This is a genomic window from Oceaniserpentilla sp. 4NH20-0058 (genome assembly GCF_040371755.1).
GTDB lineage: Bacteria > Pseudomonadota > Gammaproteobacteria > Pseudomonadales > Oceanobacteraceae > Bermanella.
In genome coordinates, this window is record NZ_BAABWE010000007.1 from 115,109 (window position 1) to 172,779 (window position 57,671).

General features: G+C 42.3%; 55 protein-coding genes, 1 tRNA gene and 1 CRISPR repeat array (2 of these 57 running past the window's edge). Of the genes, 38 read left to right on the forward strand and 18 right to left on the reverse strand.

The window, feature by feature from the left end; genetic code table 11:
* From ABWV45_RS10655 to ABWV45_RS10670, 4 genes are all read left to right on the forward strand, one after another.
* Positions 1-517 carry the 3' portion of a TraB/GumN family protein gene (locus ABWV45_RS10655; RefSeq protein WP_353351455.1) on the forward strand. It extends 368 nt beyond the left edge of the window, so only the last 517 of its 885 coding nucleotides appear in the window; its start codon lies beyond the left edge, outside the window; its stop codon occupies positions 515-517.
* A complete protein-coding gene (locus ABWV45_RS10660) occupies positions 508-1,296 on the forward strand; it encodes an alpha/beta fold hydrolase (RefSeq protein WP_353351457.1) in 789 nt (262 codons plus the stop codon). Before ABWV45_RS10655 ends, ABWV45_RS10660 begins: the two co-directional genes overlap by 10 nt.
* Positions 1,293-2,147: an alpha/beta fold hydrolase gene (locus ABWV45_RS10665; RefSeq protein WP_353351459.1), complete on the forward strand. Its 855-nt coding sequence runs from the start codon at positions 1,293-1,295 to the stop codon at positions 2,145-2,147. The genes ABWV45_RS10660 and ABWV45_RS10665 overlap by 4 nt, the downstream gene beginning before the upstream one ends.
* A gap of 88 nt (positions 2,148-2,235) precedes the next feature.
* Positions 2,236-2,691, forward strand: coding sequence for an acyl-CoA thioesterase (locus ABWV45_RS10670; RefSeq protein WP_353351461.1), 456 nt, complete (start codon positions 2,236-2,238; stop codon positions 2,689-2,691).
* Here ABWV45_RS10670 and ABWV45_RS10675 read toward each other — a convergent pair whose 3' ends face one another.
* Positions 2,692-3,297, reverse strand: a complete 606-nt coding sequence (locus tag ABWV45_RS10675; protein WP_353351463.1) for an RluA family pseudouridine synthase — start codon at positions 3,295-3,297, stop codon at positions 2,692-2,694. It abuts the gene before it with no gap.
* An 8-nt stretch (positions 3,298-3,305) separates the two neighbouring features.
* On the opposite strand from ABWV45_RS10675, the gene ABWV45_RS10680 reads away from it, so the two are divergent.
* The 4 genes from ABWV45_RS10680 (at position 3,306) to ABWV45_RS10695 (ending at position 6,725) form a co-directional block, all read left to right on the forward strand.
* Positions 3,306-3,920 (forward strand): tRNA-uridine aminocarboxypropyltransferase, encoded by a 615-nt coding sequence (locus tag ABWV45_RS10680; protein WP_353351465.1) that lies wholly within the window; start codon positions 3,306-3,308, stop codon positions 3,918-3,920.
* A 77-nt stretch (positions 3,921-3,997) separates the two neighbouring features.
* The gene (locus ABWV45_RS10685; protein ID WP_353351466.1) at positions 3,998-4,918 is read left to right on the forward strand and encodes a recombination-associated protein RdgC; all 921 of its coding nucleotides are present in this window, start codon (positions 3,998-4,000) and stop codon (positions 4,916-4,918) included.
* A gap of 273 nt (positions 4,919-5,191) precedes the next feature.
* Positions 5,192-5,788: a rhombosortase gene (gene rrtA / locus ABWV45_RS10690; RefSeq protein WP_353351468.1), complete on the forward strand. Its 597-nt coding sequence runs from the start codon at positions 5,192-5,194 to the stop codon at positions 5,786-5,788.
* Positions 5,789-5,840: 52 nt separating this feature from the next.
* Positions 5,841-6,725, forward strand: a complete 885-nt coding sequence (locus ABWV45_RS10695) for a hypothetical protein (RefSeq protein ID WP_353351470.1) — start codon at positions 5,841-5,843, stop codon at positions 6,723-6,725.
* On the opposite strand, the gene ABWV45_RS10700 is transcribed toward ABWV45_RS10695, so the two are convergent.
* The gene (locus ABWV45_RS10700) at positions 6,709-7,620 is read right to left on the reverse strand and encodes a DUF1853 family protein (RefSeq protein WP_353351472.1); all 912 of its coding nucleotides are present in this window, start codon (positions 7,618-7,620) and stop codon (positions 6,709-6,711) included. The genes ABWV45_RS10695 and ABWV45_RS10700 overlap by 17 nt on opposite strands.
* Positions 7,621-7,700: 80 nt before the next feature.
* Between ABWV45_RS10700 and ABWV45_RS10705 the strand changes: the two genes are divergently transcribed.
* The 10 genes from ABWV45_RS10705 to ABWV45_RS10750 all read left to right on the forward strand — a co-directional run bounded on the left by ABWV45_RS10705 (position 7,701) and on the right by ABWV45_RS10750 (position 20,137).
* Positions 7,701-8,585 carry an NAD(+) kinase gene (locus ABWV45_RS10705; RefSeq protein WP_353351474.1) on the forward strand — a complete coding sequence of 295 codons (885 nt, stop codon included), beginning with the start codon at positions 7,701-7,703 and terminating at the stop codon, positions 8,583-8,585.
* A gap of 1 nt (position 8,586) precedes the next feature.
* A complete protein-coding gene (locus ABWV45_RS10710; RefSeq protein ID WP_353351476.1) occupies positions 8,587-9,552 on the forward strand; it encodes a metallophosphoesterase in 966 nt (321 codons plus the stop codon).
* Entirely contained in the window at positions 9,530-10,369 is an 840-nt protein-coding gene (locus ABWV45_RS10715) for a rhomboid family intramembrane serine protease (RefSeq protein WP_353351478.1), read from the forward strand. The genes ABWV45_RS10710 and ABWV45_RS10715 overlap by 23 nt, the downstream gene beginning before the upstream one ends.
* On the forward strand, positions 10,359-10,619 hold the full coding sequence (locus ABWV45_RS10720) for a YeaC family protein (RefSeq protein ID WP_353351480.1): 261 nt from the start codon (positions 10,359-10,361) through the stop codon (positions 10,617-10,619). The genes ABWV45_RS10715 and ABWV45_RS10720 overlap by 11 nt, the downstream gene beginning before the upstream one ends.
* Positions 10,620-10,644: 25 nt before the next feature.
* Entirely contained in the window at positions 10,645-11,469 is an 825-nt protein-coding gene (locus ABWV45_RS10725) for a DUF2797 domain-containing protein (RefSeq protein ID WP_353351482.1), read from the forward strand.
* A 20-nt stretch (positions 11,470-11,489) separates the two neighbouring features.
* On the forward strand, positions 11,490-14,129 hold the full coding sequence (gene pepN / locus ABWV45_RS10730; RefSeq protein ID WP_353351484.1) for an aminopeptidase N: 2,640 nt from the start codon (positions 11,490-11,492) through the stop codon (positions 14,127-14,129).
* A gap of 171 nt (positions 14,130-14,300) precedes the next feature.
* Positions 14,301-15,668 carry a DUF1329 domain-containing protein gene (locus tag ABWV45_RS10735; RefSeq protein WP_353351486.1) on the forward strand — a complete coding sequence of 456 codons (1,368 nt, stop codon included), beginning with the start codon at positions 14,301-14,303 and terminating at the stop codon, positions 15,666-15,668.
* An 87-nt stretch (positions 15,669-15,755) separates the two neighbouring features.
* Positions 15,756-16,964, forward strand: coding sequence for a WD40/YVTN/BNR-like repeat-containing protein (locus tag ABWV45_RS10740; protein ID WP_353351488.1), 1,209 nt, complete (start codon positions 15,756-15,758; stop codon positions 16,962-16,964).
* 5 nt (positions 16,965-16,969) lie between these two features.
* Entirely contained in the window at positions 16,970-19,384 is a 2,415-nt protein-coding gene (locus ABWV45_RS10745) for an efflux RND transporter permease subunit (protein ID WP_353351490.1), read from the forward strand.
* An 87-nt stretch (positions 19,385-19,471) separates the two neighbouring features.
* Positions 19,472-20,137, forward strand: coding sequence for a TIGR01621 family pseudouridine synthase (locus tag ABWV45_RS10750; protein WP_353351492.1), 666 nt, complete (start codon positions 19,472-19,474; stop codon positions 20,135-20,137).
* 5 nt (positions 20,138-20,142) lie between these two features.
* On the opposite strand, the gene ABWV45_RS10755 is transcribed toward ABWV45_RS10750, so the two are convergent.
* Positions 20,143-20,937: a lipoprotein intramolecular transacylase Lit gene (locus ABWV45_RS10755; RefSeq protein WP_353351494.1), complete on the reverse strand. Its 795-nt coding sequence runs from the start codon at positions 20,935-20,937 to the stop codon at positions 20,143-20,145.
* Between the two features lie 146 nt (positions 20,938-21,083).
* On the opposite strand from ABWV45_RS10755, the gene ABWV45_RS10760 reads away from it, so the two are divergent.
* Both ABWV45_RS10760 and ABWV45_RS10765 read left to right on the forward strand, forming a co-directional pair.
* Positions 21,084-21,482 (forward strand): diacylglycerol kinase, encoded by a 399-nt coding sequence (locus ABWV45_RS10760; protein ID WP_353351496.1) that lies wholly within the window; start codon positions 21,084-21,086, stop codon positions 21,480-21,482.
* Positions 21,483-21,501: 19 nt separating this feature from the next.
* Positions 21,502-22,011 (forward strand): hypothetical protein, encoded by a 510-nt coding sequence (locus ABWV45_RS10765; RefSeq protein ID WP_353351498.1) that lies wholly within the window; start codon positions 21,502-21,504, stop codon positions 22,009-22,011.
* Here ABWV45_RS10765 and ABWV45_RS10770 read toward each other — a convergent pair.
* The 5 genes from ABWV45_RS10770 to ABWV45_RS10790 all read right to left on the reverse strand — a co-directional run bounded on the left by ABWV45_RS10770 (position 22,008) and on the right by ABWV45_RS10790 (position 25,145).
* Complete coding sequence (locus ABWV45_RS10770) at positions 22,008-22,463, reverse strand: PAS domain-containing protein (protein ID WP_353351500.1); 456 nt, start codon at positions 22,461-22,463, stop codon at positions 22,008-22,010. The two genes, ABWV45_RS10765 and ABWV45_RS10770, sit on opposite strands and share 4 nt — an antisense overlap.
* A gap of 1 nt (position 22,464) precedes the next feature.
* Positions 22,465-23,079: a histidine kinase gene (locus tag ABWV45_RS10775; protein WP_353351502.1), complete on the reverse strand. Its 615-nt coding sequence runs from the start codon at positions 23,077-23,079 to the stop codon at positions 22,465-22,467.
* Positions 23,072-23,419: a response regulator gene (locus tag ABWV45_RS10780; RefSeq protein WP_353351504.1), complete on the reverse strand. Its 348-nt coding sequence runs from the start codon at positions 23,417-23,419 to the stop codon at positions 23,072-23,074. Before ABWV45_RS10780 ends, ABWV45_RS10775 begins: the two co-directional genes overlap by 8 nt.
* Before the next feature lie 96 nt (positions 23,420-23,515).
* Positions 23,516-24,331: a bifunctional helix-turn-helix domain-containing protein/methylated-DNA--[protein]-cysteine S-methyltransferase gene (locus tag ABWV45_RS10785; protein ID WP_353351506.1), complete on the reverse strand. Its 816-nt coding sequence runs from the start codon at positions 24,329-24,331 to the stop codon at positions 23,516-23,518.
* A gap of 67 nt (positions 24,332-24,398) precedes the next feature.
* Complete coding sequence (locus ABWV45_RS10790; protein WP_353351508.1) at positions 24,399-25,145, reverse strand: lysophospholipid acyltransferase family protein; 747 nt, start codon at positions 25,143-25,145, stop codon at positions 24,399-24,401.
* Positions 25,146-25,324: 179 nt separating this feature from the next.
* Here ABWV45_RS10790 and ABWV45_RS10795 point away from each other — a divergent pair, with 179 nt between their 5' ends.
* Entirely contained in the window at positions 25,325-26,455 is a 1,131-nt protein-coding gene (locus ABWV45_RS10795; RefSeq protein ID WP_353351510.1) for an acyl-CoA dehydrogenase family protein, read from the forward strand.
* Between the two features lie 14 nt (positions 26,456-26,469).
* On the opposite strand, the gene ABWV45_RS10800 is transcribed toward ABWV45_RS10795, so the two are convergent.
* From ABWV45_RS10800 to ABWV45_RS10820, 5 genes are all read right to left on the reverse strand, one after another.
* Positions 26,470-26,898, reverse strand: a complete 429-nt coding sequence (locus ABWV45_RS10800; RefSeq protein ID WP_353351512.1) for an ATP-dependent zinc protease family protein — start codon at positions 26,896-26,898, stop codon at positions 26,470-26,472.
* Positions 26,888-27,418 (reverse strand): mechanosensitive ion channel domain-containing protein, encoded by a 531-nt coding sequence (locus ABWV45_RS10805; RefSeq protein ID WP_353351514.1) that lies wholly within the window; start codon positions 27,416-27,418, stop codon positions 26,888-26,890. The genes ABWV45_RS10800 and ABWV45_RS10805 overlap by 11 nt, the downstream gene beginning before the upstream one ends.
* Positions 27,419-27,420: 2 nt before the next feature.
* The gene (locus tag ABWV45_RS10810) at positions 27,421-28,440 is read right to left on the reverse strand and encodes a succinylglutamate desuccinylase/aspartoacylase family protein (RefSeq protein ID WP_353351516.1); all 1,020 of its coding nucleotides are present in this window, start codon (positions 28,438-28,440) and stop codon (positions 27,421-27,423) included.
* Positions 28,440-29,345, reverse strand: a complete 906-nt coding sequence (gene rimK / locus ABWV45_RS10815; RefSeq protein ID WP_353351518.1) for a 30S ribosomal protein S6--L-glutamate ligase — start codon at positions 29,343-29,345, stop codon at positions 28,440-28,442. The genes ABWV45_RS10810 and rimK overlap by 1 nt, the downstream gene beginning before the upstream one ends.
* Before the next feature lie 205 nt (positions 29,346-29,550).
* A complete protein-coding gene (locus tag ABWV45_RS10820) occupies positions 29,551-30,045 on the reverse strand; it encodes a DUF1003 domain-containing protein (protein ID WP_353351520.1) in 495 nt (164 codons plus the stop codon).
* 143 nt (positions 30,046-30,188) lie between these two features.
* Here ABWV45_RS10820 and ABWV45_RS10825 point away from each other — a divergent pair, with 143 nt between their 5' ends.
* Positions 30,189-30,410 (forward strand): hypothetical protein, encoded by a 222-nt coding sequence (locus tag ABWV45_RS10825; protein WP_353351522.1) that lies wholly within the window; start codon positions 30,189-30,191, stop codon positions 30,408-30,410.
* Positions 30,411-30,417: 7 nt separating this feature from the next.
* Here ABWV45_RS10825 and hdfR read toward each other — a convergent pair whose 3' ends face one another.
* A complete protein-coding gene (gene hdfR / locus ABWV45_RS10830) occupies positions 30,418-31,293 on the reverse strand; it encodes an HTH-type transcriptional regulator HdfR (RefSeq protein WP_353351524.1) in 876 nt (291 codons plus the stop codon).
* A gap of 107 nt (positions 31,294-31,400) precedes the next feature.
* Between hdfR and ABWV45_RS10835 the strand changes: the two genes are divergently transcribed.
* A complete protein-coding gene (locus tag ABWV45_RS10835) occupies positions 31,401-31,751 on the forward strand; it encodes a MaoP family protein (RefSeq protein WP_353351526.1) in 351 nt (116 codons plus the stop codon).
* 21 nt (positions 31,752-31,772) lie between these two features.
* Here the strand turns inward: ABWV45_RS10835 and ABWV45_RS10840 are convergent, their stop codons facing one another.
* On the reverse strand, positions 31,773-32,084 hold the full coding sequence (locus ABWV45_RS10840; RefSeq protein WP_353351528.1) for a rhodanese-like domain-containing protein: 312 nt from the start codon (positions 32,082-32,084) through the stop codon (positions 31,773-31,775).
* Positions 32,085-32,290: 206 nt separating this feature from the next.
* Between ABWV45_RS10840 and cas1f the strand changes: the two genes are divergently transcribed.
* The 8 genes from cas1f to ABWV45_RS10880 all read left to right on the forward strand — a co-directional run bounded on the left by cas1f (position 32,291) and on the right by ABWV45_RS10880 (position 45,360).
* Positions 32,291-33,259, forward strand: coding sequence for a type I-F CRISPR-associated endonuclease Cas1f (gene cas1f / locus ABWV45_RS10845; RefSeq protein WP_353351530.1), 969 nt, complete (start codon positions 32,291-32,293; stop codon positions 33,257-33,259).
* Entirely contained in the window at positions 33,256-36,600 is a 3,345-nt protein-coding gene (cas3f, locus tag ABWV45_RS10850; RefSeq protein ID WP_353351532.1) for a type I-F CRISPR-associated helicase Cas3f, read from the forward strand. The genes cas1f and cas3f overlap by 4 nt, the downstream gene beginning before the upstream one ends.
* Positions 36,600-38,117 carry a type I-F CRISPR-associated protein Csy1 gene (gene csy1, locus ABWV45_RS10855; protein WP_353351533.1) on the forward strand — a complete coding sequence of 506 codons (1,518 nt, stop codon included), beginning with the start codon at positions 36,600-36,602 and terminating at the stop codon, positions 38,115-38,117. The genes cas3f and csy1 overlap by 1 nt, the downstream gene beginning before the upstream one ends.
* Entirely contained in the window at positions 38,114-39,301 is a 1,188-nt protein-coding gene (csy2, locus tag ABWV45_RS10860) for a type I-F CRISPR-associated protein Csy2 (protein ID WP_353351535.1), read from the forward strand. The genes csy1 and csy2 overlap by 4 nt, the downstream gene beginning before the upstream one ends.
* A 10-nt stretch (positions 39,302-39,311) precedes the next feature.
* Positions 39,312-40,319, forward strand: coding sequence for a type I-F CRISPR-associated protein Csy3 (gene csy3 / locus ABWV45_RS10865; RefSeq protein WP_353351536.1), 1,008 nt, complete (start codon positions 39,312-39,314; stop codon positions 40,317-40,319).
* An 11-nt stretch (positions 40,320-40,330) separates the two neighbouring features.
* Positions 40,331-40,987 carry a type I-F CRISPR-associated endoribonuclease Cas6/Csy4 gene (cas6f, locus tag ABWV45_RS10870; protein ID WP_353351538.1) on the forward strand — a complete coding sequence of 219 codons (657 nt, stop codon included), beginning with the start codon at positions 40,331-40,333 and terminating at the stop codon, positions 40,985-40,987.
* Between the two features lie 146 nt (positions 40,988-41,133).
* Positions 41,134-42,901: a CRISPR direct-repeat array (repeat unit 28 nt; unit sequence GTTCACCGCCACATAGGCGGCTTAGAAA).
* A 201-nt stretch (positions 42,902-43,102) separates the two neighbouring features.
* Positions 43,103-43,417, forward strand: coding sequence for an integrase core domain-containing protein (locus tag ABWV45_RS10875; protein WP_353351540.1), 315 nt, complete (start codon positions 43,103-43,105; stop codon positions 43,415-43,417).
* An 8-nt stretch (positions 43,418-43,425) separates the two neighbouring features.
* Entirely contained in the window at positions 43,426-45,360 is a 1,935-nt protein-coding gene (locus ABWV45_RS10880; RefSeq protein ID WP_353351542.1) for a hypothetical protein, read from the forward strand.
* Between the two features lie 346 nt (positions 45,361-45,706).
* Here the strand turns inward: ABWV45_RS10880 and ABWV45_RS10885 are convergent, their stop codons facing one another.
* Positions 45,707-47,749, reverse strand: a complete 2,043-nt coding sequence (locus ABWV45_RS10885) for an FAD-dependent oxidoreductase (RefSeq protein ID WP_353351544.1) — start codon at positions 47,747-47,749, stop codon at positions 45,707-45,709.
* Positions 47,750-47,963: 214 nt separating this feature from the next.
* Here ABWV45_RS10885 and ABWV45_RS10890 point away from each other — a divergent pair, with 214 nt between their 5' ends.
* The 3 genes from ABWV45_RS10890 to ABWV45_RS10900 all read left to right on the forward strand — a co-directional run bounded on the left by ABWV45_RS10890 (position 47,964) and on the right by ABWV45_RS10900 (position 51,888).
* Positions 47,964-48,743 (forward strand): flagellin N-terminal helical domain-containing protein, encoded by a 780-nt coding sequence (locus tag ABWV45_RS10890; RefSeq protein ID WP_353351546.1) that lies wholly within the window; start codon positions 47,964-47,966, stop codon positions 48,741-48,743.
* Between the two features lie 172 nt (positions 48,744-48,915).
* A complete protein-coding gene (locus tag ABWV45_RS10895; protein WP_353351548.1) occupies positions 48,916-51,060 on the forward strand; it encodes a molybdopterin oxidoreductase family protein in 2,145 nt (714 codons plus the stop codon).
* Positions 51,061-51,111: 51 nt separating this feature from the next.
* On the forward strand, positions 51,112-51,888 hold the full coding sequence (locus ABWV45_RS10900; RefSeq protein ID WP_353351550.1) for an SDR family NAD(P)-dependent oxidoreductase: 777 nt from the start codon (positions 51,112-51,114) through the stop codon (positions 51,886-51,888).
* On the opposite strand, the gene ABWV45_RS10905 is transcribed toward ABWV45_RS10900, so the two are convergent.
* Complete coding sequence (locus ABWV45_RS10905; RefSeq protein WP_353351552.1) at positions 51,881-54,151, reverse strand: putative bifunctional diguanylate cyclase/phosphodiesterase; 2,271 nt, start codon at positions 54,149-54,151, stop codon at positions 51,881-51,883. The two genes, ABWV45_RS10900 and ABWV45_RS10905, sit on opposite strands and share 8 nt — an antisense overlap.
* Before the next feature lie 129 nt (positions 54,152-54,280).
* Here ABWV45_RS10905 and ABWV45_RS10910 point away from each other — a divergent pair, with 129 nt between their 5' ends.
* The 3 genes from ABWV45_RS10910 (at position 54,281) to ABWV45_RS10920 (ending at position 55,730) form a co-directional block, all read left to right on the forward strand.
* Entirely contained in the window at positions 54,281-54,556 is a 276-nt protein-coding gene (locus tag ABWV45_RS10910) for a hypothetical protein (RefSeq protein WP_353351554.1), read from the forward strand.
* Positions 54,557-54,668: 112 nt separating this feature from the next.
* Positions 54,669-55,520 (forward strand): lipase family protein, encoded by an 852-nt coding sequence (locus ABWV45_RS10915; protein WP_353351556.1) that lies wholly within the window; start codon positions 54,669-54,671, stop codon positions 55,518-55,520.
* A 133-nt stretch (positions 55,521-55,653) separates the two neighbouring features.
* Positions 55,654-55,730: transfer RNA gene (locus ABWV45_RS10920), tRNA-Pro, on the forward strand.
* 93 nt (positions 55,731-55,823) lie between these two features.
* Here the strand turns inward: ABWV45_RS10920 and ABWV45_RS10925 are convergent.
* Positions 55,824-57,161, reverse strand: a complete 1,338-nt coding sequence (locus ABWV45_RS10925) for a glutamine synthetase family protein (RefSeq protein ID WP_353351558.1) — start codon at positions 57,159-57,161, stop codon at positions 55,824-55,826.
* 311 nt (positions 57,162-57,472) lie between these two features.
* Between ABWV45_RS10925 and ABWV45_RS10930 the strand changes: the two genes are divergently transcribed.
* Positions 57,473-57,671: the 5' end (the start) of an NAD(P)/FAD-dependent oxidoreductase gene (locus tag ABWV45_RS10930; protein ID WP_353351560.1), read on the forward strand. 1,076 nt of this gene lie beyond the right edge of the window; 199 of the gene's 1,275 nt are visible here — the first part of the coding sequence; the start codon lies at positions 57,473-57,475; its stop codon lies beyond the right edge, outside the window.

The window sequence follows — 57,671 nt, forward strand, 5'->3', positions numbered from 1 at the left end:
TCACCTTAAGCCTTGGGCCGCTATGGTGGTGTTGAGTCGTCCAGAAAGCCATGGTGGCTATGCATTGGACGAACAACTCTATCACTGGGGGATACATCAATATAAAAAGCTCTGTGCGCTCGAAACCTTACAAGAACAGCTATCGGTATTTGATAATTTAAGTACCTCTGATCAGATTACCTTACTAACAGATTCAATGGATTTTTTACCTGTTGTACAAGAACTTAACGAGAAGTTGGTACAAGCGTATTTAAGTGGGAATTTGGATGAAATCTACCGCCGAAGCATGGAGCTACAAAGCAAAGATGATGCACTGACTCAGCGTCTTATGTATGCACTGATTGATCAGCGTAATCATAAAATGATGGAGCGCATATTACCTCAGTTGAGTAATGGAAGAGTGTTTATCGCTGTAGGCGCTTTACACCTACCGGGGAAAAATGGCCTAATTAATTTATTGCGACAACAAGGTTACGCAGTGACACCACCCAGTTTGAAAGTGAGTCCATGGGAATGAGTACCGAACATTTACATTTTTGTCATGCCAATGGCTTTCCTGCAAAAAGCTACAACGTCATGTTAGAGGCATTGTCAAAGCGACACTCTGTGGCGTATTTAGATATGTATGGTCATCAACAAGCGTATCCAGTTACAGACCACTGGTCTTATTTAGTTGATGAACTCATCGAGCAAATTGAGCAGTCACATAACCAACCAGTGGTGGCTATTGGTCATAGTTTAGGTGGTGGGTTAATTTATTTAGCTGCAAGACAGCGCCCAGAGCTATTTAAACACTTAATTCTATTAGACCCTGCGTTAATTGATAATATGACTTCTAAATTGGTTGGGCTAGCTAAGCGTTTCAATTTTATTGATAAGATCACCCCAGCAGGGCGCACCTCAGGGCGATTAGAAACCTTTGATAGTCATGATCATGCAATGGATTATTTTTCAGGTAAAAGCTTGTTCAAACAAGCGGACCCAAGATGCCTTAAGGATTACGTAATACACGGTACGGTTCAAGCTCATGACGGTGTTCATCTAAGATACAGCGCCGAAACAGAGCTAGCCATTTACCGAACTATCCCCCATACCATTAAACACGTAAAAGATTTACAGGCAGTACCGGGCACGTTTTTATATGGAGAACACAGCAATGTGGTACGCCCAGGAATCATTAAAGCCATGAATAAAATGGGGTTTGAAACCCATAAAATGCAAGGTGGACACTTATTTCCCTTAGAATTTCCTGAGCAAACGGCAAGTAAAATAAACGAAATTATTGAGTCCTTATGACACCTAATCCCATTGATATAAAAATTAAAGGCATTGAAATTCACGGCTTACAATGGGGTAATCCAGATGGGCCGAAAGTCTTAGCGTTACATGGATGGCTCGATAATGCTGAAACCTTTTCCAGCTTAGCGCCAGCACTTACTCAGTGCAATGTCATTGCTGTGGATTTACCCGGTCATGGATTAAGTGGTCATTGGCCTGCTCATCAGCATTACCATGTGTGGGCGGGGGTAGAAGATATCGAGCACATTTTAGATGCGCTAGGTTGGGAGCAATGTCATATTCTGGCCCACTCAATGGGTGCTGCCATGGCAACTTTATATGCGGGAACCTTTCCTGATCGTTTAATAAGCTTAACGCTAGTTGAGGCCATTGGGCCTGCATCCGGTGATACAGAAACAGCGCCAGAACGATTAGCTAAAGCTATCTTAAGCATGAAAGCGCATAACTTCGAGCAAGCTACCAAACCCAGTAGTGATATTTTTGTGCAGGCCCGTTTAAATGGCTCATTAAAACTGAAGCCTGAATCGGCTAAAAAAATTGTTGAGCGGGGCTTGTCTAAATCAGAAGAGGGTTATGCTTGGATAAACGATAAGCGGTTACGCTATTCTTCTATGATGCGTTTAACTGAAGATTTAATTGCCAGTTTCATCTCTGCCATTAAGTGCCCTGTGCTGGGGGTGTTTGCTGATGGTGGATTATTTACAGAAGAAACAATACAACAGCGTTGGCAACACCTGACTTGTGAGCATACGCTACACTGGTTCAAAGGCTCGCACCACTTGCATATTGATGGAGATATAGATGAAATATCCTGTGTGGTGTCTGAATTTATAGCTCAACATTCATAAAGCTAAATTTGCATATGACCATAAAAGCTTCTCAATGGTTGTTTAATTGGCTTTTCATAGAATAGTGATTTGTAGTAAAGGTGAGTACATGACTCTGGATGAAATAATAGAACAACGTAAATCGCTAGCCATTACTCACGTGACAAAAGCAGTCTTCCCAGATACGACAAATCACCATGACACCTTGTTTGGCGGTACCGCATTGCAATGGATGGATGAAGTGTCGTTTATTGCCGCAACACGTTTTAGTCGACAGCGCCTAGTGACAGTAAGCTCAGATAAAATTGATTTTAAGCACCCAGTGCCAGCTGGGTCAGTGGTCGAATTAATTGCTCAAGTGAGCCATGTCGGACGTACCAGTTTAAAAGTACGTGTTGATATGTATGTGGAAGGTTTGTATCAAGACGGCTGTGAGAAAGCCATCACTGGTGTATTCAGTTTTGTAGCGATTGGTGAGGATAAAAAGCCGACTCCGGTATTGCCTCAAGATTTTATCGATTTGTGTATGGCTAAAAATTCTGCGACGCCGTTAGGTGATCAATAATTAAAACGGCGCTTCACTAAAAAAGTGCAACCGTTGATTGGTGATTGGATGGTTAATGGTTAATTCCTTTGCGTGTAAGTGCAATCGCTCACTCATGTTTAAGGCGGTTTCATGAGCATAAAAATAATCTCCTATGATCGGATGCCCCATACTGGCTAAGTGTACTCGTAATTGGTGGCTGCGCCCTGTGTGCGGAATTAATATCACTCGGCTGGTACTTTGGTTTCTATCAATACACTGCCAATGGGTAAGGGAAGCTTTGCCTTCTGTGTGAACTTCTTGCCTTGGACGGTTGGGCCAGTCACAACGCAAAGGTAAATCTATATGCCCCATATCGGCGGCTAATCGACCAAATACCTGTGCTTCATATACTTTAAACGTGGTGCGAAATTGAAACTGTTTAGCTAAATGGGACAATGCCTTAGGGTTTAATGCTAAAATCATAATGCCAGAGGTGGCTTGATCTAAGCGGTGTACCACACCTAGAAACTCAAATGTTTTTTCAAGTTCAGTGGTGACACTATCATCAAGACTGCCCGGTTGAGATAACAAGCCACTGGGCTTGTTGATCACTAATATGTGTTTATCCTGATATAAAATCTGCATCGAGCAATATGCCAAGAGAACGTTGTAATCACTGTGGCCGACCACCATCAGTATGTTTATGCCCGCACTTAGTCAGTGTTCAGGCCCCGTGTCGGGTGGTGATTCTACAGCACCCATCTGAGCAAAAACAGGCTTTAGCCACGGTTCCGATTTTACAAATGTGTTTATCGCCTATTGAGGTTCTGGTAGGAGAAGACTTCTCCCAGTTGCCCATCGTAAGTGAATGCTTATCTCGGCCAGATTCGTGTCGTGTAATTTTTCCTAGTGAGCAAAGTGAGGCTTGGCAATCTGGACAACCAGTTACTGATACAGAGCACATCAAGACGTTAATATTTATAGATGGCACATGGCGTAAAGCAAAGCGTATATGGCATATGAATCCATGGCTATCACAGTTACCAAGTGTGCGTTTAGAAGGCCAAGAGGCCAGTCAGTATACCATTCGCTCAAGTCGTGTTCAGGGTAGCGTATCCACACTAGAAGCAGTGGCGCTGGCGTGTGAGCTATTAGATGGTTCAGATCAATATAGTCGGCTTATGAAGCCCTTTCAGGCCATGATTGATATGCAAATACAGAGAATGGGGCAAGCTGTTTTCTTGTCCCATTATCAAAAAGACGACTAATCCCCATTTAGGGGTACGCGCACCTTGTCTTCATTGCTTGGCTTTGTGCATAATGCGCGACCACAAAGAGGTCGTATATGCAGGTTCGTAATTTTTATTGGTATGTTTTAAACAAGCCCCTTCCAGATCGAGTTGATTTTGAAAAAAAGCTTGAGAGTAAACCGTTTGAGCCGTGCATGTCTCAACAGTTATCTTCCCAAGGCTGGGTAAGTGCGGTGAGTTCAGGCGAATTGGTATATGAAGCTCATGGCGCGCAACTTTTGATGCTTAAGCAAGAGAAACGCTTGTTGCCTGCTTCAGTGGTTAATGAATACTTACAAGTAAAAATTGAAGAGTTTGAACAGGCAGAAGGGTTTAGCCCAAGTCGTAAAATACGCCAACAATTGAAAGAAGACTTAACTCAAGCCCTGCTACCTAAGGCCTTTACAAAATCCAGCCGTACCCCTGTATTGATTTTTCCAAAGCAAGGCTGGTTAATGGTGCTATCTGGCAGTGCCAAAAGTGCTGATGATGTGACCGCTTATTTAAGGGATAGCTTAGATGGCTTACCGATCTCATTGGTAAACTCAGATAATTCCCCAAGTCATGTTATGACGAGCTGGTTAAGTAACCCATTGTCATTACCTCAAGACTGGGCTTTGGGTGAAGAAGTGGAATTACAGGATGCAGAAGGGGCGCTAGTGCGTGCACGCAATCATGATTTATTAACTGACGAACTGAATGTACATCTTGATGCGGGTAAAATCGTCAATAAATTGCACTTAATTTGGCGAGAAAACGTCAGTTTTTTATTGCAAGATGATCTTTCAATTAAACGCATAAAATTATTACTGGAACAAGAAGAGGCACCAGGGGATAGCGACTCGCAAGATGCGCGTTTCGCTCATGAGTTTGCTTTAAGTTGCAATTGGCTTATTCCATTTTGTCAGTCTCTATTGGCAGCGATGGGTGGTTTAGATAAAGCATTAGCCGCCAGTCAAAGTCGGGCATTTTCGTAAAAAATTAGACATCCAATTATTAAATTTTAATTGATACTTTGATTTGGCTATAAGCCCTCGCTTTAAGCAGACAAAACCTGTCAAAATCGCCATAGAGCGTGGCAGAGTGCTTAAAGCTTGCTAGATTTTTAGGAAGGGCAGGACAAAATAGGGTCAGGAAGTTCGATAGTCGGCACTATTTTGTTTTTGCTCTGCTTTTCGTTTTTCAATCTCCCTTCGTATTGTGTTCTAATGACAAATTGTTACAGTTTCATTTTTTCCAGATGACAATACATGTTCACTTTATTTAATCGTTACTCCCTTTCTGTATGGCCTTTGGTGTTTGCCGCATTTGTGTTGTTACTTGTTGCAAGTAATCCATGGTTAAAAAGTCTCTTAAGATATGATGAGGGTGCGATTGCTCAGGGTGAGTATTGGCGTTTATTGACTGCTCATTTTATGCACTTAGGGTGGATTCACGGGTTATTAAATGGGTTAGGTTTTTTGTTACTAGCTGCGATGAACCCAGCTGGACGAGTAATTAATTGGTTGTTGTTTTATCTTGCATCAAGCTTTTTGATCTCTATTTATATCATGTTCGAAAGCGGCACCTATTATTATGTTGGTGCATCGGGTGTATTACATGGTTTGTTTATTCTTGGGGCGTATTTTAGCCAGTCCCTTGATTTGTGGCGTCGTCACCTCCTCATGTTAATTATTATTGTGAAATTGTTTTGGGAGCAAAGTGGATATTATCAGGATACCGGTGTGAGTGCGGCCATAGGGGGGCATGTGTATGTGGATGCCCACTTAATTGGTGGCTTATGTGGGTTGGCGCTGGTTTGTGTATTTTTAGTAAAGAATCGTCTGAAATTCCCTACTTACCACTAAAGCCTTCTACACTTTTTAAGTGGCTCTGATATTTAACCACCTTGGGGAATAAATGCGTTTATTAATCATGATCATTGGGGGTTGTTTACCATTCCAGCTGTGGGCGGCCGGTGAATGGGAGTACGAGCTAGATCCCTACTACAGCAATATCGCTTATTACCAATCTTTAGATGATTCCCCCATTCCTGAGCTTGGTGAGCGTACAGAAGCTCAAGTATATTCAAATCTTTTTTTCAGTTCTTATTTGCCTCGTTTTGTCTTGGTAGAAGCCAGTGTTAACCCCATGCCCTTACTTGGGGTTATTTTAAAAAGTGATGATGCCAGTGGTATTTATGAAGACATGAATATCACACAAGAGCTTAATTTAGTGGAGGTGGTGACAGCAGGCTTTGAGGAGCCTTATGCCGTGTCTTTGTTCTTAGGCAATATGGTGAAATATCGCTCAGCAGGTCAAAGTGAATCTGAAAGTAAGGGGTTTATGGGATATTTAGCCAGTTATGGGCATTTGCATATTCGACGCAATGAACTGGTCGATGATCGCTGGGGGGAGTTTGAATGGAAGATTAAAGGTGATCGGATTACGCAAAATCGCACTTTAAGTTGGTCGTTTCGTGTAGGGGCTAAAATTCATGACAATCCATTTGTAACAGATGAATACTATGTGGCTATTAAACGTGAACGTGTGGAGGCTCATGGGGATATTTATTCGTGGGTGAAAAATGGCGGTATTGAATTTAAGTACCGTGTTAGCCAGAAATCTGGACGAGCCATTGGTCAGCAATTAATCATAGATAAAAAGGTGCCCATAAAAGGCTACGGCTGGGTATTGTCTTTGGGTTTAGGTTTTGTAAGAGAAACCACTGAAAAATATTCAGGGCCATTAAGTTTTGGTGAATCAAATACGGCTTTTGTATTGCGCCCTAGTTTGTCTTTTTGAGGGTTAGTGGTTCAGGCCAATGCTCGTGAACCACCATGTAGCGTTCCACTTCTTTGTTTTGTTGATCCAGTTTTATAAGTAGTAATGCGTAAGCATAAGCTTGCTCATTGAAATGCTCTTCAATGTTTTTTTTTACCTGTGCATTATCGTAACTATCTCGGGAATCACTTTCTGTTTTTTGATAGGGCCCTAGCCAATTTTTCTTCTCAAGGATTGACCAGCGTGAAGGGTGTTCAAGCAACTCATTGATCTGCTTAACATGCAGCCATTTTCCTGTATTAACATTGGGGTTGATACTTGGATGAAAGACATATTCTGTTTGTTTAAGTGGTGTGAATAAATATCCTTTTAATGCCAAAGCTTGGGTATAGGGTAAGTTTATATCAAGTTCTTGCAATTTTTGTGTGGTGACAGAGTTGTACAGTAAAGGAAACTGCTTGCCTGCAAGAATGCTTAGTTTTTTATCCAGCCTGTCATGGCTTTGCGGCCCAAGCCAATGGTGTAACTTTATGCCAGATTTGTGTGGCATAAGAAGGTAAAACTTCACGGCCAGTTCTAGGTGTAAGGGCACGTTCTCATGTTCAGCTAATATATCCAATTCGCCGATGGTTTGTTTTTGCTTAAATACTTGAACATGGTGCTGAAATAACCGGCACTTAGGTGCATGAGTGAAGTAATACTGCCATAAACACTCGAAATAGCTGCCCAGTAATCGAGCATTATGAGTGTTTATATAGGCATTTATTGATGATGGATTTTCATCCTGAGCTTTAAGCCATTGCAGCAGATCTGAACTAGGCTTGATGGATAAATTCGCAATGTCATAAATTTTAGCCATGGGTTCGCTAAATAAACACCATGCTAAGTGACGTACGTGTGTCGATTGGTATGCCATAGATTGCGATTCCCAGTCCATTTTTCAGTGGGTTTATGGTATAAACTCACCATAATTTATATCAAGTTTGTGGTACTCAAATGGATGAATTTCGTAATATTGGCATCATCGGCCGATTAAACAGCGCAAAAGTGGTGGAAACCATCAAACGGCTGCGTCGTTTTTTAGCGGATGAAGGTATCAATATCATTCTTGAAGAGCAAATCGCTTCTGTGATGATGGGTCATGGTTTGCAGGTTTGCAGCCCAAAGATGATGGGCGAGATCTGTGATCTTGTGATCGTTGTTGGCGGTGATGGTAGCTTATTGGGCGCAGCACGTGCGTTAGTGAAATCTAATGTTCCTATTTTAGGGGTTAACCGTGGTCGTCTTGGATTCTTAACAGACATCAGCCCTGAAAACTTAGAAGAAAAAGTAGGCCAAGTACTACAAGGTGAGTACATCACCGAGCGTCGCTTCATGCTTGAGGCAGAAGTAAAACGTAATGGTGAACCCATCGGTTACGGTGAAGCTTTGAACGATGTGATTCTTCACCCAGGTAAATCGGCGCGTATGATTGCTTTTGATTTATCGATTGAAGGGCAATTTGTTTATCACCAGCGAAGTGATGGCATGATTGTCAGCACACCAACAGGTTCTACAGCCTATTCGTTAAGTGGTGGTGGCCCGATTATGCACCCTAAATTGGATGCTGTGGCACTTGTTCCTATGTTTCCTCACACCTTGAGCAGCAGACCCATAGTAATAGACGCCAATAGTGAGGTGAAAATCACCATTAGCGAAGATATCGATGTCTACCCTCAAATCAGTTGTGATGGTCAGGTGCACATTACCGCAGCCCCTGGGGATTCCGTTACTATCCGTAAAATGGCGCATAAAGCACGCTTGATTCACCCGCTTGATCATGATTTTTATGATACTTGTCGTACCAAGTTAGGCTGGGCAACCCAGTACGGGGAAGCCTAATATGGGGGCGGTTCAGGGCTATGACCTGATCGGCGATGTTCATGGCTGTGGTGTCACCTTGTGCCACCTGCTTGAGCAGATGGGTTATCGAAAGGTCAATGGCGTCTATCAGCACCCTAAGGGGCGCGTAGTGGTCTTCATTGGTGATATCGTGGATCGTGGCCCTAATATCCGCTTAGCGTTAAGTGTTGTACGTGACATGGTAGAGCATGGTCATGCTCACATGGTAATGGGGAATCATGAATACAATGTATTAGCCTATTGTACGCCGTCAAGGTCGGGCAGTGAGCACCCGTATTTAAGGGAACATACTGCACGAAATACCTTTATTGTGGAGCAGACCATCCGTCAATTTGAGCCTTATCCGCAAGAATGGCGTGATTATCTTGATTGGTTTCTTACGCTTCCTTTGTATGCTGAATTTGAACATTTTCGGACGGTGCACGCGTGTTGGGACCATCAGTTAATTAGCGAGATGAAAGGTCGTTATCGTCGCACAACTATGGATGAAGAGTTTCTGCATGCGTCTATGGATCGGGAGTCTTTTGAAGGCCAATTGGTGGATCGCTTAACCCGTGGGACAGCATTAAAACTGCCCGATGGACGTAGTATTACTGCAAAAGATGGATTTGTAAGACATTTTTTTAGAACCAAGTTCTGGGAGAGCGAGCCAGAAGTTTACGATGACATCGTGTTTCAGCCAGATCCATTGCCAGAAGACATTGCTGAAAAACCCATTACGGCTAACGACCGAAAAGAGCTGTTGTATTACGGTCCATACGAGAAACCGTTATTCATTGGGCATTATTGGATGAAAGGCATTCCGGGGCCAATCACCCATAATATTGCCTGTCTAGACTACAGTGCTGTGAAATACGGACGTTTAGTAGCTTACAGAATGGACGATGAAAAACGCTTAGACCCAGATAAATTTTGCTGGTTGCGTGTTGAGCGTAAAGAAGATTAACCCTATGTATTTAGCTTGCCACTGTGAGGACCAATACCCCATTGAGCCACTGCTCAAAGAGTTGCAAGAGAAAGACGTAAAGTATGAAGTGCGTGAAGAGGGTGGGCAATTGTCCCTTTGGCTACAAGATCCAACTCTAACAACGGCGGTAGCACAAGCCTATGAAGCCTATAAACAAGGGTATAGAAGGCAAAAGCAACATACTTTGACTATTGAAAACATCAAGCAGTTACCTATCACTACAGGGTTGATTGTCGCTAGTTTGATGGTGGCGATGCTAACACAACTTGGGGAGCTGTTTTTAGATTGGTTTTTTATTGCACAAATCCAATATTACCCAAGATCTTGGATTCCCTATGATGGATTGAGTGTGATTTGGCACAGTATTAGCCCTATTTTTCTTCATTTTGGTGTGGAGCATTTGGTCTTTAATAGCTTGTCTTGCTGGTATTTAGGTTCCTTACTTGAACGTAAGTTGCCATTTTTTGCCTATATGGGTCTCGTCTTATTGGTGGCATTAATAAGTAATTATTGTCAGTTATGGTTGTCTGGGCCGTTATTTGGTGGGCTGTCGGGTGTCGTGTATGGCTTAATTGGTTTTGCCTTTTGTTATCAATGGCTCCTTCGTAACTTAATGGTGCCCAAAGGTTTATTTTACTTGGCCATTGGTTGGTTAGTTTTAGGGTATACACCCATATTTCAAGCGGTTGGCTTAGGCTCTATGGCCAATGCAGCTCACTTGAGTGGGTTATTGAGCGGAGCCGCTTTGTTTTTTGTGTATTTTATTTTTGTAAAAAAGAGTCACTATGGATATTGAACAATTAATCGCGTCCATGACGCCCGCTATTTATAACAATATGAAGCAAGCCCTTGAACTGGGTCGTTGGGGGGATGGACGAGCTGTAACTCCTGAGCAAAAAGAATACTCTTTAGAAGCCATGATTCGTTACGAACACCTGAATAATATCCCAGAAACAGAACGAGTGGGTTATGTGGATATGACCAATAAGCGCAAAAAGAAACCCTCTGGCGGCGATGATACTCAAACCATCAAAATCATCGAATAATAAGAATATTAAGGCTTAATGAGTAATGAAGTACCAAGGTCATTTATCAAAAATGCACATTTCGGCTGATGGGGAAGTAGCTCAATATTCCATCAAGCTTGATGAACAGTTGATTCCTATTAATGAAATGCTCGGTCAGCCGATAACTATAGAATACCTTGGTGATATTCACTGCCAAGCTTGTGGGCGAGTCAGTAAAAAAAGTTTCGCTCAAGGGTATTGCTACCCTTGTTTTTCACGCTTAGCGCAATGTGATACTTGTATCATGAGCCCAGAAAAGTGTCATTATGACAAAGGCACATGCCGCGAGCCCAAATGGGGTGAAGAATTTTGTATGCAAGATCATATTGTGTATCTTGCTAATTCTTCCGGTATTAAGGTAGGTATTACTCGTCATAGCCAAATTCCAACTCGATGGTTGGATCAAGGGGCAATGCAGGCGTTACCTATTGCGCGAGTAGAAACCCGACAGCTGTCTGGTTTATTGGAAGTAATTTTTAAACAGCATGTTGCAGATAAAACCAATTGGCGGACACTGCTTAAACAAGATGCAGAAGATTTAAATCTCTCGCAAAAAAGAGACGAGTTGTTCGAAATGTGCCATGAAGAAATTGAAGAGCTACAGTCTCATTATGGCTTACAAGCGGTGCAATTACTTTATGATGGCGAGCAGCACAATTTTGCTTATCCGGTTGAGCAGTATCCAACTAAAGTGGCGAGTTTGAATCTTGATAAAAATCCCATTGCCCAAGGTAAGTTAATGGGTATTAAAGGGCAGTATTTGATTTTGGACACTGGGGTAATTAATTTACGTAAATATACCTCTTATTTAGTTAGCATTGAATGTTAATGGCGGATTAAGGATAAACCATGAAAAACGCAGAACCTAAAGCCATTTTTTTGAAAGATTATCAGGCTCCTAGCTTTGAAATCGAAAGCACTCACTTTACCTTTGATTTATATGAAGAATACACGCTAGTAACCTCTATTCTTAAAATGAAGCAAACCCAAAATCAGCCTGCGCCACTTGAGTTAAATGGCCAAGATTTAGAACTGATGTGGGTAAAAGTAAATGATCAAATATTAAGTGAGGATCAGTACGCATTACAAGATGAAAGCTTGACCATAGCTGCATTGCCGGATGACTTTACGTTATCAATACAAACAAAGATCAAGCCTCAAGAAAATACCGCCTTAGAGGGTTTATATAAGTCATCGGACATGTTTTGTACTCAGTGTGAGGCGGAAGGGTTCCGACGCATTACCTATTTCTTAGATCGCCCAGATGTCATGAGCGTCTATACCGTACATATTACCGCTGATAAATCCGCTTACCCTGTATTATTATCGAATGGTAATTTAGTTGCCACTCAAGACGAATCAGATGGCCGTCACAGTGCCACTTGGCATGACCCCCATAAAAAACCGTGTTACCTATTCGCATTAGTTGCTGGGGACTTACAGCACATTGAAGACACCTTCACTACAATGAGTGGCGTAGATGTCACACTGCGTATTTATGTAGAGCCGCAAAACATAGATAAATGTGACTATGCAATGGGTGCGTTAAAGCGTTCAATGAAATGGGATGAAGAAGTATATGGTCGTGAATATGACTTAAACATATTCAACATTGTTGCGGTTGACGCCTTTAATATGGGCGCAATGGAAAACAAAAGCTTAAATATTTTCAACTCATCTTGTGTGCTGGCTAATCCAAAAACCGCTACAGATGCTACTTTTCAGCGTATCGAAGCCATCGTAGCCCATGAGTATTTTCATAACTGGTCGGGTAACCGCGTAACTTGTCGTGATTGGTTTCAATTAAGCCTGAAAGAAGGATTTACTGTATTTAGAGATTCAGAATTTTCAGCGGATATGGGTTCGCGTACGGTTAAGCGAATTGAAGATGTATCATTATTAAGAACAGCTCAATTCGCAGAAGATGCTGGCCCGATGGCCCATCCGATTTTACCCGCTTCGTTTATTGAAATATCTAATTTTTACACCTTAACCATTTATGAAAAAGGCGCTGAAGTTGTACGCATGATTCATAATATATTAGGTGAAAGTTTGTTCAGAAAAGGTTCAGATTTGTATTTCGAACGCCATGATGGTCAAGCTGTTACCACTGAGCATTTCGTGAAAGCCATGGAAGACGCATCAGGCAAGGATCTTAGCCAGTTCAGACACTGGTATCACCAAGCCGGAACCCCTGAGCTTTGGGTGAGCGATAGCTACAATGAAAGCGCTCAAACCTATGCCTTAACCATCAAACAAACCTGTCGAGATACATCAGAGACGGATATCAAGAAACCCTATCATATTCCATTTGCTATTGGCTTATTGGATAGTGCAGGTAAGGATTTAACCCTTAGCTGCAATAGTTCAGCATTTAATGACGCTACCCAAGTTATTAATGTGACCCAGCATGAAGAAACCTTTGAATTTGAAGGAGTAAAAACGGCGCCTGTGCCATCTATGCTGCGTGGCTTTAGCGCACCAGTAAAATTGAATTATGACTACCAACCTGAACAGTTAATGCATTTGATGGCCCATGATAGCGATGGCTTTAATCAGTGGGATGCCGGTCAAACCCTAGCTACCAGTGTTATTTTGTCCCTTTCCCAAGATGTATTGGCAGGTACAGATCTTAAAATGGATGAAAACCTGTTGGCTGTGTATGCAAAATGGGTGGCTGAATTGTCTGACGATTTAGCTAAGCAGGCACAAATGTTAAGTCTTCCTAGTTTGGCCTATTTAATTGAGCAGCAACCTCAAGCTCAAGTGCATGCTTTATACACGGCCAGAACCTTTGTTAAACAAGCAATAAGTGACAAATTGCACAATGAGTTCAATGAAATATATGTAGCTTGTCAGGTAAGTGGGCCATATGAGCCGACCCATGACGCTATGGCTAAGCGGACATTGAAGAACCTTTGTTTGCAATATATGATTCAGGCACAAAGCAAAGATTACTCAGCTATTGCGCAGACTCAGTTTGAAATGGCTGATAATATGACGGATCAGTACACAGGGCTATCCGCTTTGGTGAACTCAAATCATCAAGAAAAAGCTCAAAAAGCATTGGCTTCTTTTTATGAGCAATGGAAAGAAGATGTACTTGTAACCAATATGTGGTTGTCACTACAGGCTGCAAGTGATTATATTGACGGGGTGGCAGGGGCTAATGCTTTATTGAGCCATCCTGCATTTGATATTAAAAACCCTAACAAGGTTCGCGCTGTAATTGGTGCTTTTGCTGGGCAAAATTTAAGGCACTATCATGCCCAAGATGGCTTGGGGTACAATTGGCTGGCGGATCGCATCATTGAACTAGATGCCCTTAACCCACAAATTGCATCTCGTCTATTGGGGCCTTTAACTAAATGGAAGCGTATAGCACAACCAAATAGCTCAAAAATGAAGCAAGCACTGGAGAAAATTGCCTCCAGAGGAAATTTATCTAAAGATGTTTATGAGGTGGTGAGTAAATCTTTGGCCGATTAATGGCTTTTTTATGCAAATTTACTAAGCCGGTGGCGTATTTTGTTGTATGGTGCTGGTTTATTTTATATGCTTGACTAATAAAAATAATACTAAAGACCCCAGCTGGCGCTTCTGTGCTGGTTGTCCGGATACGGCCGTGGCATAAACTACGCGGCTGAAGGAATAATAAAAATGATGAAATCAGGCCTACTTCTTTCCACAATATTAATTGTATGTGGACTGTCCACATCGGCTCATGCCCAAATTAGCGCTAAAGAAGCAGCTAAATTAGGAACGACTTTAACCCCTTTAGGTGGTGATCGCACTGCAAATGCTGACGGCTCCATACCTGAATGGCGAGGTGGTATTCAATTTCCTCCTAAAGCTTATAAAAAGCCAGGACAACATCACGTTAACCCATTCCCTAGTGATAAACCGCTGTTTGTAGTGACGGCTCAAAACATAGAACAATATGAAGAATTTCTGACGGATGGTCAAAAAGCCCTATTTAAGACCTACCCTGACACCTTCAAAATGCCAATTTATAAAACCCGTAGGACAGCCGCATCGCCTCAGTGGGTTTATGATAATACTTATAAAAACTCCACCAAAGCCGTTTTAGCAGAGGGTGGTATTGGTGTTAAAAACTCAGTGGGCGGGATTCCATTTCCGATTCCAAAAAGTAGCCTAGAAGTTATGTGGAACCATATCACCCGTTACCGCGGTGAATACTTGGTACGTGAGGGCTCTGAAGTGGCCGTTCACACCGATGGCTCTTATGTATTGATCACAACAAAAGCAGAAGTACTGTTTAACTATTATGAACGTGGCATTACTGAGGAAGAACTTGATAACAACTTCCTATCTTATGTTTCGTTTACAAAAGCCCCTGCGCGTTTAGCTGGTGGCGCGGTACTATCCCATGAATACTTAAATCAGGTAAAACAGCCACGACGTGCATGGGGTTATAACGCGGGTCAGCGACGTGTGCGTAAAGCGCCAAGCTTGGCCTATGATACGCCAATTGCAGCCGCTGATGGTCTGCGTACGGTTGACGATACAGATATGTATAATGGCTCTCCCGATCGTTACGATTGGAAGCTTGTCGGAAAAGAAGAAAAGTACATTCCATACAATAACTATGTAATTAGTACTCCTGAGGTACCTGTTAAATCCCTATTGATGCCAGGCCACCTTAACCCAGATTACGCTCGCTATGAAAAGCACCGTGTATGGGTAGTGGAAGCCACTTTAAAACCAGGCAAACGACACATCTATCACAAGCGTCGTTTTTATATAGATGAAGACTCTTGGACAATTGCCGTAGCTGACCAATATGACGAACGTGGCCAGTTATGGCGTGTGAGCATGGCTTATTTAAAGAATTTCTACGAATTACCAGCTATCCTAACATGTATGGATGTATTTCATGATGTTTTAGCTCGTCGTTATCATGTTCAAGGCATGTTTAATGAAGAGCCTCAGACGATTGATTTCAGCCAAGCATCGCCTGGTAGTCGCTACTTCTCACCACAGGAGCTTCGTCGCCGAGGCCGCTAAAATTTACAATTAGCACTGGTATAAGTACTGGTGCTGAAGTGCTAATAATTACAATAATAAATTTTTATTTTGATTGGAGATTTACAAATGCGAACACTGCTCTCAGTGGGCACCGCTTTAAAAACCGCTATCAGATTTATATCAAGTAGCGTTTTAGTTGCGGCTTTGGGATTACCAGCGATGCAAGCAACGGCTCAATGGCAAGACCCCCTAAATGTACCAGCGATACCATCGCTAATAGCACATAAATCATTATTGTTAGATGTGACCGTTGTCGGTGATCGTTATGTAGCAGTTGGCGCACGTGGCCATATTATATTCAGCGATGATGAAGGCCGCACTTGGACACAAGCAAACGTACCCACTACAACCACTTTAACAGCGGTGTATTTTGCCAGTGAATCTACAGGCTGGGTTGTAGGTCATGATGCGATTGTCCTTAAAACACAAGATGGTGGTCAGACTTGGGTTAAGCAATTTGATGGCTTTATTGCAAACGAAATGGTGCTTGAAGCGGCTAAAAAAGATCTAGCACTTAAAGAAGAGCAGTTTGAGAAGGTATCTGAAAGCGGTGATGATGATTTAATTTATGAAGCGGAAAGCGCACTAGAAAATGCAACGTTCACCTTAGAAGATGCAGAAATTGACTTTGAAGACCGCTCTACTAAACCGCTTCTAGATCTTTGGTTTAAAAACGACAAAGAAGGTTTTGTAATTGGTGCTTACGGCATGCTTTTCAAAACCGTTGACGGTGGTGAAAGCTGGGAAACATGGTCTAGCAACGTAGAAAACCCTGATCGTTTTCACTTAAATAGCATAGCTAAGATTGATGATCAGCGCTTAATCATTGCTGGCGAAGCCGGTACTATTTTAACTAGTAATAACTCAGGTAATACTTGGGAAAAAATGGAAAGCCCATATGATGGCTCATTCTTTGGTGTGGTTGCTTTAACGAATAATGTTCAACTTGCATTTGGTCTTCGTGGTAATCTTGTTCGTTCAAGTGACTATGGTCAATCATGGGAATTTATTGATACCCATACTAAACAAACACTATTAGGTGGTACGGATCACCTTGGGTTAACCGCTTATGTTGTTGGTAGCGGTGGTGCTTTCTTGAAGGGGATTGCTGCTGGTACGAAATGGGAAAGTAAAACGCGTAGCGCAAGAGACAACGCCGCAACTATTGTTGAAACCAAGTCTGGAGAGTTCATTCTAGTAGGCGAAGGTGGTGTGAAGATTTTAGATAATACCGGTGCACTCCTGCCGGTGAAAGTTAAAACCATCGAGGGGTAAGGATTATGAGTCAAAACGATATGCCAAAAACTGAGCCGGAACATTATATTTTATCTCCGGGTACTGAGCCTTTATTGGAAAGGTTATTATTTAGCAAACGTGGTTTGTTTTTAACGATCTTATTAGCACTTACTGTTTTTCTTGCTTACAACGCATCAAAAGTAGGTTTTGATTCTCGTTCTTCTAAATATATTCCTTTAGAGCACGAATACATTAAAAATCATATTAATCACGCCAGTGATTTAAGTAGTGGTTTAAACAACATAAAAATTGTTGTTGCCGTAAAAGAAGGGGATATTTTCACTTCTGAATATATGGAAACACTGCGTCAGATTACTGATGATGTGTTTTACATTAACGGTACTGACCGCTCTAAACTTAAATCTCTGTGGACACCAAATGTCCGCTGGACAGAAGTAACCGAGCAAGGGTTTCAAGGCGGACCAGTAATTCCACCTACTTATAGTGGTGATGACGATAGCATCGAAAAACTGCGTGTAAATATTTTACGCTCTGGTCAGGTAGGTCGTTTAGTCTCAAATGACTTTACTTCTACCATGATCGATATGTCACTGTACGAGACAAACCCAGCGACAGGTTTACCGATAAACCCTCAAGATTTAGCACGTGAACTTGAAGAAAAAGTTCGTGACAAATATTCAAGTGATCAAATCAGCATTCACATGATTGGTTTCCCTAAGAAAATGGCGGATCTAATCGAAGGTGTTGCAAGTGTTGTGTTGTTCTTTATTGGTGCAATATTTATTACATCTATACTTTTGTACATGTATTCACGTTGTATTAAAGGTACTTTAATTCCGGTTATTTGTTCTATTGTGGCGGTGATTTGGCAGTTAGGATTATTAAACCTAATTGGTTTTGGTATCGATCCTTATTCGATGCTTGTCCCGTTTTTAGTCTTTGCTATTGGTATTAGTCATGGTGTGCAAATCATCAATGGTATCGCCATTGAAGCGGGTAAAGGTGCAGATCACCTAAGCGCATCTCGTTTAGCATTCCGTGGTTTGTATGTGCCTGGTATGTTGGCGTTGTTATCAGATGCCATCGGTTTCTTAACACTTTTATTTATTGATATCACGGTTATCAAAGAATTGGCCATCGCAGCGTCTGTTGGTGTGGCGGTTATCATTGTAACTAACTTATTGTTATTGCCATTATTGATGTCATATGTGGGTATTAGTCGCTCTGGTGTTGCTCATGCACAAAAAATTGAAGCGTCTGAACCTAAATTGTGGAAGCTAATTGCTAAGTTCACCGATAAAAAAGTAGCTATAACTTCTATTGCTGTAGCGGTTGTATTGGCTGTTTTAGGTACCATTGGTAGCCAAAATTTAAAAATTGGTGACTTAGACAAAGGTGCCCCTGAACTTCGTCCTGATAGCCGTTACAATAAAGATAATGCCTATATCGTTGATAACTACTCAACCAGTTCTGATGTATTGGTAATAATGGCCGAAACACCAAAAGAGAAATGTGCCACATTTACTGCGCTTGAAGCGATTGATCGCTTAAGTTGGGTTATGCGAAATGTTGATGGTGTACAATCAGTCATTTCATTAGCTTCTGCAACCCAATATTCATCTAAAGCGAATAATGAAGGCAACTTGAAGTGGTCTACCATTTCTCGTAACCAAGACATCTTAAACTCAGGTCTTCGGTATACTCCAAAGAGCTTGTACAGCCAAGCTTGTGACATGGCGCCAGTGATTGTGTTCTTAAATGACCACAAAGCTGAAACCCTTAATCGTGCGACAGCTGCTGCGGCAGAGTTTGCGAAAGGTTATGAAGACGATGAAAATGTTCAATTTAAATTGGCATCTGGTAATGCTGGTGTAGAAGCAGCTACCAACCAAGTAATTGAAGAAGCGCAAACGTTAATGTTGATTTTCGTATACATTGTTGTTTCGATTCTTTGTTTTATCACCTTCCGTTCAATTCGTGCGATTATTTGTATTATCACACCACTAGCACTGACGTCTATTCTTTGTCAGGCACTGATGGCGCAAATGGGTATCGGTGTAAAAGTGGCAACACTACCAGTGATTGCGTTAGGTGTGGGTATCGGTGTGGATTACGGTATCTATATTTATAGCCGTCTAGAAGCATTCTTGATTGAAGGTAAAAACCTACATGATGCATTTTTACAAACGCTTAAAACAACTGGTAAAGCCGTTAGCTTTACTGGTTTAACTCTAGCGATTGGTGTTGGTACTTGGATTTGGTCTCCTATCAAGTTCCAAGCGGATATGGGTATCTTGCTAACGTTCATGTTCCTTTGGAACATGTTGGGTGCCTTATTACTGCTACCTGCACTGTCTCGTTTTGTATTGAAACCAGAGCAAATTATTGCCAAACATCAAGCAAAGCACGGTGATGTAAAGCCAGCAGAGACTCTATAACTTTATTATAGAGTCGAAAAGAACCGCGCAAATGCGCGGTTTTTTTTGCTTTAAAATTGCCGATTAACTGAATAAAGATATTAATATATGAATGTCGTATACGATCACGAAGATTGGTTGGTGGTAGATAAACCAGCAGGCTTAAATTTTCACACAGAAGATGGCCAGCCTGGGTTGATGGTGCAACTAGAGCATCAATTAGGCACAAAGCTTTGGCCTGTACACCGTTTGGATAAATTAACCTCTGGACTTGTACTGGTAGCAAAAAACAAAGACAGTTGCGCGCTGCTAAGCAAATTATTTTCAGAACGAAAAGTCGATAAATACTATTTAGCAGTTACGCCTTCTAGTATAAAAAAAAAGCAAGGACTAATTAAAGGTGACATGTCTCCGGCTAGAAGAGGCGCGTTTAAATTGCTAAAAACAATGGATAACCCTGCTATTACTCAGTTTTTCTCCCATAGCTTACAAGCCGGTTATAGAATATGCCTACTTAAGCCTAAAACGGGTAAAACTCACCAATTAAGAGTTGCACTGAAATCCATAAGTGCCCCGATAGTGGGGGATGGTTTGTACTCAGGGGAGACGGCTGCTCGGATGTATCTACATAGTTTTGTCCTACGTTTTACTTATAAAGACAAACCCTTTGTAATTGTTAGTGAACCAGTATTTGAACCTGATTTTTCAATAGCTAATATGCTGGATGACTTGGCTTGGTTAACACCATGGCAGTTGCCATGGCCCAGATTATAATGGTTTTATTTAGCGGATTTTATTAAGTAAGTTTGCACTAACCAATTAATCACAAGATAAATGCCAATCGCTAAAATGGCTATTAACCCTGCAATAGCACCAAATAAATACGGTGCTTTCATGAGAACTGTCATTAAAGATTCTTGATAATAAAAAAACCATTGATGGTTCTGCGGAAAAACCCACTCATGTAATGCATAAAAGACAGTAATAGGCCCTATTACCATTACAGCAATTAAACACAGTGCGCTAAAGCTAAGTATGCCTATAGCTTGTTGTTTAATTGATGGAAGTTGGATATTGCTGGCTTTTAAATAAGCTAATAATGCCAAAAAGCTGAATAAACAAATGTAGGAAACCATATAAAAGGTATCAATCAGGTTTGCTACATCTTTTAAATGAATGACTTCTGGGTTACGTAACAAACGGTTAATGGGCTGTCCCTGTGGGTTGTGAAAGGTGATTTTGTTTAAACCTTGCCCTTGATTGTGAATAGAGTGGTTGATGGCGGAAAATAAACGGACTTGCTCTGGTTTATTAGTTAATTCAAACCCTTTTTTGTACTTATTTTGTGGGCCGTACTTATGAATATGTTTGTCGATACTCATCACGTAATACAGTGAAGGGTAGGCAAAATCAAATTGAGCAAATGTTACCCAGCTAAGAAAAACAGAGCTAACGAACAAACATAGGCTTAAAAGGGCGATTCTAATTTTGGGTATTAAGTTAATGGCGAATGACATGGCTGTATTGGGTACGTTAAATGGCCATAGCTTTACTGCTTTTGTGTCCTTGGTCAAGGTGTTGTTATTATACCGTTATCTTTTGTGTTGGGTTTTCCTGCCTTGGTTCGATCATAAAGACGTTACGGGTGGCTGGGAATGCTTGTCATAGCCTAAGCATCAAGGTACTGTACGCTGTTTATTACGTCTATTTAGAGTGTGTTATGGAGCAAAAAAAGTTTACTGAAAAAGGTTTAATGCGTGTCTTTAATGCTACAGGGTATTCGTTTCAAGGTATTAAGCGTGCATGGAAAACGGAAGCCGCTGTTCGTCAAGAATTTATGCTGGTTTTGTGTTTAGTACCAATCGCAGTGTGCGTTGCGCAATCCATAGTTCAATTGGCGTTGATGGCATTTAGCTTATTTATTGTTGTGATTACTGAGCTGCTTAACACGGCGATAGAATATGTGGTGGATCGAATTGGCACTGAACGTCATGACCTGTCAGGGGCGGCAAAAGATATTGCTAGTGCGGCTGTTTTTTTTAGTTTATTCCAAGTCGTTATTGTTTGGGGTTTAATTCTATTAAGTAACTACAACCTGATAACATTACCGCTATTTTAGTTATTAAACGGAGTACAACATGGTAGCAGCCATTAAAATGAGTTTAATAGTCGGCACATTATTAGGAATGGCCCACCAATGGCAAGGAATTCTGAGTAATGCCTCAGTGGACTGGATTGCTTGGGCTGTGAGTTATTTGTTATGTTTTTTGGCATTTTTTTATTGGGATAAGTTTAGTAAAGCCTCCTTACAAACTGACCACGAAGATGACAGCCCCTTTGGAATAATTACTCCTGCCCAATTGGATGCACTTTACAAACAATCCATAATCGTTGAACGAAATGCCCATAAAGCAAATAAAGTATTCAGTCAGCAATTAGGTTATGTTCATAAATTGCTTGAGAAAACTAAAAACCTATCCCCCGGCGATGATTTTGAGTCTTTGCACACAAACCTTGTTTATGAGTTAAGTGTATTGGAACAACACATAGAACGCTTATTGCTTGAAATGAATAAAAACGTAAAACTCGGGGAAAAGCTGCAACAAAGCGTAGCCAATTTAGACCCTGAAATTGGCGTACTAGATTAACAGTCTTTATTTGAATCTAAGCTTTTTTTATTGAGAGCAGCAGACGTAACATCATATATGATTAAACAAATATGAGCGGTCTCACCACTGGTATTATTGAGTGGGATTATCGTTGCGTTTTGGTACATGAAGTCTGCGCGGCCCGTTATTGGAAAGTTATTTTTAAACTTAAACAAAAATGGCCTTTGATCACTGATTGTAAATGCTCGCGTATTAAGTAAAAAAACAGCTTCAGCTTTCTTTTTAAACCAGCTCTCATCAATCTCTTCAAATAAATCAAATAGCACCTGATCTTTTGCTTGGTCTGGCCTGATGCCGCTGTGATTCTCCATAAAACCATTCCACAACTTAATATTATAGGTGCGGTCAAGTACAACTAATCCAACATCAATGGTTTGTAGGATATCCATAAACCAGTGGAACTCAGTCATGCCTTGATTGTCAGTGCTCATACTAATCTTCCAATAAAAAACTGATGAGTCGATTCATGTGAATCACGCTGTCTTCGGTAAACAGTAATAGTAGGTCACAATTGATATTGTGATCCTCAATTGTGTAATTGATCTCTATGGCCATAGTTTTTTGCCAATGTTTTTCTCGCTGAGATAGCAGCTCAGAAATAGAGCAGTGTTGACCTAAAACCACAGGGTGGCTCTGACTAAAATCAATATCCAGTTGCTGGCCAATACCCTGAATACATGCGCCGTTTAATACATTGGCCACATCCATTAGCATTTCTAACTCTTCATGTTGATCTAAATCACCAGGGTATTTAAGTAGTTTTGCAATATCACTGAAACTGGCATCATTAAAAATAAGCAAAGCTTCACCAGCAATGCCCGCACCAATAAAACCTTGGCAAACAGCGCTAACGGTTGCATTACCTTCTAATGACTTAAGCGTCATTTTAAATTCATTAACTTCTATGATATTCACATTAGGAATAGGGAGCACTACATATACCCCCAACAGTCTGGCTAGACGATCAGCGGCTTGCCCCATGGCGACGTTAGTGATCTCTTGATAGCAATCACGTTCATCTTCATTGATTTGAACTAGGTTATTCATTAGGAGACTCCCTAAGAATTCCGTATTCAACCAACACTTTTTTAATATGAGGTTTATCGACAGGCTTTTTAATGAAATCAATAGCACCGAGTTTTTTAACCCGATCCTGAGCCTCTGGTTGAATATCACCAGAGACAACAATGACCATAATGGGTAAATCCTCTTTGCGAATGACCTCTAAGGTTTGATAGCCATCCATGACAGGCATGGTGAGATCAAGAAACAGTATTTCGAATTCGTTGGCTTTTATTTGGGCAATGGCCTCTTCGCCATTTTTTGCAAAGATAATCTCAACAGGCCACTCTTCTGGTAGCGCCCGTGCCATCTGTTTGCGTGCCATATTGGAATCATCGCAAATTAATACCTTTGCGCTCATGTCAACCTCACTGCATATGCCTAACCTAAAGTTAAGAAGGCAATTGGCAAATTGGCAAGCCTAACTATCTATGTTTGATGACAATATCGCTTGCTCCCAAGCTAATAGAGCTTGTTTATTAGGAGCCCCCCAGCGATAGCCACTAATAGCCCCGCTTTGCTGAATAACACGGTGGCATGGGATTAAGAATGCAACGGGGTTGGCTCCCACAGCCTGCCCTACACCCCTAGCACCCTTAGGGTTGCCTATGGCGATGGCAATGTCCTTGTAGCTTAGTAATTGGCTTGAATGGGTATTTAATAGAGCTCGCCAAACCTGAAGCTGAAAATTTGTAGCGGAAACATGCAGTGAAACAGGGCGATTTTCGGTAAACGGGTCAAATCCCAGTAATGTGTCGTTTTCTTTTTCTGTAAACCGCGCATCAGGGTATTTTGTTTGTAATATTTTGATTGGTGCTTGTTTGGTTTGAAAGCCCAAATAATGTATACCGCGATCGGTACAGATGACATCTAACAAACCAAACACACTTTGCTGAGTTCCATAATAAAATGTCAGCTGCTGCCCTAAGGACTTAAACTCTCCCGGAGACATGGCCTCAATTTGAACAAATGCATCATGTAATCTTGATGGGCTACTTAAACTAAGCGCCTCACTGCAATCTAACAGGCTAGAGCTTATGAGCTTTGGCTTAGATAATTGCACCAATAAACTTTGTTGAAATTGCTTTGGACTAACACCTACATACTGCTTGAAAACTTTTTGGAAGTGGCTGGGGCTTAATGAAAAACGCTGGGCAAAGGCAGTTAAATCGTTCCCTAATAATGGGTTTTCAACTAAAAGTGCAATGGATTGCTGGCACATATTATAGGGTGTCATAAAATTTACCCACAAAAAAAGCCCAGCTTACTGGGCTTGATTCACTTTGCACAGCCGGATCTTGTGATCAGGCTTGATTGTCCACAGAGTCTGCTGACGGGGCAGCTTTCCCGTCTAATGCTTGAATAGTACGTAACATATCCGCCTCAATGGTGTGCATAAGTTGAGCGGCATCTTTTTGTTTTAGTCCTTGCGTACTAACAGCAGGTAATACTTTAATTTTTGCTACGCCGTTATTCAATTGGCCCAAACTAAAATGATCTAAATAACTGCTACAACACACAGGCACAATAGGTACACCTGCGTTAATGGCAGTAATAAAAGCCCCTTTTTTAAACGGCAATAAGTTTTTGCCCTGATTACGTGTGCCCTCAGGAAAGATCCAAATTGAAGTGTTCTTTTGGGTAAGGGCCTGCTTGGTAATTTCCATGGCTTCCTTGGCTTTATGTGGGTTACCACGGTCAATCAGCACGTTCCCGGCCAACCAATATAACTGGCCAAAAATAGGCAGCAATTTAAGGCTCTTTTTACCTAAACTCACGGTACGATCAGGTACAGCACCGCCCACTATGAATAAATCCCAATTACTTTGGTGGTTAGCCACCACAATGCAAGGACGGCTTTGATCAAGAATGTCCCAGCCTTCAACTTCGCGCTTAATACCTAAAATTGGCATGGCCAAACTGCTATAAATAGCAGCACACCAACGGCTATTCGTAGGGTGGAAAGGGCGAACAATACCAATCAATAAACCAATGAAGCTACTGATAAAAAAGTGTATGGATAATAGAAGAACTCGGATTAGGCGTATCATACGGCTACCTACTTATCATTTTTAGTGAGCATACAGTTGTTCGCTCAAATCTACCATGACCACATGAAACATTTCAGTCACGTATTTGATCAAATATGGCAAATTTTGATGATTAAATGGCCGGATCTTTTTAAATGAATAATACTGAGTAAACACACTTAAAATAATAAGGGTAAGCCATGGAAGCGTCTGAGCAATTAGCATTACTTGCTACCTCCCTCAACCGATTTCTTGACCAACACGTGGCCCCGTTTTATGAGCAATGGGAGAAAGACGGCATCATTCCCAAAAGCCTATGGCGCGCATTAGGCGATGCAGGCTACCTTTGTGTCGATATGCATGAAAGCTATGGTGCAGGGGGCGGCAGTTTCCGGTTATCAGCTAAGATCATTGATGTGATCTCACAACGAGGTTATGCCGCATTGGCCATCAACCTATCGGTACACAGTGATATCGTAGCGCCTTATATAGCGCACCTTGGAACGCAAGCACAAAAAAACAAATGGCTGCCAAAATTAATCACAGGTGAAGTAATTGGTGCCATAGCCATGACAGAACCCAATGCGGGCAGCGATATTCAATCCATTCAAACTAATGCCAAAGCTATAGAGAATGGCTTTAGCATTAGCGGCCAAAAAACCTTCATAACAAACGGACAAAACGCAGGCGTTTGCATTGTTGCAGCTAAAACACAGCCCACTGGTGGCTCTAAAGGGATGAGCCTGTTTTTATTAGATGCCCAATCTACAGGTTATGAAATAGGTCGGAATTTAGAAAAAATCGGCTTACACAGCGGTGATACCTCTGAATTGTTTTTTCAGGATGTAAAAGTAGAAAAACCACTAGGGGACGTTGATCAAGGTTTTAAACACCTAATGGAAGAACTCCCCAGAGAACGCTTAATTTTAGCAGTAGGGGCGTTAGGTGCATGCAGAAACATAATGGACATGACCATAGAATACACCCAGCAGCGACAAGCGTTTGGTCAGCCTATTGCTCACTTACAAAACACCCGCTTTAAACTGGCTGAATTGGAAACACAAATAAAAGTGAACCAAGCATTTGTAGACCAATGCATCAATGAATACGAAGCAGGGCAACTAGAGGCAATTACCGCATCACAAGCAAAATTATCCACCACTGAATTACAATGCAAAGTGGCGGATGAATGCTTACAACTGTTCGGTGGTTACGGATATATGCAGGAATACCCAATATCACGGGCATATCTAGACGCAAGAATTCAGAAAATATACGGCGGCACATCAGAAATAATGAAAGAAATCATAGCACGCGGAATATTCAAATAATCCGCGCCTAAAGCTTATTGCCCTAAAATGTATTCAATAGAAGGGTCAACCAAGATACGGTCTTGCATGGCTTGGCGACCTAATAACATTAGGTATGTCATGCTTGAACGATCGGTTAAGGTAATATGAATTGGCCACGCTTGTTCTCCCAGTATGATCTGAGTTTCTATCACATGACGACTTTCTTTATTACCGCTTGAGCTTTTAACCACCCGTATGTCATGGACTTTCGCTTGACGGCGCACCACCGTATTGACGTTGTGTACATCTGGGTGAATATCAAAGCTGACCCATAGAGAGTCGCTTTTTTTAAATTCTTCAATATTATCCACATGTAAAGAGGAAGTTTGAGCTCCAGTGTCCACGCGGACATGTAACTTAGAGATTTCAAGCTGAGGTAAATCGCATACCTCTAATGCGCCTACCGTAAATTTATTCGCCATGTGCTTTGAGCTCCACATCTTCTTTAGGAGTGTTTTTTGATTTCGGATGAACAATGATGGCCTTTTGAAAAACCAAACTGTTAGGGTAAGTCAGTAAATCCCCTTCAACCCGCTTAATAATGATATGGAACAACGTAATTTCAACGATGCTTCCTTCTAATAGCTCTTTTTCGTCGGTGATGCGAATATGATCCCCAACACGATACGGGAAAAAGAAAAAGATAATCAAGCTTGCTGTCACATTACTTAAAATGCTCCACTGGGCAAACAGAGCAATACCGACTACCGCAAATATGGAAGAGACGATTAAGCTGAATTCTGCATAATTAAAGCCAAACACCAAGCCCGCCGCTAAGAGTAATCCAATAAAGCCAATTAATTTAATGATTTTTTGAATATAAAAAATGCGCTCATTGCTGACTTGGCGCTTTTGCCCATGACGCTCAATCCAGTTTTCAATGGCATTGCTTAAAATCACAAAAGAAACGATAAAAGCAAAGCCGATGAATATCTCCCACATAACTAGTTGTATTCCTCTGGTAGTAATTCTTCGTTCATAATTTCAATATTTTCAACCACATCATCAGGTGCTTTAAAATAGGCAAGGTGATACATAGCTTCCCCTTCTTGAACAAGCGGAATGTTCTGTTTACCGATAATAATGCCCTCTGCATGGCTTTTAATTTCATCAAGTTGCAATCCGTATGGGTCGGTAATAGTGGCTAAAATATCACCTTTACCTACGTAATCCCCTAATTGTTTATGATGGTTCACAATGCCACTTTCACTGGCACGAATCCAACCGCTTTGGCGAGCAATAAAAGGCTCAATAATTTTTTTAGCCTTACTTTTGCTTTTGTTTAGCAATCCTAAGTGACGCATGACTTTAATTGCACCCTTTACACCTGCGCGAATGGCTAGCTCGTCAAAACGTAAGGCTTCACCGGCCTCATATAATAACACCTTCGTGCTTACATCATCAGCGCTTTGGCGCAACGAGCCATCCCTTAAGTTAGCATTTAATAACACAGGTAAGCCAAACGCCTTGGCAAGTTCTAGCGTTTCTGGGTCATCTAAATTGGCACGTATTTGTGGTAAATTACTGCGATGAATCGCCCCTGTATGAAAGTCGATACCATAATCCGCTTTTGTCACCACCTCGTTTAAAAAGGTGTAGGCCATACGAGCTGCTAACGAGCCACGTTTAGAACCTGGAAATGAACGATTCAAATCACGCCGGTCAGGTAAATAGCGACTTTGGTTTAATACACCATAGACATTCACCATAGGAACGGCAATCAGTGTGCCTTTTAGCTTCTCGATGGCTTTGCTGTTAATAATACGACTGATTATCTCGATACCGTTTAGCTCATCTCCATGGATAGCAGCACTTAAGAACAAGGTCGGACCATTGCGTTTACCGCGCTTCACATATACCGGAATACTGATGGTAGTGTCTGTGTATAGACGCACCATAGGTATTTCTATGTGCTTGCTTTCGCCGGGTAAAATTTCATGGCCAGCAATAAGCAGTGGCTCCATTAGCCTTTTCCTCTAGTGCGAGTGCTGTTTGGCTTGGCATCTTTTTCAATGTGTTGAATAATGATCTTAGCCACATCTTTATTAGTGGCCGTTTCAATCCCCTCAAGGCCTGGTGAAGAGTTCACCTCCATCACAACAGGGCCATTGTTTGAGCGAAGAATATCCACACCGCACATGTTTAAACCCATGGCTTTTGCAGCATCAACAGCGGTTTTACGCTCAGCAGGAGACAATTTAACGATTTCAGCACTGCCGCCACGGTGAAGGTTTGAACGGAATTCACCATCGGCTCCTTGGCGCTTCATGGCTGCAACCACTTTATCACCGACTACTAAGCAACGGATATCCGCACCGCCTGCTTCTTTGATGAATTCTTGAACCAATATATTCGCTTTTAAACCCATGAACGCTTCAATGATGCTTTCAGCGGCTTTTTTTGTTTCGGCTAACACCACGCCAATGCCCTGAGTGCCCTCAAGTAATTTAATGACCACAGGAGCGCCACCTACGTTTTTAATTAAATCGTCCACCTTGTCTGGCTTACTGGCAAACCCAGTACGTGGTAAGCCAATGCCCTTACGTGATAATAATTGCAACGAGCGCAGCTTATCCCTAGAGCGACTAATAGCCACCGATTCGTTAATACTATAAGTGCCAGTCATTTCAAATTGACGAACTACTGATGTGCCATAAAACGTAATTGAAGCGCCAATACGCGGAATGACCGCGTCGTATTTTGGCAGTTCGGCCCCTTGATAACGCACAGCGGGTTTACTACTGGTGATGTCCATGTAGCAATGTAAGGTATCAATAACATCCACTTGATGACCTAGTGCCTCACCTGCCTCAACAAGGCGGCGAGTAGAATATAAATTAGGGCCGCGAGACAGAATAGCTATGCGCATGTCGGTTTCCTTATAGGGAGAACGTGTATAAAATTCTGAACCCCAAAGAAAGGCAGGGGGCAGTAAAAGAAGGCGGCAGTTTAGGAAGTGAGACTAAAAAATACAGCGATATATTTTTACCCAAAAGATAAAAATATTTAATCGTATATTAATAGCCTGCATTCGGTTTATCTTTTACTTAAGCCTGATTCAAACATCACGGGTTTTACAAGTTTGCTTGTTTAATTAACGCCGTTAAGTCATCAATTTTTTGGTGTAAACGGGTTATTTCAATATCACTCTTTAAGCTGACCTCATAGTTTGCTGTTATTTCTAATCGGTCTTTCGCTGCTTGACGGTTTTGTGACATCATAATGATCGGTGCCTGCAAAGCTGCTAAAGCGGATAATGCCAAGTTCAGTAAAATAAACGGATATGGATCAAAAGCATTTTCAGCCAATAAAAACCACGAATTTGCACTCATCCAACTTAGCATCAATAAGCCAAATAGACCAATAAAGGTCCAGGATCCGCCAAAGCTCGCCACTTTATCAGCCATTTTTTGGCCAAAGCTAAGCTTTTCATGAAACGTTGTATTGATGTTCTCAGGGAGAGGCTCTTTGTTGGCAATGCTCTCAATGACTTTTTGTTCAATCCCACCTAGTTGCTGAAAGGTTTGGCCAAACACGGCTTTAGCCAAGTTTTCAAAGTACTTTTTCATAATAATTCCTTGATGCTATTAGCAAAAATAACAACTTATAATTTTGTCCTGTCGATAAAATTAATTCGTTCGCTTTTTCAAGTATAGGCCCCTTTAATCTGTTTCTATAACCCAACGTAGTCAACTCAACAAAGGAAGCTTAAATGAAAACATGGCTTTTAGTATTATCACTATTCAGCATCAGTGTATGGGCTGATGATATGGAAGAGCAAGACGTAGAAATGTCCGACCAGCAACGTTGTGAAGAATGGGCTGAAATAGACGGCATCGGCCAAGAAGACATGAAAGGCTACATTCAAGAATGCCTATCAAGTTTGAATTACGAATCTGGCACTGGCGATGAGAACACCGCCGACGTGCAATAAGAAAACGTCACTCCGGTAACAGGCTCGGAGCAATTTGCGAGCCTGTTTGCTTAAACAGCGCAATCACTTCCTCAATCAATGCTTTTTTATCGTTATCCTGATGATAACAAGCAAACACATCTCGGTTCATTTCTGGTGCATCTTGCACCTTAAATAGCGTACCCTGCTCAATGTATGGTTCGGCTAGGGTTGCTGGTAAATACGCCGCACCACCGGCTTGAAGCATGTAATCTAATGCCACACGGGCTAAATTTGTATGCAGGCTAGGAGTTGGTAAATGGTTACACGTTTTAGCGTGTTGCATGCTAAATAACGTGCCCCAATCTAGCATGATATAGCCCAGCTCTTGCAGGCCATTTGAATTTAAATTGTTTTGTGTCGCCACCAACTCAAGAGGCAGCTGCAGCACCTGAATGGTTTTAAGTTCCTCCACCTTTGGGGCATCAAACACCAAAGCCAAATCCAAGCTACGTTCCATTAACTGGCGAGCGACAATTGAATGGCTTAAAACCTCAGCACGAACGGCTAACTCAGGCTTAGAAATTTTTAACTCATATAAACTATTTTGTAACATTAAATCCCATACATTAGGGCTGCCGCCTAAGGCCAGCTGTATAGATTGTTGGTGATGAATGGCTACCTCTTGAAAGGCTCGCTGCCATGTGGTCAGCACGGCCTCAGCATGGGGCAGTAATCGTTCACCGGCGGCGGTTAACTTTAGATTATTTCGTAAGCGACTAAAAAGCTCGACTCCCAAGCGTGACTCCAGTTGGCGAATGCGAGAACTAACTGCTGCTTGAGTTACATAAAGGTTTTCAGCGGCTTTGCCAAAGTGGCGAGTGTTGCACACTTCTATGAAGGTTTTGAGTAGGTCAGTGTCCAATGGAGCCCCTAAAAAATTTTTTATGGTGAGGGTAAAATCATTTTGATTTACCGCTTTTTAGAGCATAGCGATAATCCCGTCAACTAAAATTGTCAGGTTAGGAGACTATGGAACAATACGGTTCTTTTCGTGCAGCCAAACGCTACTTTGATGATGTGAACTTCCCATATGGCTTTAAACAGTCAGGTGACTTCACTCGAACTCAGGCAGAAATCTTAGAATTATGCGGTGCCACCCTATATGCCCTAGAGCAAAACAAACAAGAACCACTAGATGACGTGCAGCAACGCTTCATTAGTGTTTGCCGAGGAGACATACCCGCTGAATCGGAAATAGAAAAGGCTTGGGTAAGCTACCGTGAAGCGCTCATCCGCAAAGGTAAAACATTTAACCTATTTACCTCATACGTTGCAGATGACGATGACTACGACAACAGCGACGATGACTTAGACGATTAAACGGGGGCTTATGCCCCTTTTTTATTGCGGTGCAAAACGATTCGCATTTTTTAGGGTACGTACGTTTTCCACATTTTTATAGCCAAGGGCCTCTAATGCAACCTTGGCTTTTTCTGCACGTCCGCCGCTTTTACAATACACCTTAATTTTTTGGTCTTTATTCTTTAAAAGCACCGCAGCTTTTTCATTAATTTCGGTATGAGGAATATGCACGGCACCATAAGCGTGGCCTGCGTCAAACTCCTCTTGGCTACGCACATCCAATAACAGAAGTTGAGCAAAACTTAAGCTGCTGAACAATAGCAGGGCAATAGTGCTGGTAATGAACTTCATGGAGAGACTCCTTTGTTTAGATTTATCTAATATAAATGAGGTTTTATGGGTTAGCAATATTGAGGTCACATCAAATGTGTTTCTAAGATTATATAATGATGTTCACTTAATATTTACAAATATATTTTAATTAGGCAAAGTGGGTCAGCTAGGAAAAAGCAAAAACGTTTATCAAGTGAAAATCTAATGCAGAAAGGAATTCAGCAGTGGAAAGCCTACCTTCTGGTGACTTAAAAGCCATATTACACTCCCATCGTGCAAACTTATATTACCTAGAATATTGTCGAGTCATGCAAAAAGATGGCCGTGTTCTGTACTTAACCGAAGCTAAAAAAGAAAACCTTTACTACAACATCCCCATCGCGAACACCACCGTCATATTACTGGGTACAGGCACATCTATCACGCAAGCGGCCATGCGCATGCTTGCCCAAGCAGGTGTGCTGGTGGGTTTTTGTGGTGGCGGTGGTACACCATTACTAATGGCAACCGAAATAGAATGGATGACACCTCAAAGTGAATATCGCCCTACAGAATATTTGCAAGGCTGGTTAAGTTTTTGGTTTGATGATGAAAAACGCTTTGCGGCAGGTTTGCGTATTCAACACATGCGAATAGAGTATTTGAAAAATGTATGGTCAAAAGATCGAGAAATAAAAAACGAAGGCATTGACCTTGAAAGTAAAATGCTTCAAAGCGCACTGGAGCGCTATCAAGCACGGCTCGATCAATCTACAAAACATGCTGAATTGCTGCTCATAGAGGCAGAATTAACCAAATCACTTTATAAACACATAGCGAAAAGTATCAGCTTTGGCGATTTCAAACGGGAACGAGAAGGCACCGACAAAGCTAACGCGTTTTTAAATCATGGTAATTACCTTGCCTACGGACTAGCGGCCACCACACTATGGGTGCTTGGTATTCCCCATGGGTTTGCCGTTATACATGGTAAAACAAGAAGAGGAGCGCTAGTTTTTGATGTCGCTGACTTAATAAAAGACGCCATAATACTACCTTGGGCTTTCATATGCGCAAAAGAAAATGCCACTGAGCAAGCATTTAGGCAGCAGTGCTTGCAAGCTTTTACCGACCATAAATCTCTCGAATACATGTTCAATCAAGTGAAACATATCGCCTTAAATGGGCATGAAGCAAAAGAGCCTCCGTTATGATGGTCACTTTTGTTTCCCTGTGTGAAAAAAATGCACTCAAAAAAACACGTCGAATACTAGACGCGTATGCCGACCGCATAGGTGACAACACATGGCAAACCCTCATTACACAAGAGGGGTTACTAACAGTAAAAAAACTATTAAGAAAAACAGCCAGTCGCAGCACCGCAGTAAGCTGCCACTGGATACGTTCGCGTTCACGCAGTGACCTGATTTGGGTAGTGGGAAAAAGAGATAGATTTGATGAGGTAGGACGGGTGGCGGTGAATTTTACATCTAGTGATGTTGAGATTTTTCAAGATAAAACCAAATGGATGTCGGTGAAGCTAATTCAATATGCCGCAGCAATTGCAGGGTTGTTTCACGATTTTGGAAAGGCCAACAAGTTGTTTCAAGATAAGATAAATCCAGATGTTAAAACTTCTACATTTGAGCCATATCGACATGAGTGGATTTCATTGCGTTTGTTTCAAGCGTTTGTTGGAAAACAAACGGATAGTGAATGGTTAGATACGCTAACAGATATTAACCCGAGGGCTATCGCATCGTGCTTTAGAGATGGTGTGGATGGTAATTTTAACCAAGAAAATCATCCACTTTTGATTGAGAATTTAGCGCCTATCGCTCGCTTGGTGGCATGGATAATTGTGTCGCATCATCGTCTGCCAATACTTCCTGCATGGGATAAAAACCTTAACCAGAGCGCTAGCTTCAAAGATATCGACGAATGGCTAGGCACAAATTTTAGTGCTGTTTGGAACTCGTATCGGTGCCACGATATTGACCAGATTGAGCGTGTAGAAGAAAACTGGAGTTTCGGTGAGCAGGCTTTGCCGTATTTCAGTTCCCATTGGCGTGCTAAAGCGTGCAATTTAGCGTCTGAGGCGAAACAAGAGCTATCAGCTTGGTTAGTGACAGCCGATCAAGATTTGATAAATGGCTGTCTTTTTACGAGCCATTTGGCACGACTGAGCATGATGCTGGCGGACCATTACTATTCAGCTAGACCAAATGTGACGCAAAAGTGGCGAGGTCTCAACTATAAGGTTTATGCAAATTCTGACCGCGAAACCAAGCAGTTAAAGCAGCAGTTGGATGAACACCTGATTGGCGTCGCTCATCATGCTGAGCGCATTGTTAAAAAGTTGCCGACGCTAAAAAGTAGTCTGCCATCACTGGATGAAAGCGAACTATTAAACAATGCAGTACCCAAAAAATTTAAGGATAACTTTGGTTGGCAGGATAAGGCAGTCAAAGAGACAGAAGCTATAGCTTCGCTGACTGAGAGGCAAGGATTTTTCGGCATAAATATGGCTTCTACTGGCAAAGGAAAAACCATTGCGAATGCCAAAATAATGTATGCACTGGGCCAGGTATCAGGGGGGGGACGTTTTTGTGTAGCACTTGGCCTTAGAGCTTTAACTCTTCAAACAGGGCGGGAGTTTCGTACTAGTTTGGATCTTTCGGAAGAGCAATTGGCAATCCTTGTCGGCGGCGCTGCTGTTACTCAGTTATTCGAGAATGCACAGAGCAATCAAGTGCTAGAAAAGGAAATCGAAGAAGGCGGCAGCGAATCTGGGCAAGAGATCTTACAGGACGATTTATTCGTCCATTATTCAGGCGCATTGAAAGAGCATAGTTTGAGCGAGTGGGTAGAGAAAGATCATCGACTACAAAAATTGTTATGTGCACCGGTATTGGTCAGTACGATTGATCACCTGATGCCCGCGACGGAAGGAACGAAAGGTGGTAGGCAAATAGGCCCTATGCTGCGTTTACTGACAAGTGACTTGGTGCTAGATGAACCGGACGACTTTGGCTTGGAAGACCTCCCCGCTTTGTGTCGGCTAGTGCACTGGGCAGGTATGTTGGGTAGCCGCGTATTGCTTTCAACAGCAACGATGCCTCCTGCGTTGGCGTATGCCTTGTTTCATTCATATAAAGCAGGCTGGGAGCAATACGCAAAGGACAATATAGATGCATGGAATGGGGAGGTTTGCTGCGCGTGGTTTGATGAGTTTACGTCTGATTCGTTAAGTGCCGGTGAGTTTAGAAGTTTTAAAGCGCGACATGAAAAATTTGTTGCCAGTCGACTAAACGTCTTGGCAAAAAATACCAAGCCTAAGCGCTTGGCAGATATCGTAACGGTATCGAACGATGGTGAGTCGCTAATCGAATCCGTGGCGGCAACTTGCTATGCAGGCTTGCAACAGCTTCACCAGTATCATCATGTTCATCGAGGTGATGTTCGTGTTTCCGTTGGTTTAATTCGCATGGCGAATATCAACCCGTTGGTTTCAGTAGCAAAAGCCTTGCTAAGAAAACCCTCGCCAATAGAAACCCGGATTCATTTTTGTGTCTATCACAGTCGTTTTCCGTTGGCAGTTCGTTCGCATATCGAAAACCGTCTCGATGCGGTGTTGTCGAGAAAAGATGAGTCGTTATTTTGGGAGCGTAAAGAAATTACGGACGTATTAGCGCGTCATCCCGAGGTGAAGAATCACATTTTCGTGGTATTGGCGTCGCCTGTGGCAGAAGTGGGGCGCGATCATGATTATGACTGGGCGATAGTGGAGCCGAGTTCAATCCGGTCAATGATCCAGTTGGCAGGGAGAATACTACGCCACAGAGAGCGTGATCAGCCTCTTTTGCATCCGAATATCTTGCTGCTGAATAAGAACTATAAAGCGCTAGAAGGTAAGGATATTTGTTTTGAGCGGCCAGGTTTTGAGACAAAAGCTTTGTGCATGACAAAGCATGATCTATACGATATTTTGCCAAAAGCGTTATACCAAACCATTGACGCAAGCCCGCGTATTCAAATGCCTTTGGGTATTGAGAAAATGATAGCAAAAGCGAAACCTGAAAACTTGAATGAGCTTGAGCATATAGCGTTGATGCAACAACTATTTCTGAATGAAAAAAGCGCCAAAGCGTGGTGGAAACATCAGTCTTTTTGGTGTGGTGAAGTTCAGCGACAGCAGCCTTTTAGAAGGTCAGAAAAAGATGAAGCGTATTACTTATATGTAGAAGATGAATACAAAGGTCCGAAATGGCATTGGTTAGATGAAAGTGTTTTTCCACCAAAACTGGGAGATGTTTCAAGTACAGGAATATCGATCAAGGAATTGAATACGCTGGATGTTGCTGAGGGTTGCGGATTCTGGTTTGAACTTAATGCATTGTCAGTTTATTCCCAGCTGGCTGAGGGTTTTGATATGAGTTTAACGGAAGTAAGTAGGCGATTTGGCGAAGTGAGAGTGACGATGTATAAGGGGGAGAAGTCTTCTGAATACCAGCATCACGCCGAATTAGGATTATTTCAGGAGGTAGACGAGTGATGGAAAAATTAGATGAAGCTGAAAATTTGAGCTGGGAGCAAGTGATACGTGCTTTTCTGAAAGGTAAGCGGGATGCGGAAGAAGAAGCGTACCTGAAAAAGGAATTGAAAGAAATATCTGGACAGTTTGAGAAAGTACATTGGCTCAGTGATGAGAGCATCAAAGTTTTTTTTGATGCGAAAAAAAATAAGAAAACTGAATGTCAGACGTCGCTTGATTTTCAGCAGAATAAATTTCAAGAGGCTATGGATTTCACTAATCAGCCTGACTCCCTAGACTGGAACATATTGAGCAGATCGTATCAGCAAAAATGTGTGGGCTTAGATGAAAAATATGCCCCCAGCAGGTGGTTGTCTGAAAGCGCAAAGAACGCTAACAGTGTCAGTTTTGCAACACATGTTGTTAAGTTGACGCACTCTAAGATTGATACCCCTTCACTTTTTGATCAGGTTGATGTAACTACTCCAAATGCGTTGGTTACTGCGCATCTATCGGAAAAAATGATTGACGGGGCAGTCGCAGGAAATCAATTTTCTCCGATTTTCCAGTTTCTTGAACTTGAATTGAATGGCACAAAGTTGTTGGCGTCCTTAATCAAGACGGACTCTGATGCGCTGAAGGCGTTTGCTAGAGATGATGCGCAATTGATGGAGTGGAATAAGGCATTTAAGCAATCGTCTGTTGCGGAAGAGCTGGCGTCACATGCTCTTTTAAAACAGGTGTACTTTCCAGTGACGGAGAACGTTGCAGGTCAATATCACCTTTTAAGCTCAGTCATATCGTCTTCTTTGGCACATGCTCTTTATGAAAGACTATTCAATGAGCAGCAGAAGCAAGTAGGGAAGTACTATGAAAAAGGAAAGTACTCATGTGATCCCAAGGTTTTTTATCCTAGACGAGCAAATGTTGCCGTTACAGCTAGCAACCATAGTAATGCCTCTCAACTAAATGGAAAGAGAGGAGGTAGGTTGTACTTGCTGTCGGCTCAACCTCCTATTTGGGAAGCTCAAACAACGCCTCCATTACATAGAAAATCATGGTTTGATTACGGTATTCCTAACTACGCCGTGAAAGAAGATATTCAGTACTTGCGTGAATTTCTAATAAGGTTTGAGCGTTTGGAGTTAAGTACTCGCGACCCTAAAAAAAGAAAGTGGTTGGTTGACTGGGGCAATCAAATTGTTGATGAGGTCCTCAATCAAGCTAGCGCGATTCATTCATTACCTTCGGGTTGGTCGGCGGAGCCGACGATCAAACTAAAATTTGAACACCAATGTTTTCTTGACCCTTATCGCGCTGATGAAGAGTTTCAAGCTAAACGCGCTGCATCGGATTGGCAGAAAGAAGTTTGTAGAAATTTTGCTGGCTGGCTGAATCGGCACCTCAAAGGTAGAGATAACAGATTTACCCCACAGGCATGGCATACGAAATTATGGGTAGCACTGATGGAACCTCAACTTAGGGAGCTGAACCAAACAATGAAAGTTGAGTTAGCTAGCAAAGAGGTAAACGCATGAACCAATATGTGTTGATAAATCGCATTCAAGTACAAAACGCTAATGCGGTGTCTGGTTTCACATGGGGATTCCCTGCGGTGACGCACTTTCTCGGGTTTGTTCATAATTTGACACGAAAACTCATGAACTCGGATTTCAGCAAAATGAAGCTGTCGGGGTGCGCAGTGATTGCGCATGAGCATCATGTTCATACTTATGGCAAGTATGGTGACAACTTCACGCAAAGTCGGAATCCGCCTTATTTACCTTCACATGATAAGGCTTCTGCACCGCCTGTTATTGAGGAAGGAAAAATGAATATGACTGTTTCCTTACTGATTGGCTGTGAAGGCAATGTTGGGTATCAAGCAAATGACTTTATTGGGTGGCTAGAAAAACATTGTCTAATGCAGCGCTTGGCGGGCGGCACCATTTTGGATATTGATGCGGTGTCGATTGTTAGCACTGAAACAAACGCAGATCGCCACGCGATTAAACGCAAATTGCTACCTGGCTTCTCTCTCATGGATCGCTCATCAAGTCTGGAAAATCATTTTGAAAAACTGAAAGAGAAGAACTCTGAAGCAGAAATGTTGGACGCTTGGTTGGACTTTTCAGCTTTGAAGCAGCAGTCGCGCCCAAGATTTGATTTGATTCAAAAATATTTGGATGGATTGAGTTGTGTTAGCGACAGTGAAGGTGAAGACTTATTGACTGCATGGCAATCGCATTTGGCTGTCGTGCCTTACGATGCTAAGAGCATACCTAATTCATTGAGGCAGCATTTCTCAAACCTGCAATCAAGCAAAAGTAATGCAAAATTGATCGTGCAGTGGCAGGAATATATCCAGCCAACAGAAAACTCTGATGCTGACTGGGAGCGTCTTCCGAAGCCGGAAAGCAAAGGTTTTTTTGTGCCATTGATGATTGGTTACAAAGCGATCACTTCTGTGTTTGAAAATGAAAAAATTGCAAATACCCGTGACAGTGAAACCCCTGTTTGCTTTGTGGAGGCAGTACACTCGGTGGGTGAATGGCGAGGTGTGAACCGTCTTCGCTCAGCGGAGGATTTTGCAGAAAGCCTTTGGCATTACAGCTATGAAGAACATTGGTATTTATGTCAGCAACGCAGTAGTACCGATAAAAGTGAAGATAACAACGAGGCAACTTTGGTTGCTACTTTAGACGAAATTTTTGGTGAATAGGGATAGAAAAATGGCTAATTCAAACAAAATTAAACTTCCTAGTATGCTGGCTTTTGAACGTAAGCTCGAAGTTTCAGATGGTTTAATGTATGCGGGTAATTGGGAATATATTAATCAAGATAAAAGTGAGGTGTCGACAAGCAACGGCGGTAAAACGAATTGGTTGCCCGTTCAGGTCGTTCCTCGAAAAAACCGTTCTACTCAAAGCGCTTATGGCATTAAAGATGATGAAAAGACCAAACCAAATCCAGTAGCTGCTGATAATGATGATGCAAACCTTCCAATAGATAAGGATACCTTAAAGGTTAGTTTTACCCTGAGAGTTATTGGGAGTTTAGGTAGACCTTTTGGGTGTAATGACCCGGATTTTGAAAAGGCGATTCAGACCAAAGTGAAAGAATTTAAAAGTCACGGTTTGAAGGAGCTTGCGCACCGTTATGCTCACAACATTGCGAGTGGCCGTTTTTTGTGGCGAAATCGAATCGGAGCGGAAGAGTTGAATGTACAAATTAAGATTAATCGTTCACAAGAATCTTTAAGCTTTGATGGTTATGGTCTAACTCTAAATGACTTTGATATGAGTCGAAATAATAATGAATTAGAAAAATTATCTTCAGCGCTGTTCAAAGGCCTTGATGGGAGTGAGGAGTATGTGTTGCTAGAAGTGGATGCTTATGTTCGTTTAGGTGCTGGCCAGCATGTTTTTCCATCTCAGGAAATGAACATGAATGATAAAAAGAAAACACTCTTTAAGCTAAATGACTGTGCAGCATTGCATAGTGTGAAAATTGGCAACGCAGTTCGTACCATTGATAATTGGTATAAAGATGCACAGTTTCCAATTGCGGTTGAACCTTTTGGTTCTGTCACTCAAAGAGGCGAAGCTTATCGTAAAAGCAAAATTGATTTGTATACACTTATGTTAGACTGGGTAAATGAAAAGCAAGTTGATGATGGTCAGAAGTGTTATGTTCTGGCAAACCTGATTCGCGGTGGTGTTTTCGGTGGCAAACAATAATAGAGGCCATAATGAAATACTATCTAGACATAACATTATTGCCGGATGCTGAATCAAACCTTGGTTTTTTGTGGCATAAAATATACCTGCAAATACACCTAGCTTTGGTTGAAAATAAAGTAGCAGAAAAAGATTCTGCCATAGCCACGTCATTCCCCAAATATGGAGACAAAGATTTTCCATTAGGGGACAAACTAAGATTACTGGCTGAAACCCACCAGCAATTGGAAGACTTAAATTTAACAACTTGGTTAGCGCGATACAGTGATTATGTACACATAAAAGCCATTAAAACTGTGCCTGAAACCATAGCAGAATACGCCTATTTTAAACGTTATCGCTTTAAGTCAATTGATAACCTTAAAAAAGGCGTTGATAAACGTGCTGCGGCCATAGCGGCTAAAAATGGTTATGAGGTAAATGAGGTGAAAACTCGGTTATTAGCCTCGATTGCTAATTTAGACAAACAATCTAAATTGCCATACATCAATGTGAGCAGCTTATCCACGGATAAACAATTAACCGAGGAACAGCGGCGTAAGTTTTTACTATTCATTGAACAAGAAAAAACACCGAACCCAATAGGTAATAACTCATTACTGACGACGTATGGTTTAAGTCGGCGTGAGCACGACAAAAAAGTGGCTGTGCCTCTATTTGAGGGCTGACCATAGCCATAAATGACCCTTTGATTTCGCTCTTTAAAAATACATATTAAAATCAACAGGTTACAGCATGAAGGTTTTAACAGGGTCAAAACATGGTTTTTGACCTAACCACTTGTTGTAGCTTGTTTTTTTATTGATAATCCATAGTTCACCGCCACATAGGCGGCTTAGAAAAGAAATTATGTAGCCTTTGTAGCTCTCCTAAGGTTCACCGCCACATAGGCGGCTTAGAAATGTTTAAGCAGAACGAGGCAAAAGGGAAGTTAGTTCACCGCCACATAGGCGGCTTAGAAAATTCGATAAGAACGGAGCCAGTGCTGCATTAAGTTCACCGCCACATAGGCGGCTTAGAAAGCTAAATGTGTCGCCATTTACACGCCAGAAATGTTCACCGCCACATAGGCGGCTTAGAAATAGCATGATTGTTAGCACAGAGGAAGCGGCTAGTTCACCGCCACATAGGCGGCTTAGAAACGATGAAATCAAGCACGGCATTAAAATGAAACGTTCACCGCCACATAGGCGGCTTAGAAAATTAAGGATTTAGCTGGGTTTACAGGGCTTACGTTCACCGCCACATAGGCGGCTTAGAAAAACATGGCCCGCAAAAGCGGGTGGGCTGAAAGGTTCACCGCCACATAGGCGGCTTAGAAAAACTCTCGCGTCACCGTAAATAATACGCCTTGGTTCACCGCCACATAGGCGGCTTAGAAAACCGCAAGCACACGCTTCAGTGCTTCCCATGAGTTCACCGCCACATAGGCGGCTTAGAAAACCATGATTAAATCAATCCCCCCACCTAGTTTGTTCACCGCCACATAGGCGGCTTAGAAATGTAAGTTCAGAAAGTGGCTTCCGAGTATAAAGTTCACCGCCACATAGGCGGCTTAGAAAACTCAGATCCTTCTACTAAATCACTTGTATTAGTTCACCGCCACATAGGCGGCTTAGAAAATGTGGCCAATCATGTGAGGCGGCACACCGAAGTTCACCGCCACATAGGCGGCTTAGAAACTCATTCTGGAACTGGCATACCGGGTGTTCATGTTCACCGCCACATAGGCGGCTTAGAAAACAAAGGCATAGGGGAATAAAAAAGTGGGTATGTTCACCGCCACATAGGCGGCTTAGAAAACAAGATTGGCTATTGAGCAACTGGAAGAATTGTTTACCGCCACATAGGCGGCTTAGAAAACAAAGTCCGGTGGTAATTTTGCCAATAGTATGTTCACCGCCACATAGGCGGCTTAGAAATAAGTGGCCTGAAAGGCGCGTAATTACTGGCTGTTCACCGCCACATAGGCGGCTTAGAAAGTCTGGCGTACAAGCCATATTACGGGCTTCTTGTTCACCGCCACACAGGCGGCTTAGAAAAGCGTAAGCGCATTACTTGCTTTAGCAATCGAGTTCACCGCCACACAGGCGGCTTAGAAAAATCACTCATAGGGGTGATTGTGGTTTCAAGCGTTCACCGCCACACAGGCGGCTTAAAAAATCGATAATGAAAATGATTGGGATAAGCCCGAGTTCACCGCCACACAGGCGGCTTAGAAATAGTTGCCCTGATTTTGTTGAAGCGATTGGTAGTTCACCGTCACACAGGCGGCTTAGAAATTTGTTTGAATCCTTCGCCAGTATTAATCGCAGTTCACCGCCACACAGGCGGCTTAGAAAATAATGGCTTGCTTGAATTCATCTTTGCTCTGGTTCACCGCCACACAGGCGGCTTAGAAAAACGCCGCCCGGTTTACCGTTTTTTCTGATGGGTTCACCGCCACACAAGCGGCTTAGAAAACCCTCAACGGCTTTACCGAGCCACTTGAGTCGTTCACCGCCACACAGGCGGCTTAGAAATGAACTAGCAGAACGTAAGTTGGCTTTTTGAAGTTCACCGCCACACAGGCGGCTTAGAAATTTAGTCTTAGCGCTGCAAGGTTGCGGCGATTGTTCACCGCCACATAGGCGCTTAGAATACTTATCATGGGGATCTTTATTATTGAAACCTAGCAAGTAGCCAAAAACTACCGAGGTAAAAAAGCCTAACAAGAACTCCAAACGAAATAAAAGCCCGAATGAAACCAGTAGTTTAGCTTTAAATACGACTTTAAATATTGTGTGAATAGAATTGGCCATTGTACGGATAACGCTTTTATGGAATCTTTCTGCTACAGTTTAAAAGGTGAGTTGACCCGAAAAACAAAATTCGCACCGCTAGCGCATTTACGAAAAGAAATTGGTCGCTATATTAAGCAGTTTTATAATAATATTCGGTTACACTCTGGTTTAAACTGCATGTCACCGATAAAGTACGGACAAAGCCTAGTACAACAATGGCAGTGTCCATTTTATCGGGGGAAGATCATGTGGTTTCAACCAAACGTTCATTTGAGCATAGCCAACATTACCACTTATCCACTTAGCCCCCTCTAAGGATCCACATGAAATTTCGTATTTTTTTAGTCATTATTATTGGAGTATTGAGCGCTCAATTTTCCCATGCAAGTGATGATCAAATTTACTTTTATGGAGAAGCTTGTTCAAGCTGCTCCTCATTTCAAAGCCCACTTAATTTACCAGGTTTAAACCTTATCAATTGTTCAAATGGTCAAGGCCAAAATATTACAAACAAGGTTGTTTTAAACCCTAAAAATGGGACGATTAACGTTAATGACCAAGTTATTCATTGTGGGTATTCAGAACCCCCTAGTGTTAACGACACTCAGGGTTGCTCAACACCTTCTACCTCCAGATTATTTCAGACACCTTGGTTTACAGCTACCAACAATAACGGTGAGTTAAGCGGTATTAATTGTAACTTACCACTTCCCGATACCATTCCTGTATGGGGTTCACAATGTCAGAGCTGTAATCAATCTATTGCTGAGTCTGCCAACTCCCAGTCCGTATCTTGTGGAAATGGAGCAGCTGGTTATGACAATAATAAAATCACATACCAGACAGGTTCCTCCATAATGGTTGTAAACGGTAATACAATTAATTGCGATAGTAATTCATCCCCCTCTCAGGCTGATATTTCCGCTTGCCCTGATCAGGTTTTACCAGCAAATATGAGCGAGCTTCCTTGGTTAAGAGCCGACAATCAAGATGGTAGTCTTACTAATATTTCGTGCAATGCCGTACCTCTTTGCATTAATGGCGAACCAAATTTAACGGCCTCTACAGCTAATATTTTCGCTCAAGCAGGTAATGACGATAAGCAATTACGCTCATATTTTTGTGTATCACCGGACGATCCGACTGTTGCACCACAATACACAGGCGATGAAGCAAATGCATACCGTTGGATTAGTACACAGGCGGAATCGACCAGTAATGGTGATATTCGATCACTATATGATAGTGTCAGTATTGACTGGGGATCTATAAACTGGCCTGTATACAACCAAGAACAATGTCAATGTAGTGAAACAAGTTTCAATGATGTATTAGCCGAGTTAAAAATAGAGACGCAGGCTATTGGTAATTTATCTATCTTATTTGAATCCATTACCACCTATTATTTAAACCCTCTATTCATTAATAATACGGCTGTTATTTCAGCTACAGCAACAACACTAACATTACCTGCGCAATCTACTGCAACTATTCAAACCGGAGATATAATTGGAAATATTTTACAAGGGGTTATAAATACTGCGATAAGCAGAGAAATAGGACCTTGGGGAGCACTTGGTGTTACGACACTTATGAATTTATCCTCGCCTAAAAATAATAGTGCGATACCAAATACAATTGAAGACACGATTGCAAAATTAGAAAACGAGCTGCCTGAAACATTTCAAAGTATGAGCACTGAGCTTGCAAACTTACGCCAAAAAATCACTGATGATTACAGTCTTTACTTGAAGATTGGTAACCACTCATCAAACATAACTGAAGCGGATCTAACTCAAATGGTTACAGTTGGTAATTTCGAATACAAGAAACAACTGTACCGAGATTTACTCCCTCTTGTCAGTCGTATTGTTTACTACTCTCCAAGCGATGATCATTTAGGTGGTGGTGGACATGCATATGGTGGTAATGCTCAGTATGCAGCAGATACACCAAAAGAGGATGTCATCACTTATTTACATTATGCAGGTTGGGCTTGGAATAAAAAATCATATTTTGATACGACCAGTCAACTACTATTAAGCTCTGCAGAAGATGATGATGGCGACTCGATTACTGGCACCTTATGTGCCAACAAAATATTAGACTCATCTATATCTGAAGCCGTCTTTGATACGCTCGGCTTTACATATGAAGAGCTTCATCAATTACCGGGTATGAAAGCCCCTGCTTATCAATGTTCTTTATGCAGTGGTTCTGATTGTAATTCACAATGCCGACCAAATGATGGCTGCTAACCTCGGCTTATAGCTAAGATAATTTAAATGTAAGCCATTGGTAACAAGGTACTCCTGTTTCATTTAACAGGGGTATCTCATCTATCAGTTTTTTAGTTGTAATAAATAATTCAAACACCTAAATAAATAATTCAGACACCCAAAATTAATCGTAAAACACACAGGGGAATAAAAAATAAGTCAACCGTTACACAGGCGGTTTAGAAAATACACCAAGGGTGAATGGGGCATATCTAATTAGTTTTTAACTGTATAATGAAAAAACGCAGCCATGGGCTGCGTTTTTCATTTCACATCTCTTATCTCACATTCCACTTTTATTTCAAAAGCGAAACATCAGATAAACCTACAAACTGGCGGCTAGTTCAGAGGCCAGTTTAATGGCACGTTTTGCATCTAATTCACCTGCAAATTCAGCACCACCCACTAGGTGTAGGCCGAAGTTGTTGGTTTGTGCTTTTAGCTCTGTGTACAGCTGGTTAACGCTGACTTGGCCTGTACACAGTACGATGTGGTCAACATCCAGTACACGCTGGTCTACTTCGCCTGTTTTGCTGGTGATGGTGACGTGAAGGCCTGCGTCGTCTATTTTGTCATAGCTTACGCCGCCAATCATTTCTACTTGTTTCATTTGCACAATGGCACGGTGAACCCAGCCTGTGGTTTTGTTTAGGCCTTTACCTAATGAGCTGGCTTTACGTTGCAGTAGGTACACTTGGCGAGGAGAGGCTTCGATGTGCATTTTTTTCAAGCCGCCCGCTTCGGTGTTGTTCACGTCTACACCCCATTCTTCACACCAAGCTTGTTTGTTGAGCGTGGTGGATTCTCCTTCGTGGGTCAGGTATTCGCTTACGTCAAAGCCGATGCCGCCAGCGCCCATAACGGCCACTTTTTTGCCAAGGCTGAGTTCTTTACCGAGTAGTTCTTGATATGACACCACTTTAGGGTGGTCGATGCCCGGTACGTCTGGAATACGTGGCTCTACACCACTTGAGATAATTACTTCATCAAAACCCGCAGCAGTTAATTCTTCCGCGCTGATCCATGTGTTCAGTTTTAAGTTGATGTTGTGTACTTCAATCATTTTTTTGAAGTAGCGGATAGTCTCGTGGAATTCTTCTTTGCCCGGAATGCGGCTGGCAAAGGTGAACTGGCCGCCAATGGCGTTACGGGCTTCAAATAAGGTGACGTCGTGGCCACGTTTTGCAGCAACCGTGGCACAGGCTAAACCTGCAGGGCCAGCGCCCACAACGGCGACTTTTTTGGCTTGGCTTACCGGTGTGTATAGTAGTTCAGTTTCGTGACAGGCACGTGGGTTCACTAGGCAACTTGCACGTTGGTGTTCAAAGGTGTGATCTAAACAGGCTTGGTTACAGGCGATACAGGTGTTGATTTCATCGGCTTTGTTGTTGGCTGCTTTGTTTACCCAATCGCTGTCGGCTAATAATGGACGGGCCATGGATACCATGTCAGATTGGCCGTTGGCCAGTACGGCTTCGGCGGTTTCTGGCATGTTAATACGGTTTGAGGCAATCACTGGGATATTCACAGCGGCTTTAACAATGGCGGTGGATTCGGTAAAGGCGGCGCGTGGTACGGAGGTGACAATGGTCGGTACGCGGGCTTCGTGCCAGCCGATGCCGGTGTTTAATATGGTGACGCCGGCTGCTTCAAGTTCTTTCGCAAGGATCAGTACTTCTTCCATGCTTGAGCCGCCTTCAACTAAGTCCAACATGCTCAGGCGGAAAATGATAATAAAGTCGTTACCTACTTGTTCGCGTACTTTGCGCACAATTTCTAGGGGTAAACGCATGCGGTTTTCGTAAGAGCCGCCAAACTCGTCTTCACGTTGGTTGGTGCGCAGGTTTAAAAACTGAGTAATGAAGTAACCTTCAGAGCCCATGATTTCAACACCGTCGTAGTTGGCGTCTTGTGCTAATTTTGCGCAGCGTGCGTAGTCTTCAATGGTGGTGTACACCTCTTCTGTACTCAACGCGCGTGGCTTTAACGGGTTGATGGGTGCTTGCAAGGCAGAAGGGGCCACGTTGTGCTTGGTGTAGCCGTAACGGCCAGCGTGCAGAATTTGCAGACAAATTTTACCGTCAGCATCGTGTACCGCTTTGGTTACTTGCTGGTGCATTGGCACTTGGGCGGCATCATGTAATTTAGAGCTGTTAGGTGTTAGTTCACCATCGACATTGGGAGAAAAGCCACCTGTAACCATTAACGCTACGCCGCCACGGGCGCGTTCTGCAAAATATTCCGCCAATTTAGGGAAGTTCTCAGGTGCATCTTCTAGGCCTGTGTGCATAGAACCCATAATCACACGGTTTTTTAATGTGGTGAAACCTAGATCAAGCGGTGTTAATAGGTGTGGATACTGGCTCATCAAGTTGTCCTCTGTTTATTATGAGGTGGAATATAGGGGGCTTATTCCGCAAGGTAAATGACTCAACCTAGCAATTCAATGATCAAGTTGCACGCTGAATGTGAACTGTGACCATTTTTTATGCAACTAAGCCCTAAAAGCCACAAGTGATGTGAAGAACGGGTCTTTTACGTTGGACGCAATAAGCCATTACTATGGTGCTTGGAGGTGGCCCATGCAAATATCCCAAAGCCCGTCTTTTCAAAGTTTAGATCAAGCCACAAGCACACAAAGCACACAGCAGCAGCGCTTAGGCTCTGGGCAGCGTATTAATAGTGCTAAAGATGATGCCGCAGGTCTGTCCATCAGTAACCGCATGGATACCCAAAGTCGCTCTATGACGGCGGCCGTTCGCAACACTATGGATGGGGTTTCTCGTATTCAGGTAGAAGATGGCGCGCTGGGCAGCATTAGCGAAGACTTTCAGCGGATTCGTGAGCTAGGCGTACAGCAGCAAAATGGCACTTTGAACGAAAGCGATAAGCGCGCCATTCAAAGCGAAATCGACCAGCGGCTGGATTCAATCAATAGCCAGTTTGAACAAACTCAATTTAATGGCCGTAACGTATTTGAACAAGAGGATCAAAGTTTTCAGGTAGACGCCAACGCGGGAGATCAAATTACTCTAAAAGGCACAGGGGTGGCCGATACCTTGAATCAATTTGGGGTAGAAGCGGGCAGCGAGATAGATTTAGATGCCATTGACCAAGCCCTAGAAAGCGTCAATGACCGTCGCGTGGAGCTAGGGGCGGTATCCAATCGGTTATCGGCTTCGGCGGACTTTGTGGCCCTTAAAAACCAAAACAATCAAGAGGCCAGCAGCCGCATTCGCGATACGGACTACGCACAGGCGGCCTCAGAAAAAAGTAAAGCGGATATTCAACGGCAAGTGTCTATTAGTGTCACAGCCCAAGGCAATGCTAATCGGCAGGATGTATTAAAGTTGTTGGGTTGATGTGGGGTTAGTAGAACCCCTAAGGTGTTAGCTAAACCCCTGCTTGCTGAAACAGTAGGGTGTTCGGCCGTTGAGATTAATCGTTCCAAGTGAGGCGAGTTTTCAATGCTCAAAAAGCGGTGTACTGTTATGACGCAATTACATTTGTAATATAAAAATAACAGGCAGTTTGATGACCGATTCTCAACCAACACAAACCCATTATCGTACCTGCAATCTTTGTGAAGCCATGTGCGGTGTGAAGATTGAACACCAAGGCACCACCATTTTGTCTATTAAAGGGGACGAGAACGATCTCTTTAGCCAAGGACACATTTGCCCCAAAGCTGTAGCCCTTCAAGATTTATACGAAGATCCAGACCGCATCAAAACCCCAATGGAGCGCACCGCTGATGGTTGGAAAGAAATCAGCTGGGAAGCCGCTCTTGATAAAGCCGCTGCGGGTATCAAAAAGGTTCAAAACCAATATGGCAATAACGCGCTGGGTTTGTATTTAGGTAATCCTAATGTGCATAACCTAGGTGGCTCGTTAATGATTCGCCATATTATTAAAGCGTTAAATACACGCACGCGCTTTAGTGCGACTTCGGTGGATCAGTTACCCCACCATATGATTGCTATGCATTTGTTTGGTCATCAGCATCGCATCCCTGTTCCGGATATTAATCGTACCCAACATATGGTGATTATGGGGGCCAACCCGTTGGCCTCTAACGGCAGCATCATGACGGTGGCTAATGTTCGTCAAAAAATTAAAGACATTAAAAAACGCGGCGGCAAAGTGGTGGTGATTGATCCACGCAAATCAGAAACCGCTGACCTTGCCAGCGAGCATCACTTTATTAAACCATCCAGTGACGTGGTGTTGTTACTGGCGATGGTGAATTACATATTTAGCCACAACTTGGTAAAACCATCTGCTGCGCTTGCTTTGGCTAAAGGTTATGAAGCCATTGCTGATTACGTAAAAGAGTATTCATTAGAATTAGCCTCAAGCCAAACCGGTATTGCACAAAGGGACATTGAAACGTTAATTGTTGAATTCTGCCAAGCGGAAAACGCCGTATTTTATGGGCGCATGGGTGTGAGCGTGCAAGAGTTTGGTTTATTAAGCCAATACTTAATTATGCTGATTAACCTATTAACGGGTTCGTTGGATGAAGAAGGGGGCATGATGTTCCCAACCCCTGCGGTGGAGTTAGTGGCAAGTGGTGGCCCGGGGTATTTTAATAAACGTCAAACCCGTGTTAGAGGCTTACCTGATTACAATGGGGAATTTCCATCGGTGACCATGTCGGAAGAAATCCTCACCCAAGGGGAAGGCCAAATGAAAGCCATGGTTACCATTGCGGGTAATCCTGTACTGAGTACCCCTAATGGGCAAAAATTAGACGAAGCATTGGATTCGTTAGATTTTATGGTGTGCATTGATTATTACTTAAATGAAACCACGCGCCACGCTAATATCATTTTACCTCCTGTGTCGCCCATTGAGCGTGACCACTACGACACCACGTTTCATACCTTGGCGGTACACAATACGGCTAAGTTTTCCCCTGCCATGTTTGAGCTACCTGAAAATGCCAAACATGATTGGCAAATTTATTTAGAACTGGCCAAACGCCTGCAAGGGGAAGTATCAGAAAAAGAACAAGCCATACAAACCATGGCCATGGAGCAAGGGCCTAATGTATTACTTGATGCCATGCTTAAAGCTGGCCCGTATGATTTAGATCTAGCAAAAGTGAAAGCCGCCACCCATGGTATTGATTTAGGGCCCCTTGAGTCTCGTTTGCCTGATGGTATTACTCATGATGATAAAACCATTCATTTGAATTTAGAGTTTTACTTTGCGGATTTAAATCGTTTGCAAGCAAGCCTAGCTGATCAAACCAAACAACAAACAAACAGCGATGCTTTGCTGATTGGTCGTCGTCATGTGCGCAGTAATAACTCTTGGATGCATAACTCCCAGCGTTTAGTAAAAGGCAAATCTCGTTGTACGTTATTGATTCATCCCGATCAGGCCGCGCAATTGAATATTGCGGATGGACAGTCGGTAAAAGTGACATCACGGGTGGGCAGTGTGGTCATTGAAGCGCAGATCAGCGAAGAAATTATGCCCGGTGTTGTGAGCATTCCCCACGGTTATGGCCATGGCCGCAAAGGCATCAAACAAGGCGTAGCCGAGGCTAATGCAGGGGTTAGTGTGAATGATCTAACCGATGAAAACATGATTGATGGGTTATCGGGCAATGCGGCGGTGAATGGCGTCCCTGTGAGCTTACTTCCTGTTGCGCAAAAGGCTGTCAGCTAAACTAAGGTTTATACCTAACTAATTAGCTGGCGGATGAAGCGGGAGAGCAAAATGGACTTAAATAAAAAAGTGGCCATTGTCACCGGTGGCGCATCGGGTTTAGGGTTTGCAACCTGCAAGGCATTGGTTAAACAAGGTTGCTTAGTATGTATTTTCGACTTTAACCAAGAAAATGGGCAGCAAGCGCTGCAACAGCTTGGCCCAGACAACGCTTTATTTATTCAGGTGGATGTAACCGATGAAGCCTCTGTTGAGTCGGCCATCACCCAGTGCATTAATCAATATAAGGCATTACACATTATTGTGAACTGCGCGGGCATTGGCCCGCCAGCTAAAGTGTTGAACCGTGAAGGTGAGCCTTTAGCCCTTGAAAGCTTCAAGCAGATTATTAATGTGAATTTGTTCGGCACGTTTAATGTGCTGAGCAAAGGGGCGGCTCATATGGCCAAGGGCGATACCATGAATGACGATGGTGGCCGTGGGGTGATTATCAATGTGGCGTCTGTGGCGGCATTTGATGGGCAAATAGGGCAACCTGCCTATGCTGCCAGTAAAGCGGGCATTGTGGGCATGGGATTACCCATAGCCCGTGAATTTGCCCGTTATGGTATTCGTGTGAACACCATTGCACCGGGTTTATTTCGCACGCCGCTAGCGGAAAGTTTAGGAGAGGAAGTCGTTGAAAGTTTAGGCGGTGCGGTTGAATACCCTAAGCGGTTAGGTGAGCCAAGCGAGTTTGCTAAATTAGTCGTACACATAGCCGAAAACGATTATCTAAACGGTGAAGTGATTCGTTTAGATGGTGCCATTCGTATGGCGGCTAAATAACAGGTTGGTTTAAGTTTTCTAATAGACATTCAGGGCGGTTGGGTTTACTGAAATAGTAGCCTTGAATGTAATCACAATTCATTTCTTTTAAAATGGCCCATTGCTCATGGGTTTCAACCCCTTCGGCGATGGTTTTTAAATTCAAGTGTTGGGCTAAATCAATAATGGCCGCCACAATGCTTTTATCGTCTTCATCGCTTGCTAAGTTTTTTACAAAGGCTTGATCAATTTTTAGAGAATCAATGGGAAACTGTTTTAAATAGCTTAATGATGAATAGCCTGTACCAAAGTCATCAATGGCTAATGCAAAACCCATGGCTTTGATTTTTTTCATAATCGCGATGCTTTGCTTGGCGTTTTCCATGATCAGGCTTTCGGTTATTTCCAGTTCAATGTGTTGAGGGTTGACGCCGGTTTCTTCAATGAGCGCTTTCAATTGCTCTAAAAAGTGGCGGTACTGGAATTGTCTCGCTGAGATATTAATCGCCACTTGGATGTTTTGGCCATTTTGGTTAAATGCTTTAGCTTGGCGAAAACCTTGCTCTAACACCCAATGACCAATTTGAATAATTAAACCGGTTTGCTCAGCTACGGGAATAAACGTGGCGGGGCTAACCATGGTGCCGTCGTCTTTGAACCATCGTATTAGCGCCTCGGCCCCTGCTATTTTTCCGCTTTGCCCGTCTACCTTGGCTTGATAAAACATAGTGTATTGTTGGAGGTCTAGGGCTTCGCGCATGCCTCGTTCAATGGGTAACCAGCTTTGCTCTGCTTCGTGCAATTGTGCGCTGTAGGCTTCAATTGTGTCGCCAATTAGGCGCGCATGAATCAATGCGGCATGGGCATTACTGATGAGTTCTTGGGTGGTATTGCCATCTTGAGGGTAATGGCAAAACCCCATACTAAAGTTAAGGTGGTAACTGTGTTGATTAACAAATAAGGCTTCGTCCATGGCCCCTTGTATGGCTTTAGCCACGTAATTTACTTCCCCTGTGTCATTGTGATAAACAATTATGCTAAAGGTGGAGCCCTCTAAGCGGAAAATTTTCACATGGCAGTTAAACTGCTCACGCATTTCTAATAAACGCACACCTAGGTGGCGAATAATCAAGTCACCAATATGATACCCCTGACTAGAGGTAATGAATTTAAAGCGATCGATACTCAGTAATAGTATTGAGCAATGAATTTGGTGCTCGATTACATGGCTCAAGTCGGCCTCAAATTTGCGACGATTGGCCAAGCCTGTGTGAATATCATGGAACGCTTGGTACTCCAATTGGTGCTGCGCTTCTTTGCGTTCGGTGACGTCTTCAATATATAAGTGGCAGGTGTCTAAATCGCGTAAAAGAGACAAACTAAATAGTAAGTTATGTTGGCCTATGACTTCTTCAAAGTGAACGAGGGTTTCATAATCTTTTTGCCATTTATGTAAGCGTGGTAAAAAGTCATTAGGTAGTAATAGAGTGAGGTTCTCTGAGTCTTTCTCTATGGTGGCTAATAATTTATGACTGGCGGGATTGGCAAATAAAATATCTCCATGCCAGTTTAGGCTTATTACCGGATTTGGATTGCGCTCTGGAAACTTCGCTAATGCTTTACGTTTAGCGGTTTTACGAATGTTTACTTGGGTTATATAGCCCATTAAAAGAGCAATTAAAATAATCACAAAAGTATATATAAATACAATTTCTACAATGTTTTGAATTTGCTTTTGTGTATTGCTGGCTTGTTCGGCGGCCTCTTGTTCAACTTTGTGGTTAAGTTCAACTAAGATGGTTTCTGCCTGTTTGCCTACCGCTGTCAGCTTGGCTAGGTCTTCTCTTGCTTTGTCCCAATTGGTTGAAGCGGATACTAAATTCACATCAATGTCATTTTGTAGTGTTTTTATTTCAGCATATAAGGTGGGCAGGGTCATTACATGGCCAGCAAAACTGGTGTTTATCGTCATTAATTGTTGGCTTAAATTAGACTCAGTGCGTTTGATTTTTGGCCATAGGTTTTCTCTAATGGTGCTGGCGTAGTATTCATAGAGTAAACGTTCGTGCTCGGTAATACTGGCGCGTAATTGCTTGATTTGATCCAGCTTAGGCAGGGCAACTGAGACTAAATTTTGGCTGCTGATACCCGCTTGTTTGCCGCTGGTTTGAATCACAACAGACATAGCGATGCCAATAGTTACGACTAAAGTGAAACTAATCCAGAGTCTTTTGGTTAAGCTCATGATGATAGGTTCGTTGCTAAGGGTATGTGGATTAAGCATAGCTGCTAACTTAGGTTAAATAAAATACAAGAACTCAATCACAACCACAGATCTGTAAGATTCAAACAGGTTACTAATTGATCTACTATGTGCATGGATATTTAGTCACCCATTTATGAGGAAGGACCCATGTTTAAATCCGCATTGTTTATTTGTATGGCTGTTTTTTTAGTTGCTTGTGGTAAAGAAGAGACACTAGATAAAGTGCAATCCAGCATGCAAGCTGTTGAATCCGCTACAGAAGATGCAGTAGAAAGCCTAAAACAAGGCACTGAGAACACCATAGATAGAGGCGAAGCATTCATAGACTCTGCAAAAGAGGCCATTGATGAAGCCAAAGCAGACTTAAATAAAACTGTACCAAAAGTGAAAGAAGCCATGGCTACAGGCACTATGGAAGGGTAAATAGTCAGTCAAACTTAGGCGTGAACTATTTAACGCTCTTTAGACATTATCCTAAGACACATATGGACACTGCAACCTAACATAGTACTATTGCGCATTTTCAGGAAACTCCATGCCATACCTTTTAATTTGTTTACTGTTTTCAATGAGCTTGCCTACATGGGCAATTTCAAGCTTTTCCCATATGCATGAATATGCTCAATTATCGAATATAGCTTATGCATCTGGTGACCATGAACGAGCACTAAACGAGCAAGGTCATAAGTTGGTTAGACAGGTCGTATTAGAGGGTGTTGAGGTGAATTACCTGCTGTCTAAAAAAAGCGGGGTACAGTACTTAACGGTTAGGGGAACGGCTAATGTACAAAATGCTATGGTGGATTTGGATATTAAGTTATTACAAAACCCACAACTTGGCATATTGGTTCATCAAGGTTTTGCCCAAGCGGCCATGTTAATAATTGACGATGCAAAACCATTTTTAGATAAGTCACAGCCAGTTGTCACTACTGGTCACAGTTTGGGTGGTGCAGTGGCCGTTTTGTTAGCCATGTTATTGCAGCAGGATGAATACAAACTTCAACAGGTGATCACCTTTGGTCAACCAAAAGTCACCAATGTAACAGGGGCAAAAGCATTTGCTTCTCTGCCATTAACTCGTGTTGTCACGCCTAAGGATATTGTGCCGTTAGTGCCACCTTTGAGTCCGTTACAAATTAAAAATTTAGATATTTATTGGCACATGGGCGAAGAGGTGATTTTATTACCAGCAGAGCAATACTCAGTTGTTCAAGGGGTTAAAAGCATGTTGCGTGCTACCAAGTTTACATCGGCCTTACCTAATAAAGAAAATTTAGAAGCTCATAAAATGCATACTTATTTGTCACTGATTCAAGCAAAGTTAAACTTCGCTAAAGAAGTTCCTTATGAAAGTAGTTTTAGTCTTTTTGGTATAGGCGGTTAGTTTGATTGCCTGAAAAATATTCAGATAGACATGTATTTCATTGGAATTCTACGGCTTAAAACCTTCACAAAATCAAATGCTTAGTATATGATTCTGGCTCGCTTTCGAGTGAGCAATTTACTCGAAAGTTTGTCGGGGCATAGCGCAGCCTGGTAGCGCACCAGCATGGGGTGCTGGGGGTCGTAGGTTCAAATCCTACTGTCCCGACCATTTAGCGAATATCAAAAAACCAAGAGCATGCTCTTGGTTTTTTCGTTTCTATGGTGGGTAAAAAAGTTAACGGCCAATTTAATTTTGTGTTTATTAAACATTTAGCAATAAAAACTCACGTTCCCATGAGCTAATCACTTCATGAAATGTTTCAAACTCTTTTCGTTTTACCCCTAGGTAGGCATCCACAAATGATGGCCCCATGATTTTTATTAATTCAGGACAACCCTCTAGCATTCTTAGGCCTTCTTCTAATGTACGGGCAATTTCGACAAATTCGTCATCAGGGGACATGTTATTAGGTGCAGTTGGTTTGATTTTGCCTTTCATCCCAAGATAACCACAGGCAAGGCTGGCTGCAATGGCTAAATAAGGATTACAGTCAGAACCAGGGAAACGGTTCTCAATACGGGTGGCTTCTGCAGGGGCTTGTGGGACTCTTAACCCAGCCGTACGGTTGTCTATGCCCCAGTCCATGTTTATAGGTGCGGCAATTTCAGGGGCAAACCGACGATAAGAATTAACGTTAGGCGCATAAAAGCTAATGGCGTTACCGGTGTATTTTTGCAGGCCGCCAATGTAATGCATGAAGACTTCACTGAACTCGCCGTTTTCATCGGTAAAAATATTTTTACCTGTTTTCACATCTAGAATACTTTGATGAAGATGCATTGAGCTACCCGGCTCTTTTTGCATGGGTTTAGCCATAAACGTAGAGTAAATACCGTGTTTTAATGCGGTTTCACGCAGGGTGCGTTTGAATACAAATACTTGATCAGCAAGACTCAGGGCATCACCATGAAGAAAGTTAATCTCCATTTGTGCGGCACCGGATTCATGGATAAGGGTATCCACATCTAAACCTTGGGCTTCGCAATAAGAATATAAGGTATCAATAATCGGGTTGAATTCGTTTACTGCATCAATACTGTAAGACTGGCGAGCATTTTCGGAGCGGCCAGAGCGACCTGTGGCTGGTTTTATTTCATAATCTGGGTCGTGATTGGGTTGAATCAAATAAAACTCAACCTCAGGCGCTATAACAGGTTGTAAGCCTTCCTTTTCATATAAGGCTAAAACACGTCGTAATACGGAGCGGCTGGACAGTGGATGCAGTTCACCTTTATTTGTGTAGCAGTCGTTAATGACTTGGGCAGTGGGTTCATCAGCCCAAGGTACTACTCGTAGAGTATTTGGGTCGGGTACTAAAAACATGTCTTTATCGGTGGGGTCGACTATTTCGTCGTGGTTGCTGGCCCAATCACCTGTTACCGTTTGTACTAATAAGGTTTCTGGAATGCGCCCACCTTTTTCAGCAAGAAATTTTTTAGTTGGATAAAACTTGCCCCGAGCATTACCTGTCATATCTGGTAGGGTGGATTCAACTTCTGTAATGCCATTTTCTTGAAGAAACCTAGTGACGGTTTCCATAAATCACCTGCTTGGTTTTGTTGATTGTTTAAGTATCGGCAATTTTGGCTTTTTCGCAACAAAAGTATCACCGTCTAAAATTAGGATGGTAAAGACCTTATTTTTTTACTTATTTGCAATTAAATATCTACTAGTAGGAACAAGATAAATAATTCACTTTTATTACGGATAATTATTTAATCTACAGGTTATTTAATAGAATTAATAGATGCAATTCAAAATAGAAAATTTGCCTGAAGTCCAAACTTGTGCACAATAAATATTAGAATTATTATTCGGTTTCTAAATTAAGCTTTATTGCAGGAGGCCAAATGTCCTATATTGATTCGTACTATTTCGCCACTGTAAATAAACAGCTAAATTGCCCTAAATTAGTCGGAGAGACATCCGCTGATGTGTGCATCATTGGGGCAGGTTATACGGGGCTATCGGCGGCGCTGCATTTAGCTGAGAAAGGTTACAGCGTAGCCTTGTTAGAAGCGCAAAAGGTTGGTTGGGGGGCATCTGGGC

What these genes read in the sequence shown, in the direction of transcription:
- ABWV45_RS10680 (WP_353351465.1), top strand. Translation starts at nt 3,306, where the DNA reads ATGCCAAGAGAACGTTGTAATCACTGTGGCCGACCACCATCAGTATGT.
- csy1 (WP_353351533.1), top strand. Translation starts at nt 36,600, where the DNA reads ATGGAAAAATTAGATGAAGCTGAAAATTTGAGCTGGGAGCAAGTGATA.
- rrtA (WP_353351468.1), top strand. Translation starts at nt 5,192, where the DNA reads ATGTTCACTTTATTTAATCGTTACTCCCTTTCTGTATGGCCTTTGGTG.
- ABWV45_RS10900 (WP_353351550.1), top strand. Translation starts at nt 51,112, where the DNA reads ATGGACTTAAATAAAAAAGTGGCCATTGTCACCGGTGGCGCATCGGGT.
- ABWV45_RS10840 (WP_353351528.1), bottom strand. Translation starts at nt 32,084, where the DNA reads ATGAAGTTCATTACCAGCACTATTGCCCTGCTATTGTTCAGCAGCTTA.
- cas6f (WP_353351538.1), top strand. Translation starts at nt 40,331, where the DNA reads ATGAAATACTATCTAGACATAACATTATTGCCGGATGCTGAATCAAAC.
- ABWV45_RS10770 (WP_353351500.1), bottom strand. Translation starts at nt 22,463, where the DNA reads ATGAGCACTGACAATCAAGGCATGACTGAGTTCCACTGGTTTATGGAT.
- ABWV45_RS10835 (WP_353351526.1), top strand. Translation starts at nt 31,401, where the DNA reads ATGGAACAATACGGTTCTTTTCGTGCAGCCAAACGCTACTTTGATGAT.
- ABWV45_RS10925 (WP_353351558.1), bottom strand. Translation starts at nt 57,161, where the DNA reads ATGGAAACCGTCACTAGGTTTCTTCAAGAAAATGGCATTACAGAAGTT.
- ABWV45_RS10765 (WP_353351498.1), top strand. Translation starts at nt 21,502, where the DNA reads ATGGTAGCAGCCATTAAAATGAGTTTAATAGTCGGCACATTATTAGGA.
- ABWV45_RS10675 (WP_353351463.1), bottom strand. Translation starts at nt 3,297, where the DNA reads ATGCAGATTTTATATCAGGATAAACACATATTAGTGATCAACAAGCCC.
- ABWV45_RS10895 (WP_353351548.1), top strand. Translation starts at nt 48,916, where the DNA reads ATGACCGATTCTCAACCAACACAAACCCATTATCGTACCTGCAATCTT.
- ABWV45_RS10660 (WP_353351457.1), top strand. Translation starts at nt 508, where the DNA reads ATGGGAATGAGTACCGAACATTTACATTTTTGTCATGCCAATGGCTTT.
- ABWV45_RS10745 (WP_353351490.1), top strand. Translation starts at nt 16,970, where the DNA reads ATGAGTCAAAACGATATGCCAAAAACTGAGCCGGAACATTATATTTTA.
- ABWV45_RS10710 (WP_353351476.1), top strand. Translation starts at nt 8,587, where the DNA reads ATGGGGGCGGTTCAGGGCTATGACCTGATCGGCGATGTTCATGGCTGT.
- ABWV45_RS10760 (WP_353351496.1), top strand. Translation starts at nt 21,084, where the DNA reads ATGGAGCAAAAAAAGTTTACTGAAAAAGGTTTAATGCGTGTCTTTAAT.
- ABWV45_RS10780 (WP_353351504.1), bottom strand. Translation starts at nt 23,419, where the DNA reads ATGGCACGCAAACAGATGGCACGGGCGCTACCAGAAGAGTGGCCTGTT.
- ABWV45_RS10775 (WP_353351502.1), bottom strand. Translation starts at nt 23,079, where the DNA reads ATGAATAACCTAGTTCAAATCAATGAAGATGAACGTGATTGCTATCAA.
- ABWV45_RS10810 (WP_353351516.1), bottom strand. Translation starts at nt 28,440, where the DNA reads ATGGAGCCACTGCTTATTGCTGGCCATGAAATTTTACCCGGCGAAAGC.
- ABWV45_RS10695 (WP_353351470.1), top strand. Translation starts at nt 5,841, where the DNA reads ATGCGTTTATTAATCATGATCATTGGGGGTTGTTTACCATTCCAGCTG.
- ABWV45_RS10785 (WP_353351506.1), bottom strand. Translation starts at nt 24,331, where the DNA reads ATGACACCCTATAATATGTGCCAGCAATCCATTGCACTTTTAGTTGAA.
- ABWV45_RS10880 (WP_353351542.1), top strand. Translation starts at nt 43,426, where the DNA reads ATGAAATTTCGTATTTTTTTAGTCATTATTATTGGAGTATTGAGCGCT.
- ABWV45_RS10700 (WP_353351472.1), bottom strand. Translation starts at nt 7,620, where the DNA reads ATGGCATACCAATCGACACACGTACGTCACTTAGCATGGTGTTTATTT.
- ABWV45_RS10665 (WP_353351459.1), top strand. Translation starts at nt 1,293, where the DNA reads ATGACACCTAATCCCATTGATATAAAAATTAAAGGCATTGAAATTCAC.
- ABWV45_RS10800 (WP_353351512.1), bottom strand. Translation starts at nt 26,898, where the DNA reads ATGGCGAATAAATTTACGGTAGGCGCATTAGAGGTATGCGATTTACCT.
- ABWV45_RS10720 (WP_353351480.1), top strand. Translation starts at nt 10,359, where the DNA reads ATGGATATTGAACAATTAATCGCGTCCATGACGCCCGCTATTTATAAC.
- ABWV45_RS10905 (WP_353351552.1), bottom strand. Translation starts at nt 54,151, where the DNA reads ATGCTTAATCCACATACCCTTAGCAACGAACCTATCATCATGAGCTTA.
- ABWV45_RS10685 (WP_353351466.1), top strand. Translation starts at nt 3,998, where the DNA reads ATGCAGGTTCGTAATTTTTATTGGTATGTTTTAAACAAGCCCCTTCCA.
- ABWV45_RS10725 (WP_353351482.1), top strand. Translation starts at nt 10,645, where the DNA reads ATGAAGTACCAAGGTCATTTATCAAAAATGCACATTTCGGCTGATGGG.
- ABWV45_RS10890 (WP_353351546.1), top strand. Translation starts at nt 47,964, where the DNA reads ATGCAAATATCCCAAAGCCCGTCTTTTCAAAGTTTAGATCAAGCCACA.
- pepN (WP_353351484.1), top strand. Translation starts at nt 11,490, where the DNA reads ATGAAAAACGCAGAACCTAAAGCCATTTTTTTGAAAGATTATCAGGCT.
- csy2 (WP_353351535.1), top strand. Translation starts at nt 38,114, where the DNA reads ATGAACCAATATGTGTTGATAAATCGCATTCAAGTACAAAACGCTAAT.
- rimK (WP_353351518.1), bottom strand. Translation starts at nt 29,345, where the DNA reads ATGCGCATAGCTATTCTGTCTCGCGGCCCTAATTTATATTCTACTCGC.
- ABWV45_RS10820 (WP_353351520.1), bottom strand. Translation starts at nt 30,045, where the DNA reads ATGAAAAAGTACTTTGAAAACTTGGCTAAAGCCGTGTTTGGCCAAACC.
- ABWV45_RS10915 (WP_353351556.1), top strand. Translation starts at nt 54,669, where the DNA reads ATGCCATACCTTTTAATTTGTTTACTGTTTTCAATGAGCTTGCCTACA.
- ABWV45_RS10670 (WP_353351461.1), top strand. Translation starts at nt 2,236, where the DNA reads ATGACTCTGGATGAAATAATAGAACAACGTAAATCGCTAGCCATTACT.
- ABWV45_RS10790 (WP_353351508.1), bottom strand. Translation starts at nt 25,145, where the DNA reads ATGATACGCCTAATCCGAGTTCTTCTATTATCCATACACTTTTTTATC.
- ABWV45_RS10910 (WP_353351554.1), top strand. Translation starts at nt 54,281, where the DNA reads ATGTTTAAATCCGCATTGTTTATTTGTATGGCTGTTTTTTTAGTTGCT.
- ABWV45_RS10885 (WP_353351544.1), bottom strand. Translation starts at nt 47,749, where the DNA reads ATGAGCCAGTATCCACACCTATTAACACCGCTTGATCTAGGTTTCACC.
- ABWV45_RS10795 (WP_353351510.1), top strand. Translation starts at nt 25,325, where the DNA reads ATGGAAGCGTCTGAGCAATTAGCATTACTTGCTACCTCCCTCAACCGA.
- ABWV45_RS10705 (WP_353351474.1), top strand. Translation starts at nt 7,701, where the DNA reads ATGGATGAATTTCGTAATATTGGCATCATCGGCCGATTAAACAGCGCA.
- csy3 (WP_353351536.1), top strand. Translation starts at nt 39,312, where the DNA reads ATGGCTAATTCAAACAAAATTAAACTTCCTAGTATGCTGGCTTTTGAA.
- ABWV45_RS10825 (WP_353351522.1), top strand. Translation starts at nt 30,189, where the DNA reads ATGAAAACATGGCTTTTAGTATTATCACTATTCAGCATCAGTGTATGG.
- ABWV45_RS10750 (WP_353351492.1), top strand. Translation starts at nt 19,472, where the DNA reads ATGAATGTCGTATACGATCACGAAGATTGGTTGGTGGTAGATAAACCA.
- ABWV45_RS10740 (WP_353351488.1), top strand. Translation starts at nt 15,756, where the DNA reads ATGCGAACACTGCTCTCAGTGGGCACCGCTTTAAAAACCGCTATCAGA.
- ABWV45_RS10805 (WP_353351514.1), bottom strand. Translation starts at nt 27,418, where the DNA reads ATGTGGGAGATATTCATCGGCTTTGCTTTTATCGTTTCTTTTGTGATT.
- cas3f (WP_353351532.1), top strand. Translation starts at nt 33,256, where the DNA reads ATGATGGTCACTTTTGTTTCCCTGTGTGAAAAAAATGCACTCAAAAAA.
- ABWV45_RS10735 (WP_353351486.1), top strand. Translation starts at nt 14,301, where the DNA reads ATGATGAAATCAGGCCTACTTCTTTCCACAATATTAATTGTATGTGGA.